Genomic DNA, 57671 nt, shown 5'->3' with positions numbered 1-57671 from the left:
TCAGAAACTCGTTGCATCGCTGGAGTCCCCCACCTGCGTGAAAACTTTGGTGGACTGGAATTTCAAGTACGCCCAGATACATTTTTCCAAGTGTATACAGAAACAGCAGAGGCACTATTGCAGATAATTCAATCAGAACTCAATCTTCAAGGGCATGAGTTGCTAGTTGATGCCTACTGTGGTATTGGGACTTTAACTTTACCCCTCGCCAAAAAAGTACGGATTGCTACAGGATTAGAAGTGCAAGCAGCAGCAGTAGAACAAGCTATTTTGAATGCCCACCGTAACGGAATTGATAATGTGACATTCCAAGTTGGGGCAGTAGAGAAATTACTTCCTAAAATGGGCACAATACCAGAAGTAGTAATACTCGATCCGCCACGTAAGGGGTGCGATCGCGCTGTCATCGACACCTTACGGCAACTGAAACCATCTCGGATAGTTTACGTCAGCTGTAAGGTATCTACCCTCGCCCGTGACCTGAAATTGCTTTGTGAAGATGGGCAATATACCATCACACGGGTACAACCTGCTGATTTTTTTCCTCAAACTGCTCATGTTGAAGCTGCCGCATTTCTTGTGCTATCACATTTGCACAAAGATAGTAATTCCTTTACAAAAACTGAAATTTGAAAATTTTAGTCTAGTGCATACTAAAGATGCTAAAATTGAATTAAGCTGAAAATAAAAATTACTTTTCGTTTAAATAAATTCAAGTTGCATAGGTTCTTATAAATATGAATTGGATTGTGTAAATGACAAATCGGCAATTAACTAGAGTATCCCAATACTCTGTCAAATTACTAGCATCTTTTTAAGTTGCTAACATCACTATCAAAACTATTGCAGCCGTTATATATCCAAGCAATCTCAACTCATACTATAGGGCTAATGCTCCCTAGCATTTTCAAAATTTAGTTTTAAAGACGCAAGTTTGAAGGCAGCATGACCACCTCAAGTTTTATCAGGGTGCCTGTAATAGCAAACTGATGTCTAGCTAACTGAAAGCTATGGGGTTTCTCTTGTGATTACAATTTCACTCCGTCCAGTTGCACGTTATTGGGGCACTATTAGTTTTGCCTCAACCCTCTACCTTTGTCCAATCTTAGATTTATTGTTGGCAGAAATTCCAGCCAAATTACAAGCAGAACTGCGGCTAGGACTTCAAGAAGCCCTAGTAAATGCAGCTAAACATGGCAATAATCTTGATCCAAGTAAAACAGTTGTAGTCCGTTTTTCCTTAATTGATAATCAATATTGGTGGATAATATCAGACCAGGGTAGTGGCTTTACTCCTTCATCTGCTATTGAAGAAGAGCCAACAGACTATTTACCACCAGATGAATCAGAAAGTGGTCGTGGTTTATGTCTTCTCCACCAAATTTTTGATCAGGTAGAGTGGAACCGCAAAGGCACAGAATTAAGGCTTTGTAAACAAATGGAAACTCGCCGGGGACTATCTCTGCGACGATAAAAAGGGAGTTGGGAAAGTTATTAATTGATTGTTTTTTACTAACTATTCCCTATTCCCCATTCCCTACTTGCCGTGAGTTGGACAGGGAGGGGCGGAAATGGAGCGATCTAACCAACCAATTGCCTGTTCTAATCTAGCTTGAGCTTCTTGTGGTTGATTCTTTAAAAGATACACAATTGCTGCTGCCACTTGTTCATTAGCGCGGGAATTGCGGTTAGACTTGAGGCGATGCCAATCGTTAGGGGAAATACTCAGTCTTTCCATGAGGGCTTGAGCTAGTTCCAGAGTACTAAGTTCATTCAGTTGACTGGTTTTCGGCAGCTGGGTAGATTGGGACATAACTATTGGCACATTTGCATTTACTTCTACTTTACTACTTGTAAATGAAGCCGCCAAAACAATCACACTCGTCAGCAGAAAATCCTGAACCAGATTTTGAACAAGAATTAGAGGAAGTAGAGCGATCGCTCCTATCCTTAAAAGAGCGTTACAATCAAGTGCAACGCGATCGCCAACAACAGGCACAATGGCAACAGCGCCGCGATCAACTAAAGCACAATAAATCTCAGACACCAGAAATCAAAGCAGAGTTACGGCACATTCAACAGCAGTTGGAAAGGCTAGAAGTGAACTTAGAAAGCCAGTTATTTTCTTGGCGTAGCCTCAAAAAACCTTTCTGGCAAGTCGTCCGCTTTGGTGGAATGGGCGTTATCATAGGCTGGATATTAAAGTCTTATGCTGGGTAAATATGGTAAATCGACGGATTGCAGAAATATTGCGAAGTGGCCAACCTGATGAGTCCCTCCAAGTTCAAGGCTGGGTGCGGACGAAGCGCGAGTCCAAAGGGTTTGCTTTTATTGAAGTCAATGACGGCTCATCACTAGCTAATTTGCAAGTCGTCATCAATCAGGATTTGCCAGATTACGAAGCGATATTGAAAAAACTGAATACGGGTGCTGCTGTTGAGGCTACAGGGGTACTAGTGGCTTCTCTTGGTAAAGGACAACGGATTGAGTTAAAAGCCGAGTCTGTGAAAGTTTACGGCGAAGCTGATCCCGATACATATCCTCTGCAAAAGAAACGCCATTCCTTTGAGTTTCTACGAACCATTGGACATTTGCGATCGCGGACTAATTCTTTTGGTGCAGTTTTCCGCGTCAGAAATGCTTGTTCGGCAGCAATTCACCAATTTTTTCAAGAAAGAGGGTTTTTATGGGTACACACACCCATCATCACCGCTAGCGACTGCGAAGGCGCAGGTGAACTGTTTAGCGTTACCAGTTTAGATTTAAAGAATATCCCCCGCACAGAAAACCAAGCAGTAGATTACAGCCAAGACTTTTTTGCGAAACCCACATATTTAACAGTTAGCGGCCAGTTGGAAGCGGAAGTGATGGCAATGGCGTTTAGTAACGTCTACACCTTTGGCCCTACCTTCCGTGCAGAAAATTCCAACACCTCGCGCCACCTAGCAGAATTTTGGATGGTTGAGCCGGAAATGGCTTTTTGTGACTTAGAAGGCGATATGGATTTAGCTGAGGCGTTTCTGAAACACATTTTTAAATATGTGTTGGAAACTTGCCCAGAAGATATGGAATTTTTCAATGAACGCATTGATAAATCTGTGTTGGCGACAGCCGAAAATATTATTAATAATCAGTTTGAACGGTTAACTTACACAGAAGCCATCAAAGTTTTAGAAAAAGCTGATGTTAAATTTGAATATCCAGTCAGTTGGGGTTTAGATTTACAATCAGAACACGAACGCTACCTAGCTGAACAACAGTTTAAAAAGCCAGTAATTGTTACAGATTATCCAGCGCAAATCAAAGCTTTTTATATGCGCTTGAACGACGATGAAAAAACCGTCCGCGCAATGGATATTCTCGCACCCAAAATTGGGGAGATTGTAGGTGGTTCCCAGCGTGAAGAACGCCTAGAAGTTTTAGAACGCCGCGTGTTAGCGCAAGGATTAAAGCCAGAAGAATTATGGTGGTATCTTGATTTACGTCGTTATGGTACTGTTCCCCACGCTGGTTTCGGACTGGGTTTTGAACGACTCGTGCAATTTATGACGGGTATGGGAAATATCCGCGATGTGATTCCTTTTCCGCGTACACCACAAAGTGCTGAATTTTAGTTTAAATGGTAGACCTGGCCATTTATAATCCAATACAGTTCAGATAAGACCAAAACACTTGTATAGACGGCGATTTATCGCGTCTCAAACCCCCCATTTTATACAAGTAGCGCTTTGAACCGTATTAATTTATAATCGCCAGGTTTTTAAATTTTGGGGATCAACAAAAATCCAGTTATAAAACTTTATCATCAACCTACAAAACCAAACAATTGGTAAAATCCGGCAAAATGCCAGAATCTCAGGACGGGTAGTTTTGGATAAAAAAGCCTCCACCGTAAAAGATGAAGTTGTAGTGGAGAAAATTAAGCGATCGCTCCTAGTTTGGAGAGTTCCTCCATCTACAACTGGCAAAGCTATCTTAACCTTGCGGATCACATTTAACTTGTAGAGACCGGCAATTTCGCCTCTTTATCAATTGTTAGACGTGTTAGGCGTTTTAACCTGACGTGCCATGTCTAAGTAAGCACTCATATTCGCACCTGGACGACGACGACCATTAGAGCTAGTAGTCGAAGGAGCAAGATATTTTGGTGCAAAGGTGGTTTCAGTAGGTGTTTTTGGGCTAGCGGTGGCGGCTGCTTTAGCGGGTTCAGCTTTCACAGCTTTACCATTCTGAGATGCTTCTACTTTGGTCTGTGTCGCAGCTGTGGTTGCTTTAGCAGTCTGAGGCTCAGGGCTTTTTGCAGCCGGAGAAGCTGCTGGGGCCGCAGCCTTTTTACCGTTTGATGCTGCTGGTTTCGATTGACTGGTTGCTTCATCCAGTTCTAAGAAGTAACCATTGCTTTGTTTTTTACCAGGTAACAACCCAGTCACGAAACCAAGAATCCCAGTCACGAAACCGAGAATCCCTGAAATTAACTTTTTGATAAAATCCATTACAATTACTCCTGCCTTGTATATTTGGAAATCGACCGTAATTGTTAAAAATTACGAAAAAATGTAACATTTCCTGCTTTGGTGTCATCTCGTTCTGATGACAACCCTTATAGATTTGTGCTTAATCAACATTGTAGTAAAACTATAGGGCAAATGTTCTTTATGCAAGCACTTGCGACCTTCATACACCGAGAACTAATTATTAAATTTTACTGTAACTAAGAGCAAGATTCTGAAAGCAAGCTTTATAAAAATTAACACTTCTTCGTTTGAAAATTATTGATTGGAAAAAAAGCAAGGGGTTTACTTTTAACCAGTGGGAGGAGTGTCATAGATTGTTCGCAGATAGCAACAGCACTCAGTTACATTTTGTACAGACTTCATTCAGCCAGATTTGAGAGATGAATACTGAAAATCAGCAGCGCAATCCTGTGTTATTGGTACACGGCATTGACGATACGGGGGCAGTTTTTCATAAAATGGCAGGTTACTTAGGATTGCAGGGGTGGCCTGTATATTCTCTTGATCTGTTTCCTAATAATGGTGATGTGGGCCTTGATAAATTGGCAGAGCAGGTAGCCGATTATGTTACAGCCACCTTTGCACCAGAACAAGAGCTAGATTTAATAGGCTTTAGTATGGGAGGAATTGTCAGCCGTTACTATATCCAGCGACTGGGAGGAATTAACCGCATTCAGAGATTTATTACGATCTCTTCACCCCATAATGGAACTGTGGTTGCTTATGGTTCCCAGCGTCCTGGTTGCGTGCAAATGCGCCCCGACAGCATTTTTCTCAAGGATTTAAATTCTGATGCTGTAATATTGGAGCAATTAGATTTTACTTCGATCTGGACACCTTATGATTTGATGATTGTCCCAGCGAATAGTTCACAAATGCCCCTAGGAAGTGAAGTAATAGTACCAGTTGCCCTACACCCTTGGATGCTAACAGACCCAAGGAGTTTAGCAGCAGTAAAAGCAGCTTTAACAAAGCCTATTAAACTGCCCTTCCTGAAAAAAGCATCCAATTAAGTAGCTAAGATACTTACCACCCTGAATCTATTCTATTCATCTTTAAATTACGAATTACGTTAGCGTAGCGGGGCGTAGCCCATTACGAATTACTTAAGTTCTATCCCCAATTTGCGTATGTTCGTAACTCCCAAAAATCGCTTCTGGGTGACGATAATACTTGAATTCCATAAGGTTATAAAAAGGATCTTCTAAAAAGAAAGTGCGATGTTCAAGAGGAGAACCAACAAAGCGATTTTTGGTTTCTTCACGAAAAAGTAGCTGTTGTTGTTGTGCCCTTTCTAGTAAGTCTTGCCAGTCATGTTCTTGGGTAAAAATTAGCCCAAAGTGTCTGGGATATATACTGTGTTGCGGTATCAAGGGTTCTTTGGTTACGTGAGCCACTAGTTGATGACCATAGAGATTTAGAATCAGCGCATGATGGTTTTCACGACCAGGAATACAGCCCAATCCATATACGTAATATGCTTTTGTTTGGGCAATGTCAGTCACAGGGAAAGCAAGATGGAATAAAGTTTGGCTCATAGCTTTTGGAAAAGATATTAGTAGTTGATGCTATCTACAATTTATTCTGTTAAGTTTTGATTGTCGTCAACTTGAACACAGTTTTAGCTGACAATAATTTATATCCTTGATCTTTATAAATAAAACTAGGGACTGAGTACCATTCAGTCACTGCAACTTGTGGCTAAAGACTTCGCCCTATATTTACATAATTTACACTTAATTCTTTAGGTGACTCCTTTCTCTTGTGCAGGTATACTAATTTATGTTTGCCTGGGCAGACACTCAGTAACGGAGATTTCAAAGCTGACAACTTTATGAGAGATGGTGTGTTGAGAACTTAATGCACCATAATAAAGTGCTTTGGATCAGTTGTTAGAAGAATCCACCCAACTAAACAAAATTTTTGCATTTTGTTTAATCCACCTCCTTTAATAAATATTGCAGTGTATATGTAAAACGTTGTTTGTAGTTTTACACTCAGCTTTGAGGGCGATCGGATGCAATTTAGTTAACAATACAAACATATTACTTTAACTGGAGAGGTTTCAGGAACTAAGCACTAAGCATGACAAATTCGTTATTCTGTTCATGTTAAGACAAAATTACTCATGATTAATTGCTGATGTCATCCTTAATTGATTCTGTTAATCCCTGGTTGGTGGCAGTAGTATTAAACACAATTCTATTGGGTTTAGCTTGGATTGCCCCGAAAAAGCTACTTACGCCTGCTGGATCATTTCATGCGTGGTTTCTGGCCATCCTAATTTGGGTAACTCTAGGCTGGCAAGGATATACAGTAGTAATGTTCTATTTTCTGGTTGGTTCTGGTGTTACCCGCATCGGTATGGCGCAGAAAGAGGCTGAAGGAATTGCCGAAAAGCGTTCTGGAGCAAGGGGCCCGGAGAATGTCTGGGGTTCAGCTTTGACCGGGGCGCTGTGTGCCTTGGGAGTAGGGATAATAAATTCGGGATTTCTTGTACCTAGTTCCCAATCTTTAGTTCCCAATCTCCAGTCTCTATTAGTACTAGGTTATGTAGCAAGTTTCAGTACCAAACTGGCTGACACTACTGCAAGTGAAGTTGGTAAAGCGTATGGTAAAAGCACCTTTCTAATTACCACACTCAAACCGGTGCCTCGCGGTACAGAAGGAGCGGTCAGCTTGGAGGGAACTTTAGCTGGTATTGTGGCTTCTGTAGCGATCGCATTTGTTGGTTGGGGAGTTGGTTTAATCGATCTATTAGGAGTCGCTTGGTGTGTACTGGCAGCATTTATTGCCACTAACTTAGAAAGTGTGATTGGGGCAACACTGCAATCTAAGTATACCTGGCTGACCAATGAAGTAGTAAATATTTTTAATACATTAATCGGTGCGATCGCGGCTGTGCTACTTTCCTGGACATGGGTAAATATCATTAAGTAGATTGAGCATTGGGAATTGGGAATTGGGCATTGGGCATTGGGTAAAACGGTTCCTCTTCTGTGAGTTCTGAGTAAAAAAGTGAGATTCTCCACTCAGCACTAAGCACGGTCTAAAGACCCCGCTACTGCTAACAGCACTCAATACCCAATACTCATGCGAGCCAGTGCTAGAAAATAAGCAATCTGCTTTACTACTGCACTACCTCTAAAATTTTCAATCCTGTTTTGTCCCCGCTAGACTGTAAACATAATCATGGAAAATTATCGTATTGAGTAGCTATATAATTTTTTGACCGTTTAGATGTAATTAGTTCATGGAATCTTTATCATTGTTATTCATCAACGACCAAATGATCTCTATAATGATTTAATTTAAAAGTCCTATAAGTGTTTAACCATTTTCACATAATTAATTCATGGAATCTTTATCATTTTTGACAATTAATGACCAAATAATTTCTATTGAGGAAGCTGTAAAGTACCTGCAAGCCTCTGGAAAATTGGGGCAGTTCATTGGGGATATTCTCCGCCAGCACGTAATTGAGCAAGAAATCCGAACACGAGACGATATTGAAATTGGTACAGCAATAACCGAACAGTCCATTATTGACTTTAGACTTAAAAATCAACTGACCGATCCTCAAAGTTTTCAAGAATGGTTAAAAACCAATAACACAGATTATGCCGCATTCCATACATCAGTTACTTTTGGTTACAAGTTAGAAAAGCTGAAAGCTGTAGTCACGGAAGCAAAAATCCAAGAATATTTTATTGAACGCAAAATCTTTTTGGATCGGGTGGTACTTTCTCGGATAGTTGTTAATAATCGAGAATTAGCAGACGAACTACAAACCCAAATTGAAGAAGGAGGTAGTTTTGAACAACTAGCTAAAGAGTATTCACTTTCAGATGACCGAATTGTCAACGGCATGATGGGAATAGTCAGCCGAGGAAGTATGCCGGATATATTACGGGCAGCTATTGATGTGGCAAGTCCTGGACAATTAATAGGACCAATAGAAATCGTTGGCAAAGACTCTCCCCAAGGAGAAGGACCTTATGGTTTGTTTCGAGTAGAACAATTTCTGCCAGCGTCTTTAGAAGATACTCAACTCAAGCAAGCACTACAAAATGAGTTATTTGAGAAATGGCTAGCAGAGAAAATTCAAAAACTGACAGTCAAGCTACAAGTGAGTTAAAAATTCTGGATAATGAATCTTTACGATTAAAAGTGCTAGCTTCTTTGCCTTGGAATCAGCCACCGCTATGCTGGCTGACTCCCGAGCAACAATCCCAATTGGAAAATGAGTGTCAAACTCGTCAGTATCGTTTGGGAGAAAAAATTTGGTCTAACGATGTCGGTCGTTACCAATTCTTAATTGTGGCTGGAAAAGTTCGCTTACGAGAAGAGGGAGTTGGCAAACCTTTGGCAGCCCTAGAAGTGGGGGATTGGTTTGGTGATTTACAAAAGCTGTCTGCGGATTTTAAAGCTGTAGCTGCTAGCAAAGAAGTAGTAGTAGTGTGTTGGGATACAGCGCTGTGGACAGAATTTTCTAACCCACAAATTCAGGAATTTTGGCAAGTCTTACCAGTGGATATGGAGGGAGAAAGAGAAACATTTTCCTTCTCTTCCACTCCTTCAGTAACAGTCTCAGATCGGACTTCCAGCCCTCACAGCCTCCAACCCCAAAAACGACTCCCAGCCGCGAATTTAATCATCTCAAATTATCCATTTGTTGCTAGCTGGAACACTGCGGCTGCTTGTTTAACAATGGTAGCGCAACAGCTAGAAAACTCTGTGCAACTGGAATGGGTGCAACGTCAACTCAGAGGACAACGCCCAAAACAGGTTGTGGAAGCAGGAGAAAAGTTAGGGTTAGTGTTGCGGCGGTTACAAGTGAGTTGGGGTGAGTTGCGACAACTGTCATTTCCAGCTTTACTATTATGGAATTCTGACTCACCCCAGAGTCCATCTTGGGTGGTAGTTTATGGAGTTAAGGGCGATCGCTTAATTATCGCTAACCCTCTAAATCCCGATCGCATTTGTGAAAGCTTACCACAATCCATAGTTGAGGCATCGTGGGATGGACAATTGTGGCAAGTAGAACTCATATCTAAACAAGAAACATTTAATCTCAGTTGGTTTACCCCAGCAGTTTGGAAGTATAAGGGATTACTAACAGAAGTATTATTAGCATCTTTTACCTTGCAGCTTTTGGGGCTAACAACACCACTAATTACGCAAGTAGTTATTGATAAAGTAATGGTGCAGGGGAGTTTGCCGACTCTTGATGTTATGGCGATCGCACTTCTTTGTGTAGCCATATTTGAGTCCGTACTTGGCATTCTGCGCCTATTCATCTTTACCCATACAGCCCGCCGTCTGGATTTAAGTTTATCAGCACAGCTATTTCGCCATCTGATGCGTTTGCCTTTGGCTTATTTTGAGTCGCGGCGCGTCGGAGACACGGTAGCACGAGTCCAGGAACTCGAACAAATTCGTCAGTTTCTCACGGGTACAGCATTAACTGTAATTCTGGATAGCATCTTTGCTGTGGTGTACCTGGCATTGATGTTTTACTATAATGTCCCACTCACCTTTGTGGCTTTAGCAGTACTGCCACTGTTTGCAACTTTGACGATAGTTGCAACACCAATTCTGCGTAACTGGCTCAACGAAACTTTTAACCGGAGTGCCGATAGTCAATCCTTTCTAGTAGAGACAATCACGGGGATTCATTCCGTTAAAGCCCATGCAGCAGAACCAGTAGCCCGCGATCGCTGGGAAGGCTTATTTGCTCGCTTCATCCGCACAGGTTTTAAAGCCTCTACCACCTCCAATATCAGCAGCAACATTGGTGACTTCCTGACTAATTTTTCCACCATGCTGATTCTCTGGTTTGGAGCCAAATTAGTCATCGAACAAAAGCTCACAATTGGACAGCTAATTGCCTTTCAAATGCTATCTGGCAGAGTCACGGGCCCACTTTTGCGCTTAGTACAGTTATGGCAGACTCTCCAACAAGTGCTACTTTCTGTAGATCGCATTGGTGATATTCTCAACGTCTCCCCAGAAGCTGAACTAGGAACTGGTCTAGTTTTACCACCTCTGAAAGGACAAGTCACCTTCGAGCAAGTATTTTTCCGCTACCGGCCGAACTTTGAAGCAATTCTGCGGGGAATCTCTTTCAATGCTGAACCAGGGCAATTTGTTGGCATTGTCGGACGTAGTGGTTCTGGGAAAAGTACCCTGTCTAAACTATTGCAACGCCTCTATCAAATTGAATCAGGACGCATCTTAATTGATGGTTTTGATATTAAAAGTGCCGATTTAGCCTCACTGCGGCAACAAGTTAGTGTAGTTCTCCAAGAAGACTTTTTATTCAACGGTTCCATTTTGGAAAATATCACTCTCGGTACTCCCGACATTACCGCAGAACAAGTGGTAGAGGCGGCAAGACTAGCAGTAGCACACGACTTCATCAGTCAATTGCCCTACGGTTACGAAACCAATGTGGGTGAACGCGGTACAGCTTTATCTGGCGGACAAAGACAACGTATTGCCCTCGCAAGGTTATTTCTTTCCCAAGCGCCGATTTTAGTTTTGGATGAAGCTACCAGCGCTTTGGATAGTGAAACTGAACAACAAGTACTACAAAACCTGCAAAAAGTTTCCGCTAACCGTACTGTGTTTCTGATTGCTCACCGTTTTGCCCCTCTCAAACGCGCTGATTTGATTTTGGTATTAGAACAAGGCGTGATTGCCGAACGTGGGACTCACTCAGAGTTATTGCAACAAAAGGGTTTGTATTGGTCACTATATCAACGGCAGCAAGCAAACATTTAGTAGCTTTAACAAGCTTTTAATTTGTGCTTATTTGATGCCTGAAAAGCCACTTAAATATAGTCTTTGGCGAATGAAATTATAATTCATTCGCCTTTTAAATTGCTTAAGTATGCAGAAAACTGTAATCTTACTTGCTAATTACGTAATTTTATAGTTAAGTGTATTTGTAGCACCTGTCTTACAAAGAAATATTTTCCGGCTCATTCCCTTATATATCAAGGATTTGAGTACTTTTCTTGGTGCAAATTTACTTGAATATATGAGGTGAAAGTACTAATGTTTTTTACCAAAGACTCTAACTCTATTAATGAAAATTCTGGTATAAAAGCCAGCCTTCTATCATCAAAAAAATCTAATATTTTTGATAATCAGAATACTGACTCTAGCTTCAGTCTGAGTGGTGTAAATAGTTTTAGATCCAGCGATCGCAGTAGTTATACTTCTACGGAAATCGACGCTTTCGGAGGTAAAAACAATTATGCCAAGAAGAGTAATTTAAGCAACGGAAATTCTACTCAAGCGATCGCTGCTATTCAGCCAGACCTAATAGCACGTACCGTTTCAACTCCCAGTTATGCCGCAGGTGGCAGTACCATTCAACTGAGCTATGAAATTGAAAACCAAGGCAATGCCAGTGCTGGTTATAGCTATATCAAGTTTTATCTGTCTCAGGATCTCTCTTTAGGGAGTGAAGATATATTTTTAGGCGATGACTATGTTGATAACATCCTATCTGGTTACTATCGGTCAGAGTCAACCACACTCACCATCGGCAATAGCGTCGCCGCAGGTAGCTATTATTTGGTGTATCAAGCCGATGGCTATAACTATGTTGCCGAAAGCAACGAAAACAACAATGCTGTTGCTGACGTAATTAATATTACTAAACCAGACCTGATAGTACAAAATACCTCAAATCCCAGTTCGGCGGCGGCTGGAAGTAGCATTCAACTGAACTATCAAATCAAAAATCAAGGCAATGCCAGTGCTGTTGCTAGCAACACCAAGTTTTATCTCTCCCAAGATTTAAATATTGGAAACGAAGATGTGTACTTGGGCTATGACTACGTTAGCGGCATTGCTGCGGGTAGTTATAGTTCCGAGTCAACCACACTCAGTCTTGGCAGTAACATCACTGCTGGGAATTATTACTTAGCATATATAGCCGATGGTGATGGGAATGTTGCTGAAAGCAATGAAACTAACAACGGTATTGCCGGAGTAATCACCATTACTCCAACTCAAAAATCAGACCTGATAGTTCAAAATACCTCAGCCCCTAGTACAGCATCAGTTGGTAGCACTATTCAACTAAGCTATCAAGTCAAAAATCAAGGTGTTGGTGGTGCTGTTGCAACTACCACCAAGTTTTATATATCCAAGGATAATGCTTTTAGTAATGACGATGTATTGTTAGGCTCCGATGGCGTTAACGCTATTGCCGCAGGTGCTACTAGCTCAGAAACAGCATCGCTGATCATTAACAATGCGATCGCCACAGGTAACTATTACTTGCTCTATCAAGCTGACGGCGCAGGAAATGCAGTTGAGAGCAATGAAACCAATAACTTTGCTAGTAAAGCGATCGCTATTACCCAAGCAGACTTAATAATACAAAACGCTGTATCTCCGATTACAACAGCCGTTGGTAGCACTATTCAACTAAGCTATCAGGTCAAAAATCAAGGTGTTGGTAGTGCTGTTGCAACTACCACCAAGTTTTATATATCTAAGGATAATGCTTTTAGTAATGATGATGTGTTGCTCGGCTCCGATGGCGTTAACGCTATTGCCGCAGGTGCTACTAGCTCAGAGACAGCATCGCTGATCATTAACAATGCGATCGCCGCAGGTAACTATTACTTGCTCTATCAAGCCGATGCTAATGGCAATGTTGGTGAAAGTAACGAAACTAATAACATTGTCAGCAAAGCGATCGCTATTAATGGCCCTAAACCAGACCTAATTATCCAAAATATTTCGGCTCCTAGTCTTGTTGACCCCGGTAGCTTAATCACTGTCAATTACCAACTAGCCAATCAAGGTACTGCCAGTGCTGGTTCTAGTACAACGAAGTTTTATCTTTCTAAAGATACGACCTTGAGCGGCGATGACACATACTTAAGCTATTCCCGAAGCTACTTATACTCTGGATTGGGCGCTGGTAAATATAGTTCAGAGTCTTACTCTTTAATACTCAGCAGTAATATTACTTTTGGAAATTACTACCTGCTATTACAAGCCGATGGCAATAGCGAGATTTTTGAAAGTAATGAAAACAACAACGTTACGGCCAAAGCAATTACGATTGCAGCACCAGACCTATTAATACAAAATCCTTCGGCTCCTGCTAGCGCCAACATTGGTACAACAATCCAACTAAGCTATCAGGTAAAAAATCAAGGTAATGGTAAAGCAGGTGTTAACACCACACGCTTTTATCTTTCTAAAGATACCAGCTTCAGTATTGAGGACATTTCGGTCGGTTCGGATATTATCGGTATCTCTGACATTACTCCCTCTGCTGTAATTTCCGAGTCTACATCCCTATACCTTTCCAGCACTATTACTCCCGGTAGTTACTATCTCCTATACCAAGCAGATGGTTTTGGGTCATTGAGAGAAAGCAATGAAAATAACAACGTCGTTGCCAAAGCAATTACAATTACTGCACCAGACTTAGTAATAGTAGATACTTCAGTTCCAACTAGCGCCGCTATTGGTACTACACTTGAATTTACCTATAAGATCAAAAATCAAGGTAATGGCAATGCTGGTAGCAGCAAAACAGCTTATTCTCTTTCCAGAGACACAATTTTAGGCAATGATGATGATATATCGATAGGGTACGACACTGTTCCCATTCCAAGCCTGGCACCCTCTGCTATATTTTCAAAGTCCATATCTTGGACTATTGACACCACCATTGCAGCAGGTAAATACTATTTGATGTTCAAAGCCGATGGATTGGGAGATGTTGCCGAAAGTAATGAAAGTAACAACTCGGTTTACCATACACAAGCAATTAGTCTCACTCCTATTAATGGTGGCGGGTTTAACTCAACTATAGGTTATGGCTTAATTAATGCCGCCGCCGCCGTAGCAAAAGCTTTAGGTCAGAGTACCTTTGCTGATGTTCCTGACTTGGGTGGTGATAATTGGGGAGCTGACTTAGTGAAAGCACCGGAAGTCTGGGCTAAGGGATACACAGGTCAGGGTGTGATCGTTGCTGTGATAGATAGTGGAGTAGATTACAATCACTCAGATTTGAGCGCTAATATCTGGAAGAATACCAAGGAAATCGCTGGCAACGGCAAAGATGATGATGGCAATGGTTACATTGATGATGTCAACGGCTGGAACTTCGTCAGCAACAACAACAATCCATTAGACGACAACGGTCATGGTACTCATGTTGCTGGCACTATTGCTGGGGTGAAAAATAACTTTGGTGTCACTGGTATTGCCTATAATGCCAAGATTATGCCAGTGAAAGTTATGAATAGCGATGGTCAAGGAACTAATAGTGCGATCGCAAATGGTATTCGTTATGCAGTCAATAACGGAGCTAATGTCATTAACCTCAGCTTAGGTGGTTCTGCAAGTAGTGAGATACAGTCAGCTATTCAATATGCTGCCAGCAAAGGCGCAATTACCGTCATGGCAGCAGGTAATGATGGTAAATCAGAACCAGACTATCCCGCCCATTATGCTACCCAGTGGGGACTTGCGGTTGGAGCAGTCTCTTATAATGGCGTACTGGCTGACTTCTCCAACCGAGCTGGAACAACTCCACTTGCATACGTTACAGCTCCAGGAGTCGATATTTACTCGACACTTCCAGGTAATAATTATGATTTCAAAAATGGTACTTCTATGGCAACTCCTAATGTTGCTGGGGTAATAGCTTTGATGCTCAGTGCTAAAAAAGGTTTAACTGATGCCCAAGTGCGTCAGATTGTCACAACGACAGCAGCAAATAGTTTGGCATAGAATCATCCCTTAAGTGTCATTTATCAAAGGTAAATTGCAATTTCTATAAGCGCCAGAATGAGCAGCAAATGCCACTCATTCTGCCGCTTTTTTTATAATTAAGTGTATTCTAAATAGCTATTCACAAAAAGCATGATTCTCATAATAATTTTTTGGTAATAGAATTAGCATTTTATTATTAAATTTCATAGTAATTATTAACAATACGGCTTATTCACACGTTAGAACTTTTATTTAACAAAAGTTCTAGCAATTTTAGCTGTTAAAAAGCATTTCTATTTTTGAGAAAAAACAATTATGCTCAATGATAATACTAATAACAATTTATTTTCTACTAATAAAAGCTTAAATTTTACTTCAATCTCTTCATTAGATACATTTAATACTAAGAATGACACCAGCCTCAACTTAAGCAGACGTAGTAGCTACAACTCAGCCGATTCTCATGTGCAGTTACTAAATAATAGTAACTACGAAAATAGCAGTAACGCTACTACTAATGCTTTTACCACGCAAAGTTATAACTCTACCAATGGCTATGGCTTAATTAATGCAGCAGCAGCAGTGGCTAAAGCTACTAATCAGAATACCTTTGCTGATGTTCCCGATCTTGGTGGTAATAATTGGGGAGCAGACCTTGTTAAAGCACCAGAAGTTTGGGCACAAGGATACACAGGTAAAGGCGTTGTTGTCGCTGTTATAGATACTGGGGTTGACTATAACCACGAGGATTTAAAAAATAATATCTGGACAAATACCAAGGAAATTGCGGGTAACGGTATAGATGATGATGGCAATGGCTATATTGATGATAATTACGGCTGGAACTTTGCAGATCAAAACAACAACACGCTAGATAACAATGGTCACGGTACTCATGTTTCTGGCACGATCGCAGGAGAAAATAATAACTACGGTGTCACTGGTATTGCATACAATGCCAAGATTATGCCCGTCAAAGTTTTGAATGAGTCTGGCTCTGGTTCCTATAGCTCGATATCTAAAGGTATTCGCTACGCTGTGGATAATGGAGCTAATGTGATTAACCTCAGTTTAGGAGGCACATCTTCCAATCGGACTCTGGAGTCAGCCATTAACTATGCCAGTAGCAAAGGAGTGATTGTCGTCATGGCAGCAGGTAATGATGGTGACTCATCACCAGACTATCCCGCCCGCTATGCATCCAATTCGGGAATTGCTGTTGGGGCAGTAGACAGAAATAATAATATGGCTGATTTCTCTAACCGCTCTGGAACAAATCAAATCTCTTATGTCACAGCCCCAGGAGTCAAGGTTTATTCATCAGTTCCGAATAATCAGTATGCCACTTATAGCGGCACATCTATGGCTGCTCCCCATGTGGCTGGTGTAGTTGCCCTGATGCTTAGTGCTAACCCCAGCCTGACTGATGCCCAAGTACGTCAGATTGTGGCAGAAACATCAGAAAACAGCACACAAAGTACAAACTCTAGTTTAAATATTTCTAATGTTAGTTCTTTGGCAAAGCAAGTGATGTCTACGACGGGCTACGCAGACACAGCAGCAAATAGTTCACAAAGTACAAACTCTAGTTTAAATATTTCTAATGTCAGTTCTCTGGCAAAGCAGGTGATGTCTGGTGACAACCTTCTACATATCAATGCACAAACCGCAAATTATCTCACACCAGAGACTATTGCTAGTTTGAATAATTCCGATGTTGGTTCTCTAATCGGTCAGACTGTTACAGAAACAGCAAAATATCTCACACCAGAGACTATTGCTAGTTTGAATAATTCTGATGTCGGTTCTCTAATCGGTCAGGCAATTACAGAAACAGCAAAATATCTCACACCAGAGACTATTGCTAGTTTGAATAATTCTGATGTCGGTTCTCTAATCGGTCAGACTGTTACAGAAACAGCAAAATATCTCACACCAGAGACTATTGCTAGTTTGAATAATTCTGATGTTGGTTCTCTAATTGGTCAGACTATTACAGAAACAGCAAATTATCTCACACCAGAGACTATTGCTAGTTTGAATAATTCTAGTGTTGGTTCTCTGATAGGTCAGACTATTATAGGCATCAATACGGATAGCAATGATGATAATAAAAATGAGAATAATCTTGATTTTTGGAAACTACTAGAGGGAATGCAAAAACAAATAGAACAGTATAAAAAATTCTTAGGTATCGCTTAAAAGTTATAGCGATTTGTAGTTGAGTCAAATACTATTCAGTTAGAAAAATCAAGCAACCCGCTTGTCTGTTACAAATGAATTTAGGGGTTTAGCATTGCTAAACCCTTACGTTTTAGATGTGGTTTGTGGAATGCATAGGAAGCGCTTTTGAAATAGTTATAAGAACAAGAGAGGCTACAAACCTATCTAACAGAAAATGCCTCATTGAACCGCCGTGTTACAGGCTCAGTAATAAATGTCAGAATTGACTTTTTACGAGTGACAATTTCACCTGTAGCAGACATGCCTGGTGTAAATTCTACCTCTTGACCACGTACATTAACTGAATGTTTATTTAGCTTAATTCTTGTAGGAAAAACTAAGCCCAATTCTTTATCAATAATTGCATTCGGACTGACTTGCATGACTTCGCCCTCCACAACGCCAAATTCTTGGAATGGGAAAGTCGCCATTTTCACTTTTGCCTTCATTCCTTGACGAATAAACCCAATATCGCGGTTAAGAACTTTCACCTCTAGAAGCATTTCTTCCCCTTCTGGCAAAATTGACAGCAATTCTTCACCAGATTGGACTGGCCCCTTGGTGGCTTTGACTCTGTAAATCGTACCTGCAACGGGAGCCTCAATCGTTTCTAAAGCTTGCTGCTTCCTCGCCTGCTCTAATTGACCTTGAACAGTTGTCAGTTCTTCTTTACGTTTGTTGAACTGTGTCAATATTTCACTTTGGCGTTCTGATGCTACACGCTGGGCCTGACTGCGGGCAGCATTGTAAGCTTGTTCTGCTTGGCGAATTTCTTGGGCTTGGGCAGCAATATCTTTTTCTAATGATGTGACTTTATCTTGAGCCTCTGTTATTCTATTCTGGGCGTTAGTCACTTCATCTTGCGATCTGGTAATTTCTGTCTTTGCACGAGTCAATCTTTCTTGAGCATCCAAGTAATCGACACGAGGTACAGCACCAGTAGTAATTAGGGTGCGTAAGCTTTTTTCCCTTTCTTGTGCAAGTGCCAAATTACTTTCAATTTTAATTCGGATGCTGTCTGCGTTGGCCAGGTTGGTTTTGGCATTAGCAAAGCTGCTTTTGGCATTAGCTAAGTTGTCTTGCAATCGAGTCAAGCGGACTTTGGCTTGATTGATTAGTGCTATTTGGCGATTTGCTTCTGCTTCTGCTCCTGCTTGACGCGCTTGGTAGTCTTGCAGGCGGGAAGTTAAAAGTTCATCCTGTAGTTTTGTCCCAGTTGTTTTGCCTCCAAGACGTTCTGCATCTAAACGTTGCAAATCGTCTTGAATCAATCTAGTTGATTTGGCTAGGCGGGAAACATCAGTTATTTGTAAGTCAGGGTCTTTTTGAATTAGAATTTGACCTTTGGTAACGCGATCGCCTTCTTGCACTTTCACACCGACAATTGATCCCCCACCCAAGGATGTCACTGGCCTAACCTGTGTGGAAGCAATTAATTCCCCTGGTGCTGTTGCTACTTCATCTATTTGCGAGAAGTACGCCCAAGCGATCGCTCCAAATACAATGGCGCTCATTGTTCCCGCTAATAATCTCGTGTACAGGGGTGGCAATTCCTGTACCGCCTTCCCCAACTCATAAGTGAGTTGTTCTTCTGGTTGGGCGAATCGCTCTTTTGTCTGACGTGCTTGAGCAGCATTTACCATATATTCTTATCCTTTGTTATTTGTTATTAGTCATTAGTCATTAGTCATTTGTCCTTGGTGATTCACTAATGACTTGTGTTTAATTCAAACTGTTAGATAACGCCGCAAAAAGTTTTCTAATGTCTCCAATTGGAAGTTAAAAATCGCTTCTAAATTGGCAATTTCATCTTTTGTACAGAAAAATTCGTTTGCTAGCAATGTGCGATAAGTTCCCAAAGCTTTTTGGACTTGGGGATTAAATAAACCCAATGCACCTTGTAATCCATCAATAAAAAATAGTGGTGAATTAATTATTACTGGCTCTTTGGCGAAAATCCGACCAAAAATCCGGGGAATATCTTCTCGTAATAAAATTTCCGGACCTCCCACTGGCAAAATCTGGTTACGAGCGCCTGCAACTGTCACAGAATCAACTATTATCCTTGCCAAATCATCGGTACTGACAATTGAGCTACGGTTTTTGCGATCGCCAATCAGCAGATACAATCCCGTTTCCCGAAATCGTTCTACCAGTGGCAGCAAGTTAGATGCTAATCCAGATGGGCGTAAAATTGTGTAATTCAAGCCACTAGCTGACAAATATCGCTCTACGGCTCGTTTGGCTTTGAACACAGGCGCGTCTTCATATCCGCGATCGGCTCCCAATACCGAAATGAAGACAAAATGCTCTACGCCGTTGGCTTTTGCTTGGTCAATCAGTTCAATATTGGCACGGTAATCTAAGGATAAAGCATCGCTATCAGAACCGTGGGCGCTGATAATATACTTCACACCTTGACTAGCTTTTTGAATATCTTTTTCCCGCAGCAAATCACCGATAAAGATTTCTGCACCCCGGTGTTCTAACTCGCTGTAGCGCGAGGTAAGGCGGACAAATGCCCGCACAGACTGTTCTCGTTGTCGAAGGAGTCGCACAACTCTGCGACCAATTCCTCCCGTTGCTCCAGTTACTAGAAACATATAAATACCTAAATTGAATAGTTGCAGCGTTTATAGTTGTCAAAATGCCCGATATATGCTCAAGATATCCTCACGCCAACTAAGCCAATTGGTCACACCTTATTTATCTTAATCTCAAAAAATTATCCCCCACATTTTTGTAGATGTAGGGGATAGGTTAATAAAATCAGTTTTATTGGCTCAAAAAGTCGATAGCTTGTTCAAGTGACATCTTAGCCTTGTGCAAGTTCAGCAGATTTTCTTGCTGATATCGGTCAGGATAGCTCATTTTTCTGCCTTCCAAAGTTATCCGAATCAGTGCTGTTTGTTCGTCTGTGGGTGAATTCATCTCCTCAACAGCAGAACTGATTACCTGGATAGCGTTAAAGTTAGGGGATTTTAACCCTTTACCTAGCTTCATTTGTTGGAGCGCTAAAAGTGGAAATGCCATCAGAGTTACGATGTACGAGGTTTTGTATCCTGCATTCCCGGTAGGTTTTACACCGTATCTTCGACATAAATCGCGTAATTCTTTAATAGTCTTGATTTCAAGTTCGGAACGCGTGAACATAAAATAGTAGTGTCCATTTTTTGAATTGGATATTGGTGGTTGTACTTCCGGCAAGTTGTCGCAACCACTAAAAAACAATCTATTGTTTTGGCACCAAGTAAATCAAGCCTTGTTTATATTTCTCAATAATGCCTAATCCTAAAGGGAACCCACAAAATTTACAACCAATTAAATCAAATAGAGAAGAATCATTAACAGAAAGAATTAACCTACGCATTACCAAAACTATGAAGGAAGAACTATCTACCAAAGATGATCCTCCAGAATTTTGCCGTCGTGCAATCCAGGAAGCATTAGATAAAGATAGAGAAAAGTAATCTCCAAGGGATAGTTGTCACAAATGCGTGAATTACTGCAATGAGTCAGCAATCAAGCAGGTTGAGAAAGTAAAAGCTGCTTTTGCTTGCGGAAAACACCGAAATTAGAAAGCAAACTGGGGTTTGAGAAAGCAAACCGGGGTTTGAGAAAGTAAAAGCTCATTTTGCTTGCGGAAAACACCAAAATTAGAAAGCAAACTGGGGTTTGAGAAAGTAAAAGCTCATTTTGCTTGCGGAAAACACTGAAATTAGAAAGCAAACTGGGGTTTGAGAAAGTAAAAGCTTCTTTTGAGTAAGTCAAATGTCATTTTGCTTATTAAATTCGACGTAACTTAAGTAATTATGTTAAGAAGATTTGTAGGTTGGGGAGAACGGAGTGAAACCCAACAAAGCCCTAAAAATCTTGGGTTTCGTTCCTCAAACCAACCTACATTAGAGTTATTTTTTAGGCAAAAACTCGCAGTATTTAGCTGAGTTAGAATCGTTGAAGAAGGATTTAAAGCAGTAAGTATAATGTGTTAGCAATTATTGCCGATATAGAGAAGTGGATGTGAGGAGACTTATAGATGAGTGACGAAGATCAGTTTGATGTCTTCCTTTGCCACAATAGCAAAGACAAACCTGAAGTTATAGAAATTGCTCATGAATTAATAAGACAAGGAATTAAACCTTGGCTAGATAGGTGGGCACTTCGTCCTGGTTTAGACTGGCAGTCTTCACTAGAAGAACAAATAGAAAATATTAAATCAGCAGCAGTTTTTGTAGGTAGCAGTGGATTGGGCCCCTGGCAAAATAAAGAGATGAAAGCTTTTTTAAACGAATTTGTAGAGAGAGGCTGTCCCGTGATTCCCGTTTTGCTTGGGAATACACCACAGCAGCCTAAACTTCCAATTTTTCTTAGGGGTCATACGTGGGTTGACTTTCGGACAGATGCTGAGGCTATGGAGCAGTTGATTTGGGGTATTACTGGACGAAAACCAAAGCTACAACAAGTAATTCAAGTTGATGATCTCAGTTCTGAGAAGCGAGTAAACTACACGCGATTGCGAGATTTGCTAGCAGCAGGCAAGTGGAAAGAAGCGGATGAGGAAACTTTAGCTGTCATGCTTAAGGCATCTAGCAGGGAAGAGGAAGGCTGGTTAGATAAGGAATCGATCAATAATTTTCCCTGTACTGACTTACGCACCATTGATCAAATTTGGGTAAAATACAGCAACGGGCGCTTTGGCTTTAGCGTTCAGAAGAAAATTTATCTCGAATGTGGTGGGAAGGCTGACGGTGAATATTATAAAGAAGCCTGGGAAAAATTTGGCGAGCGCGTAGGATGGAGAGTAGAAGGAAACTGGATTTGGGAAACTGAAGGAAACTGGATTTATGACGAGTCTTTAAACACTTCAGCACGAGAAGGACACCTTCCTATTGTCCAAAAGTGGGGTCATAGGGGTCATCACCTGCCCAAAACACAGCAAGCCCAGATCACATGGATGTCGCTTCCGGTTCGGTGGAACGGTCTTCCGCTTTGCTTTCAGGGGTTGCGTGATCTTTTTTCTCGTGCCGAGACTTGTGAAGTCTAACATATAAGCACTTCATAGCTTATATTAAATATTTGTAATAAGGTTACTTTCTACGAGTTAATCAACATCTGAGATCCGATACTTGGCACTGGCTGAGATTCTAGACTCAGGTATTTGCATCATTGCAAAATGTTGGCATTCCCCGCACGTCCGCCTCAGAATAAATTCTGCGGCTCATAGCAAAAGTCATCTAAAGCTGACTGAAATTCTTGTTTTACCCGCATTTACTGCCAGAAACAAGAAAAGAGTCTGTAAAAAGTTTTCCCAATTTAAAATCCCCCCACATCTTTGTAGATGCAGGGGGAGTATTAACAATTTAAAATTGTTTCAGATCGGGATTTAAACGCTTTGTGCAAACAGCCCACCTCAAAACTATTCAGCAGCTTTGTTATTAGCTCTATTAGCCCGCGCCTCAGCCGAAGCCATCACCTCATCCATATTCTCTAACACTTCGCCAGGGAAGTTTTCCAAAACTCTGGTAGAAAGAGCAACCCGCCCTTTACCCTCATCCAAGTCAATAATTACAGCTTTAATTGGCTGTCCAACTTTAAATACCTTTTCTAGAGAGTCGATGAATTTTTGGCTTACCTGCTTGATATGAAGCAAAGCCCCCATTCCATTTAAATCGACAAACACACCAAAAGGTTTGATGCCAGTAACTTTACCTTCCACTAGTTGACCTAGTTCTAATAAGCTGAAGTTGCTAGAACGAGTTGCTAATCGCTGAGAAAGGATGAGTTTGTTGGTGTTTTTATTAATTTCCAAAAAGCCCACAGTCAGATTTTGACCTTTGAGTGCGTCTAAGTTATCACGCTCTGCCAAGTGCGATCGCGGAATAAACCCCCGCAAGGAGAGAATATCGACGGTGACACCACCTTTATTCACACCCATAACCTTTACTTGCACAGTCTGAGCATTTTCCTGCATTTCCGCCAGTCGTTCCCAGATGTGCTGAATTTCCAACTGCTTGCGAGAAAGGGTGACTTGACCTTCTGCATCCTGATCTCGGATAATCAAAAACTGCATTTCCTCTTGCAATGGCAGCACTTCCGATAAATCGGTAACTGCTCTCAAAGAAGCCTCATCGCGCGGTAGAAAAGCTGACGACTTGCCACCAATATCGACATAAGCTCCATCATGGTCAAGTTGGAACACTTTGCCATGTACAACCTGTCCTTTTTGAAACTGGTAGTCGTGTTTTTCTAGCGCTTTGGCAAAATCGTCCATCGTAAATGACGAATTGGCTGTTTGAGAAAGTTTCGATTCGGAATTCATGACTTTTGAAGATTAATTTTTATTTGAGATGGTGCCATTGAAGTTTAGATTGTCATTAGTCATTTGTCAGTTGTCCTTTGCAAATAACAAATGACCAATGACTAATGACCAATACTTCTCTATGAGAGGCTGCGCCAAGGACTACGCTCAGTACAAGTAACCAATGACGAACTTGGTTGGATCGTTTTTAGATCAGTTGACCAAAAAGTTGTTTCACCTGCTCCCAAGCATCGGTTGCCGCTTTAGGATTATAACTGGCGCGAAGGTCACAGAAAAATCCGTGATCAGCTCCATCGTAGCGAAACACACGATGAGGAATTTTATATTTTTCTAACTCTGTTTCAATCTCATCTACTTGTTCAGGTGGGATGCTGGCATCTTCTGTACCAAAGAAGGCATAGACAGTACCTGGAATTTCTCTGGTGCGGGTAACAGTGGGAGCGCCGCCTCCTGGTGTGCGGGTGGTAATTCCAGCACCGTAGAAGGAAGCCGTAGTTTTAATATCTGGTAAGGTGGCTGCAAGATATGCAACATGACCGCCAAAGCAAAAGCCAATACAGCCAAAACTATCTTTTTTTACTTGGGGCAGATTTTTGAGGTAGTCAATTGCTAATTGAATATCGCTCAATAACTCTGATGCTTGAGTTTGCATGGCGTAGCCTCTGCCCGTTTCAATATCTTCGGGTGTGTATCCGGTTTCAAAACCAGGAGCAGTGCGTTGAAAAAGTGCAGGTGCGATCGCTACATACCCAAGTTTGGCAATCCGTTCTGTAACATCCCGAATGTGAACGTTGACACCAAAAATCTCTTGTAAAACCACAATTCCTGGGTAAGATCCAGGTTCTTTTGGTTCTGCCAGATATGCTGACACTTGAATATTATCTTGCAAAAGATTAACCGTTGTGGTAATTATTGCTTGCTCTGCCATAATAATTTTTACCCGTGTTATGTGATTAACGGTGTGTTTGTTTGATATAACTATGCCAGTATGCCGAGGTTATTTCCAATAGAATTACCAAATACCATAGTGAGCGCATTAAAAATTTCTACCAGAAAAATTTTATTTGTAAATCAAATATTTTGATATGTAGCAAATACAGCTGGTCACTAAAGGAGTGCTATGTATAGAAGTAACACTTAATACCCAAAACTCAGCACTTATCACTCAGCACTTAGTATTCAGGAGGTTTGGTGGTGATTCAATTCCGTATTCAGCCAGACAGCGAAATTCCCGCATCAACCCAGCTGTTTAATCAAATCCGCTTTGCGATCGCTTCTCGACAATATCCCCCAGCGTACAAATTGCCAAGCACAAGGGCATTAGCAATGCAAACTGGATTACACCGCAATACCATTAGCAAAGTTTACCGTCAACTAGAAGAAGACGGATTTGTTGAAAGTATGGCTGGTTCGGGAATTTATGTTCGTCCCCAAGGTCATGAGGGCGGTAGTCGGCTACAATCACCAATTCTCAAACAAAATCCTGACGCATATCAAGTTGTTCAGCAAGCACTCGATGATTTGCTCACCCAAGGATGTTCACTCAATCAAGCCAGAGAGCTATTTTTAGCGGAAATCGACTGGCGCTTGCGTTGTAGTGCGCGAGTACTGGTTGCAGTTCCATCCTATGATATGGGTGCTGGTGAATTGATGGTCTATGAATTGGAGCGATCGCTAAAAATACCAGTCCAGTTAGTAGCAATGGAAGAATTAACTGCTGTGTTAGATAAAACTACCTCTGCGACAGTAGTTACAAGTCGGTATTTTATCAGTAATGTAGAAGCGATCGCAGCCCCTAAAGCTGCACGGGTAATTCCTCTAGATATCTACGACTACAGCAAAGAACTCAGCCTCTTGAAAACCCTACCAAAAGAAAATTGTGTAGGTATAGTTAGCCTCAGTTCCGGGATTGCACGAGCAGCAGAAGTCATCCTCCACGGTCTGCGGGGAGATGAACTACTAGTAATGACTTCGCAACCAAAAGATGCCTATAAACTTCAGGCTATGGTTAAACGCGCTGAGGTAATCATCAGCGATCAAGCCAGTTTTGCAGCAGTGCAAGCAGCCGTACAAGCATCTGATGAAGATATTATTCGTCCTCCAAAGCTGATTAAGGTTGAAAATTATATCGGCACTAACTCGATTAACTTGCTCAAACGAGAACTAGGTTTGAGTTAATTACGACTTACGTAAAATACTCTCAAACTCTCATTTCTCTGTGTTCTCTGCGCCTCTGTGGTTTCCTATTCCGTAACGTAAAATCTATTAAGGGACTTGCAAAAAATAAATTATCCCAAATTATTTATGGATTTGTAGAGGCGCAACGCCTTGCGCCCCTACGACGGGATATTTTTTTAACTGGAAGTCTCTAATATCAAGGTAATTCAACTAACATCTTTGAGAGCAACTGATACGGGAGGGCTAAGGTAGTGCAGATTGTGATTGTAGGCGCAGGCCCAACAGGTGTAACCCTTGCCCTGCTCCTTACACAACGTGGTATTGCTGTAACCTTAATTGAAGCAGCAAAAGACTTTCATCGTGTTTTTCGTGGCGAAGGATTAATGCCCAGTGGATTAGATGCACTAGAGCAAATGGGTCTATCCGCGTTATTGGAGCATATTCCCCATCGACAACTCGACGCATGGGAATTCATTGTGGGGGACAAGCAATTGTTTCGAGTCGAAGAACCAATGGGGGCAACCCAACCCTGTACACTGGTTTCACAACCACCGCTACTTAATGCACTGATTTCGCAAGCTCAAACCAATGATGGGTTTGAATTTATCCGGGGTGTTCCAGTCAAAGATTTACGTTGGAGTAATCAACGTGTCGCAGGTGTAGTATTGAGCGATGGGAGAGAACTAACTGCTGACTTAGTGATTGGGGCAGATGGTCGAAATTCTCTTGTGCGACAACGTATAGGATTGGAATTAGTACGCCAGCCCAAAAATATTGATATTCTCTGGTTTAAACTTGCCGCCAGCCCTGAGTTTGCAGCCGATAATGTTTTTCGTACTATTGTAAATGGCGATCGCGTATTTACCATCTTTCACGGAGCAGAATCAGGAAAACTGCATCTAGCTTGGGTGATGTCCGCAACCGAAAACACTGACTCCAAACAAGCTAACTGGGCAGAGACTTTTGCCTCACTATCACCCTCATGGCTAGCAGAACATTTCCGTAATCATGCAGACACCATTGAATCCCCGATTCGGCTTTCTGTTGTAGTTGGTTATTGTCCACAATGGCACGCACCAGGGGTATTGCTTCTAGGTGACGCTGCACACCCAATGTCTCCTGTCCGCGCTCAAGGAATTAATCTAGCATTGCGTGATGTGATTGTCGCTGCTAATCACCTTGTGCCGTTGTTGCACAAAGAAGCCGAACACAAGGACATTGATATGGCACTATCGCGCATCCAAGCAGAACGTGAGCCAGAAATTATCTGCGCCCAGCAACTCCAGTTACAGGAAGCTAAACAAGGCGAACTACTGCGAAAAAATGCACTGTTGCGATCGCTGTTGAGTCAACTCGCTCCCTTGCTCCGTAAAATAATTAAAAAGTCTTGGTTAAAGCGACAATATAAAATGCGTCAAGGTATAACACAGGTTCATTTAACTGTGTAAAAAACCGCCAGAAGTTATTTAACTTGTGGCTGTGGAATATTAATTTGCAAAAATTCTTGCACCACTTGCATATAAGTTGGAGCATCTTCCAACATTGGGAAATGTGCTGTGTTAGGAATCATCACAAACTTAACTTTGTCATTCAGTGCAGCTGCTTTACGCCCCATCTCGGCCGGAATAATTTTGTCATACTCTCCCGCCACGAGCAGAGTCGGCACTGTCAGCTTGGCAAACTCAAGCGGCATCACTTCAGATTGAGCTTTACTAACGGAAGTAAAAATTGTACCCAAAGCTGCATCGTAATCTGCTTCAAGAAAATCTTGTAAAAAAGCTTGACGCTCAGAATGTGGTATCGAACTATATAAAAATCTCGCCATAAACATCCGGTCAACAAATGGAATTTTGCTTAACCATTTGGGACGGAATTTCACTACATAGCCACCGAATTTATGAAAGGCACTAAAGGATTTTTCGTCGTACTCAAAAATGCCGCTACAGGTTAAAATTCCTCGTTCCACTCGTTGGGGGTAGCGGTTAAAAAATAAAGTAGCAACAGAAGCACCCATTGAGTGAGCATTAATATAGACACGCTGAAGATGCAACCCATCTAACAAAGCTGCCAAATCATCAGCATATTCTTCTAATTCATAAGTCAAATCTCTGATTGCCTCTGATTCTTCTTGCGAGGACTTAGATTCAGCAACAGCTTCACTAGCTTCGGCTATGGTTGGCTTCCCACCAGAACGGCCAAATCCCCGCATATCGTAGAGTAAACAATCAAATTGCTCGGATAAAGCATTAGCGGTATTTTGCCAATACCTAGCCGAACCAGCCCAACCATGCATAAAAACCATCACTGGTTTTACCAATGAACCAGATGGTTTTTTAATCCATTCGTAGTAATGGTCAACGCCACGAACTTTAATATAAGGCATTAGTCATTAGTCCTTTGTCAGTTGTCATTAGTCATTTTCCCTTATTACATGGTTATTAGTCTTTAGTTTTTGACTAATAACCAATGACTAATGACTAATGACTATTAGGCTGACTCTGGTTTCGGTAGTGAAGATGGATGGATTATCAGTTCCGCAGTTGATCGCTTCTCGACCATTTCCCGTGTTACTGTACAACGTGTCACATCCTTACGGGATGGTAACTCATACATAACATCCAACATTAGTTCTTCGACAATACCGCGTAATGCTCTAGCACCAGTTTTACGGCGGTAAGCTTCTTGAGCGATCGCTCGTAAAGCTTCTGGTTTAAAATCTAGCTGGACATTATCCATCTTCAGCAGTTTTTGGTACTGCTTCACTAAAGCGCTGCGTGGCTGGGTGAGAATCGCCATTAGCGCTTCTTCATCTAGCGGATCTACTACTGCTACCATTGGCACGCGCCCAATAAATTCTGGAATCATGCCAAATTTTACTAGATCGTCCGGCGCTAAATGGCGGAGAGTATCTGCTGCCCGCTTTTCTTTCGTTTGGCCTTCTCCAGGTTGCACAAAGCCTATTGCTTTTTTGCCAACTCTCTGATCCACAACCTTTTCTAAGCCTACGAAAGCACCACCACAGACAAACAAAATATTACTTGTATCAATCTGGATACAGTCTTGATAAGGATGCTTGCGCCCTCCTTGGGGTGGTACATTGGCGATCGTTCCCTCTAACATTTTCAACAAGGCTTGCTGCACGCCTTCGCCAGAAACATCGCGGGTAATTGACGGGTTCTCACTCTTGCGAGCAATTTTGTCAATTTCATCAATGTAGATAATTCCTCGTTGCGCTTCCTCTATATCCAAATCTGCCACTTGCAACAGTCGCAGCAAGATATTTTCCACATCTTCTCCCACATACCCTGCTTCCGTCAGCGTCGTAGCATCGGCGACGGCAAAAGGTACATCCAGGATTTTCGCTAAGGTTTGCGCTAAGAGAGTTTTGCCGCAACCAGTTGGGCCGATTAACAAAATGTTGGACTTTTGCAGTTCTACAGCATCATCCGCCCCACCTTTGCCACTGGCTTTAGACTGAATGACTGCCAGCCGCTTGTAGTGATTGTAAACGGCTACTGACAGGACTTTCTTGGCTTCGTCTTGACCAATAACGTGTTCGTCTAGATACTTTTTAATCTCTCTTGGCTTGGGTATTTGATTAAACGAAATACTAGAAGATTGAGTACGCCGTTTTTGAGGTGCTTCTGGTCTTGGTGCGGGTTGTGCTGCCGCGCCATTGGTATCGAGTAACTCTTCGTCTAGTATTTCATTACACAAGTCAACGCACTCATCGCAGATGTAGACTCCCGGCCCTGCGATTAATTTACGCACCTGCTCCTGAGACTTGCCGCAAAACGAACATTTTAAATGGGAGTCGTACTTAGACATACCAGCCTCTTATTTCAGAATGGTGACGTTTTCCCCTGCTGTGGGAAGATTTTGCCTGGAAATGACCTGATCAATCAAACCGTAGTTTTTCGCCTCTTCTGCCGACATGAAAAAGTCGCGCTCAGTATCTGCTTCAATTCTTTCTAAGGGTTGACCAGTATGATGAGCCATTAACTGATTCAACTTAGCCTTAACGTAAAGAATTTCTCTGGCTTGAATTTCAATGTCAATAGCTTGACCTTGAGCGCCACCAAGTGGTTGGTGAATCATAATCCGGGAGTCAGGCAGAGACATTCGCTTACCGGCAGCCCCTGCTGTTAACAAAAATGCCCCCATACTCGCGGCTAATCCAAAACAGATGGTAACAACATCAGGGCGAATTTGCTGTATTGTATCATAGATTGCCATCCCTGCGTAGACCGAGCCACCAGGAGAATTGACATACATTTGAATGTCTTTCTCTGAGTCTTCGGAATCTAGGAATAACAATTGAGCCACAATTGAGTTGGCTACGGCATCGTCTATTGGCGTTCCCAAAAAGATAATCCGCTCTCGCAGCAGGCGGGAGTAGATGTCGAAAGCCCTTTCTCCCATGCCAGACTGTTCTACCACCATCGGTACGATGTTGCTAGGGCTGTTCAACTGGGAGTTAATGTTTATTCGACTTTGGTTGCTGATGGGGGAGTTTCCCGACTGCGATACAAACATACAGGCTTTCTGTGACGATAATTTAGGACAGATGTTTCAGCAGCAAATGCTGCCTTTTCGACGAATGGAATTTTTATAGCTACGTGTTAACCATTATGCCTCATATAACTTCCTCTCGTGTAACACAGTATCAAGCTCAGTCCATAACATGTGTCACAATTTGCCAAAAATTCATTAATTCTTTAAATTATTTTGACTTTATCTAAGTGGGTATTGAGGATTGGTTATTTTTGTCCCTGCTCCCTTACCTTACCCATTTCACCAGTACTTTAACTCAGGACTGGTGAACTTATGGCTTTGGGATTTTTTATTATCCTTCTGTGACTTCTGTTGTAGAAGGTTCGCTGTTTTCTTCCTCTGTCTGAGATACATCAGCATCAGATTCTGCGGCTTCCGTTTCTTCCGAGGGACTCAAGGAGCCTTCGGGTACAAGTTCAACTGAGGAATGTTCTAAGAGCCAATCGATGGTTTTTTCGGTTAATAGTTCGTTTTCCACGATTGAGCGCAGTCTATCTTCATCAACCTCTTTTTCTTCTGGGTACTGTTCTAAAAGTTCTTTGACTCTGGCTGCGATTTCTTCTGGTGTTACCTCAATAGATTCGCGTTTACCGACTTCCCGCAAGGACAAAGAACGTTTGATGCGTTCGATGGCCTCAGTACGCGATCGCTCCCGTAATTGAGGAATAATATCTTGAGTAAACAACTTCCTCACATCTAATCCTTGCTGAGACAGGCGCATTGCTGTTTGCGTTAGCATTGCATCCACTTCTTGTTCAACCAAGGTTAGTGGTAAGTCAACTTCTACGTGCTTAAGCAGTTCCGTTAACAAGGCTTCCTGCTTATTTGTTTTTGTTTTGTCATCCGCCTCTTTTTGATATTGCTCTACCAAAGAAGCGCGTAACTCCTCTAAGGTTTCAAAATCGCTGATTTCCTGGGCGAAATCGTCATTTATTTCGGGTAGTTCCTTTTCCTTAAGTTCTTTGAGCGTCACTGTGAAAGTTGCTGCTTTTCCAGCTAAATCCTCATTAGCATAAGGATCTGGGAACTGAGCCGCAATTTCTCTAGTTTCTTCAGGATTCATGCCTACTATTCCCGAAATAAAGCCTGGGATAAACTTATCTTCCTGCAATTCAACTTGAAAATCAGTTGCTTCGGCTCCCGGAATAGGTTCTAGTTCGGCTGTTTCGTCTTCGCCCTCGGCTTTGGCAAATGAGCCTTTAAAATCGACTACGGCAATATCACCGATTTGAGCTGAACGTCCTTCCACAGGTATTAATGTCGCTAATTCTTGACGTTCCTTCTCAAGGGCACTATCTACTCGTTCTGGATCGTACTTGACTTCTTCGGCTTGGAAAAGCAAATCAGTGTACTGCACTAGATTTACTTCTGGTTCTACATCGACAGCGGCCGAAATCGTCAGAGGTTTTCCAGGTTCATAATTATTAATCAAATCTTCAAATGAGGAGCGCAATTGCGGCTGACCGATTGCCGGGATAGCTTCTTGTTTAACTGCTTGCTCAATGCCGTCTTGAATTAGTTCTTCCAGCGCTGCTGCCTTGATACGAGTTGTACCCAGCCTTTGTAGTAATATCGGCCGAGGTACCTTGCCTTTACGAAACCCAGGAATATTGGCAGTACTCGCTAAGTTTTTAATGACCTGTTCGTAAGTTTGCTTGGTAATTTCCGGCGTAATCTCTATTTCCAGGCCAATTTGGCTGGCGGGAAGTTTTTCCTGGGTAACTTTCATGCTTCGTCTCTAGTTTTCTGGTATTTTAATCTCCGAGTACACACAAGACGCAATAATTTTTCGCGTTTATGGCTTGATGTCTCTTAGGGAGGAGGGGGAGTTTGTCACAAGGCTTTATGACATGCAAGGATGGATTGTGTGTCCTGGCACAGAGATCCAGTTTACTGCCAATGGCCAAGGACTTGACAATTTACCGTCATAACAATTATTGACACTCCCAGGGCTAAGAAGGTCTGGGGTTTCTTGCCTAATATTTGTAATAAGCGCTGCATCATTGCGGATTGGGAAGATTTTTATCCCTATTCCCCAGTCCGTAATTTTCAGTTAGTCTGAATTTAGCACTGGAAAGTCAAGAATTCATTATTCGGTGGGCTAACACCGTGATATTCTGATTTTCAGCCAGTAGTTTAGTACTTCAAAGTTATAGCATTGAGTCTAGCTATATTGTGGTACAGGAGTAAATATGCTGCCTAGCCGCATAGCTCGATTTTATCGGTTGCGAATTTTATACCATTTGCATCATAGTACATTCATCGGGCTGGCAACTCACTTTACAGCCAAGACGTTTATTCACCTTACAGGTCAAACGTCTAAGTGCAGATATATGTATTTTTCTGCTAGATGGCGCTTTGTTGTACAATAATATAATATAGTTTAGATAAATCAATAAAGTTGGATGGGGTTGTTGTCAAATGCAACATCACTTAACTTATTAAATAACCCAAGTAAATAAATTTATAAAATCTATTAAAGATAGACTAAATTAGAGAAAATCTCAATCTATTCAAAATTAATTTCAAGACTGCGATCGCTATTTAAATATAAATAAATTGTCAATTGTTCCAAAAAATTGCAGATAAGTCTCTTAAAGGAGGAAGCAAGTTTGTCGAAATCCTATCGTTTAGCTATTTTGGGAGCTACTGGTGCAGTTGGCACAGAGTTGCTGGAATTATTAGAAAGCCGTAATTTTCCGATTGCTGACTTGAAGTTATTGGCATCAGAGCGCAGTGCTGGGCGATCGCTACGGTTTAAAGGAGAAAATATCCCAGTAGAGCCAGTGAGCGATCGCGCCTTTGAAAATGTCGATATAGTACTAGCTAGCGCGGGTGGTTCCACATCTAAGGCTTGGGCAGCAGTTGCTGTGGCAAAGGGTGCAGTGGTAATTGACAACTCCAGTGCCTTTCGGATGAACCCACAAGTTCCCTTAATAGTGCCAGAAGTTAATCCACAAGCCGCAGCCAATCATCAAGGCATTATTGCTAACCCCAACTGCACAACGATTTTGATGACTGTGGCAGTATGGCCATTGCATAAAGTTAAACCAGTGCAACGTATCGTGGCTTCAACCTACCAATCTGCTAGTGGCGCAGGGGCTAGGGCAATGGCAGAAGTCAAAGCCCAAACAAGCGCTATACTACAAGGACAGCCGCCAGTAGCTGAGGTATTGCCTTACCCATTGGCATTTAATTTATTTCCCCACAACTCACCATTAAATGATTTGGGTTATTGTGAGGAAGAGATGAAAATGGTCAACGAAACCCGAAAAATATTTGGCACGCAGCAAATCAGAATCACTGCGACCTGTATACGGGTTCCCGTACTCCGCGCCCATTCAGAAGCCATTAATTTAGAATTTGAGACTCCCTTTAGTGCCGAGGAAGCCAGAGAAATTTTAAATTCCTCCCCTGGGGTGAAATTGGTAGAAGATTGGGAAACTAATCATTTTCCGATGCCAATTGAAGCAACAGGTAGAGATGAAGTTTTAGTGGGAAGAATCCGTCAGGACATTTCTCATCCTTGTGGCTTGGAATTATGGTTGTGCGGCGACCAAATCCGCAAAGGCGCAGCATTGAATGCAATACAAATCGCCGAATTACTAGTAGAAAAAAATCTACTCAAACCATTAGCTATTAGTCATTAGTCATTGGTCATTGGTAAGTGACAAAGGACAAATGACAAATGACACTTGAAAGCAATTTGCAGATAGGTTATTACAATAGGAAACCACCAAGATATAAAAACATGGGCAATCAGGAGTGAAAACAGGGTGGGAGATTTTGGTAATGTTTTAACCGCTATGATTACACCGTTTAAAGCAGACGGTAGTGTAGATTATGGTGTAGCGGCAGAACTGGCAGTGCATCTAGCTAACAACGGTACAGATACATTGGTGATGTGCGGCACAACAGGAGAATCCCCTACCTTGAGTTGGGATGAAGAATACCAGTTGTTTGTCGAGGTATTGCAGTCCGTGGCAGGAAAAGCCAAGGTAATCGCAGGTTGTGGTTCAAATTCAACCAAAGAAGCGATCGCTGCCACCCAAAAAGCGTCTAAAATAGGAGTACATGGTTCCTTACAAGTTGTTCCTTATTACAACAAACCGCCGCAAGCGGGATTGGAAGCGCACTTTCAGGCAATAGCACAAGCCTGTCCCGACTTACCATTGTTGTTATACAATGTCCCAGGTCGTACCGGACAAAACCTTCAGCCAGAAACAGTTGCCCGGTTAGCTGAGGTTAGCAATATTGTCGGGATTAAAGAATCCACTGGTAGCATAGACCAGGCAAGCGAAATTCGTCGCTTGACACCAAAAGAATTTCACATCTATTCTGGTGATGATTACATGACTTTGCCTTTGTTAGCGATCGGGGCAAAGGGTGTGGTAAGTGTGGCTTCTCATCTGGTAGGAAACCAACTACAGCAGATGATCCAAGCTTTTAGTGCGGGAAAAATTGAGGTAGCAAGCGACATTCATCTCCAACTCTTCCCGTTGTTTAAAGCTTTATTTCTCACTTCAAATCCCATTCCAGTGAAAAAAGCGCTGAAACTCCAAGGTTGGGAGGTTGGTTCAACTCGTCCACCGCTATGTGAAGCTGATTTAGAAGTAAGTCAAAAGTTAGAAGCGGTTCTGAAAGAACTTAGTTTAATCTAGCCACCATCTAGTTAAACGTTGGTAGTCTGCTGCTTTCTAAAGATAGATATAAACAATGACCATAATTGTTCATAAGTTGCAATTTAAAAACCTGTGCTAGGACTGATAGATATACTATGAATCCTTAAGTGTACAGTCGATTTTATTGAATAAAAAATTGAAAATTTCAATTAAAACTTGATTGCTTTCAGACTGACTTAAGAAACAGATGATGTTGTCTTAAATACAAGGAAAGTTAACTATCAACTTAATTAACTACAAGTAACAATCTAAGGAGAAAATGGCTAAAAACGAAGCTAATAATTCCGCCTTGAAAATTATTCCTTTGGGCGGTTTGCACGAAATTGGAAAAAATACCTGTCTTTTTGAGTATGACGATGAAATCATCCTGTTAGATGCAGGATTGGCTTTCCCCACAGAGGCAATGCATGGAGTAAATATTGTTTTGCCAGATACGACCTATCTACGGGAAAATCGCCACAAAATTAAGGGGATGATCGTTACTCATGGTCATGAAGACCATATCGGTGGGATTGCTTTTCATCTCAAGCAATTTGATATCCCAGTGATTTATGGGCCTAGGCTAGCAATGGCGATGCTAGAGGGTAAATTGGAAGAAGCAGGAGTCCGCGATCGCACAGAAATCAGAACAGTTTTACCACGTGATGTAGTGCGGATTGGCAAAAACTTTTTAGTGGAATATATCCGTAACACCCACTCCATCGCGGATAGTTTCACTGTTGCCATTCATACTCCCCTTGGTGTAGTCATTCACACAGGGGATTTCAAAATTGACCATACCCCAGTAGATGGGGAAAAGTTTGATTTGCAACGATTAGCAGAACATGGTGAAAAAGGCGTTCTTTGCCTGCTAAGTGATTCCACTAACGCTGAGATACCAGGATTTACACCTTCAGAACGTTCGGTTTATCCAAACCTGGAGAGAGTATTTAGTCAAGCCACTGGGCGATTATTTGTCACAACCTTTGCTTCTAGCGTGCATCGCATCAATATGATTTTGGATATCGCCAAGAAGCAAAATCGCGTAGTGACGATTGTGGGGCGTTCCATGCTGAACTTGATTGCTCATGCCCGTAATTTAGGTTACATCAAGTGTGAAGATAATCTGCTGCAACCATTACACGCAGTCCGAAATCTGCCTGATGAAAGAGTACTAATTTTAACTACAGGTTCTCAGGGTGAGTCGATGGCAGCAATGACTCGCATTGCTAATAAAGAACATCCTCATATTAAAATCCGCCAAGGAGATACAGTAGTATTCTCTGCTAACCCCATTCCCGGAAATACGATCGCTGTAGTCAACACCATTGATAAATTAATGATTCAGGGTGCAAAAGTGGTCTATGGACGGGATAAAGGGATTCACGTATCCGGTCACGGCTGTCAAGAAGAGCAAAAGCTGATGATTGCCTTAACTCGACCCAAGTTCTTTGTGCCATTTCACGGCGAACATCGGATGCTAGTGAAGCACGCAGAAACGGCTCAGAGTATGGGTATTCCCGCAGAAAACATGATCATTATTCAGAATGGTGATATTGTCGAACTGACTGAAGATGCTATTCGCGTTGCTGGTAAAGTGCCATCTGGTATTGAATTAGTGGATACTACCAGTTCGGGTATGGTAAGCGCCAAAGTTTTACAAGAACGGCAACGCATGGCTTCAGAAGGCATTATCACGATCGCAGCTGCAATTGATTGGAATGGTAAACTGTTGGCCAAACCAGAAACTCACCTGCGGGGTGTAGTTACAACTGTAGAGCGATCGCTGCTACAAACCTGGGTAAAACAACGCATTGAAGAAATCCTCACTGTGCGCTGGACAGAATTTGCTCCTGGCGGTGAAGCAGCAGATATAGACTGGGGCGGATTGCAAGGAACTTTAGAACGAGAATTGCAACGTTCTATCCGTCGAGAATTGCAATGTCAGCCATCTGTGACTTTATTGATGCAAATCCCTGATGAGCCACCTGTAAAAGTTGCCGATGGCAGAAGACGACGGACTCGGACTGCTGCTCAAGTAGCATCATAGAGAATTTAAGGTAAAAATTTCATACAGAGAGAAGTTTGAGCAGTGGTTTTCACCGCTCAAACTTCTATGGGCGCAAAGACACAGAATTTTTCTGAACGTCTTTGCGCTTTCTTTTCTCATGGGTATAGAGCTTGCCTATAGTTCTTCGATCTAACTTGTTAGGTTGCTGTCACTGAAGGCGTGCGTACAGCGTACTGGCAGGATGGATTGCGTTGTAGAGTACAAAGACACCATAAGCAAGTTCATCTGATTTTAATGCGTCAGACTATATCATTCTCAAATTGGCACTGGCAACCTACGTTTTGTGAAATGCAATCGATTCTAGTCGCTCAAAAATCACTACTTCTACGGTATTCAGCCAGCTATGAACAAGACACACTTACGTGAGAAAGTGGGAACACGGAGAGGAAAAAAGCCTTCTAGGGTATTACTGATATTTATACTTAGCAAAAATTCTTTTAGAAAGACCTTATATTAAGTTCTGTAAATGTTACACTAAAACCTATCCAATGATGGATGTCTTTATTAAAATTTAAACTGTGTCAAGTTATGAACAAGATCGTAATATTACACTACCGATCCCCAGAAATTTGCGATTAACTTGACGTAGTAATAAATTAGGTTCTGACTTAAGTGGCTAATCAGGTATTACATTATATCGCAGTCAGAACGCGATTTTTCCGGGAAAGTTCGTTGCCACGTTGTATATATTCATCAAAAAGGTGAATAGCCTCAATAACACAGAGGGTTAACCATGAAGGTATTCGACAATACCACGAAAAAGATTTTTCTGGCGAGCTGGGTATCAATCAATCAAGCAGAGACTACTGACCATAAAGTAAGCCAGCTTAACCATTCTCCTTCCAAGCCTTACTGGGATATTCTCCAACCCCTACGGCAACGAGTAGAAAACATTCAAATTCGCGATCGCCAACTAGCTCACCGCTTGTGCAAACTAATCCCATCTCAATGTCCCTTTGAGCGTGATGTCAAAGTATTTGGGAAAACTTTGTTTCACATTCCACCCATGTGCAAGCTCAACCCCTTATATGAAGAAGTGGTTGGTTTGCGTTTCCGAGCGTTGTGCTATCTAGCCGACGAGTGTGGCGAAGATGTATCACAGTACTGCTAATACTGCGATATGAGCGCTGAGGAAAAGTTAGGAGTCAGGAGTAAAAGGTCGGGGATCAATAATATAACTCCTAACTCCTAACTCCTAAGCATTTTTTATTATTTTTTTACTATTTCTTTTGCCATTTTTGAATGGCATCCTGAGCATCTTCGTAAGCGCCTGTCTCCTCTGGAACTAGCGCAGCAGTTGCAATTGCGGCACTACGATCTCCTTCGGCAGCGCGACGCTTGGCCATGTCTAAAATTTTCTCACTCCATTTATTGATCGACTTTTGGGCACTATCAAAGCCTGGTTGACCTGCTGGTACTTTCTTGGCAACTTCGATCGCCCGATTGTAAGTAGATGCCTGTCCAGACTTAATTAAGGCATTCGCTGCATCTAAAAGAGTTTTGTTACTCACATACTGTTTGCCCTCTAGCCGCCACAGATTAATAGCTGCTTGTGCTTTGGCGTAGGGGGCTTCATCTTTGGTGATTAATCGAGCGGCAGCAATAGCACTAGCATACTGTCTTTGTTTAGCACGACCCTCTGCTAAATCTAAAATCATTCGGCTCCAAATCTTAATATTCTCCTGGGCTTGTTCGTACAGTGGTTCACCAGGTTTAATTTTCCGGGCTGTAGCGATCGCCATACTCAAATCGCTAGCCTGAGTTTGTCTGAGCGACATTTTCGCCAAGTCTAATACTGCTTGATTCCGCTTTTTCGACTCGGAACTAGAGATGATTTGGGCGCTAGATTGGTTGTTAAGTCTAACTACTGAAGTACTATCACTTGGTAAGTTCTCGATAATCTGGCGATCGCTAGCAGTAGCACTAGGCGATGCAGTTGATATTTGCTTAATTCTAAAAGTTTCTTGATTGCGAAGAAAAACTACAGCAATTAAACCTGCTACTAGCAAGCTGCCTCCGCCCCATAAGATAAACTGTTTCCAAAAAGGGAGGCCTGGCTGATTTGATGGCAATCGAGAGACGTAACCTTTGGAGGAATTGGGGATAAATCTTCCCTTGGGATTCGCTCCTAAAGAAGTTTCCGCCATTGGCTGGGAAAGTAAGTTAGTAGCTGACTCTTGGACTGGTTGACCTTTAGGCTTCTCAACCTTATAAGCCTTCACCTGCTGGGAGGAGTTCACAGTAGCTTCTCCCCATCTGCCCCGTTCTGCTGAAGTTCTGGGGTAATCGTCAAGGGGAGGGGCTGCAAGAGCAACAGCAAAAGATTCTTCAGGATAAATCACCGGATTTGCTTGAAAGTCACTTTCCATTGCCAATTCTGGCAAAATTATCTGCGCCCTTGATGGGATGATAGTTGCAGGGTTTTGGACAGGTCGCCAATGGTGGTGACATAATTTTGGCATGATCAGACTTAGGTAACTTTCTAAATCTGACAGGTTACTACCATTACCAGAACGCAAAGCTTCTAATAAAGCTGCTGTAAAGAATCCGTGACCTAATTCGCTACTTTCGTGAGAAAATTGTTCTGGTTGACAAGAAAGAATTGTCGCTAGTTGTAGTTCTTGGGCTAGTTCTATTGTTTCTTCACCAACGGGAGCATCCGCTTGAGTGCCAAAAGCGCGGTTGATATCGAGTAGTAGCAATACATTCAAGTCAGCAAGTTGGAGACTTTGCATTAGCGATCGCAATTCTATGCCAGTCTCTTGCACGAGTTCGGGGTTGCCCTCTGCTGGCATTAAGTAATCTTTGCCCTTGTAATTGACTCCATAACCGCTAAAGAATAACCACAGATAGTCTTCCGGTTGCCAACTTGTGGCTGCCAAATCCTCAAGCAGCAACAGAATATTCTCTTTAGTCGGATAAGTTGATCGATCTCCAATTGGCGGCGAAGTATCCGTCATTAGCAGGCAATGTTTGGGGAGAAAGCCTGCCTCTGTCACCAAAAAATCCTCTAGTGCCTCAGCATCGGCTTGGGCACAACTTAAAGGTTGAAATAACTGATAGTGATTGATGCCAATCGCGATCGCCCAGTAATTTGCCATCCCGCTCTTTGTCAGTTATTGTTTGCTGGTCTTAAAATTGCGGTTGGCTTTGCCAAAAAAACAAAGCTAACCTATGTCTTATAGCCTAGGTGATTCTCATCGAATCTTAAGTTAGAATGTAATTTTTATTACGTTATCTAGTCGGAAAATACTTTTTACCTAATTTCAATAACAGATCATCACTAAGGAGATAGAAGGTCATGAGCAAGATTGCTGCTCACCTACCATCATCGATCACTCCCTTTTCAGTTATTAGCCAAATTGCCAGAAGAATCCGGATAGTTCCTTTATTAATTTTGCTCATATCCACTGTTCCTGCGTGGTTTTTGACGGAAGCGATCGCGCCCCAGGTTGTGCGAGCTTACACCGCTAGAGTCGATCTAGCTATTGACCGCCTGCCAGAAGAAAACTATGAAACCGTTCTACGGAGGGCGGAAGCGGCCGCTAGAGCCGCCGCCCAAAGGAGCTTCGACCAAGATATCTTGGTGACAGATGTTTCAATCATTGTATCCGTACAAAATTTTGGAGCGATCGCACCAGTTCTGGCATTAGATGTGAGTCGTCCCCAATGGCGATCGCGTCCTGATGCCCAAAACTGGGCTACTTACTTCAAAACTGCGCGATCGCTACTTTTCTTTGACAATAGCTCTACAGCAGCTAACGGTATATCAAGCAAAAAATGAAGGATTGAAGAAGAGGCAAGAGAGCAGGGAGTAGGGGGAATATAACAGAAAGGGGATTCGACCCCTCCCTGTTCCAGAACCACTTAACAGAAGTGGGAGGCTCAGACCCATATTCCGCTTTGCTTCACGGCAGGATGAAGGGATCATTTCCTCCTGCTCCCTGCCCTCTTCCCCCTGCCTCTTCGTTGAGCTAGACACGGAGACGTAAAGAGTGGAATACTTAAATTCCCTCTATTTGCGTGTCCTACTTCAATCTCAACTTATCAATTCAACTTACCTGTTGTTCTTCGCGTCAGTGGATGGCCTAGAATAAGAAGGTTGTCAAGAATCGCGATATCTGCTGACATGGCTGTTCCTAAGAAGAAAACTTCCAAATCAAAACGAGATAAACGTCGAGCTACCTGGAGGCACAAAGCCGTCGTCGAAGCTCAGAAAGCCCTCTCTCTGGGTAAGTCAATTTTGACTGGACGTTCTACATTTGTGTATCCAACGGCTGAAGAAGAGGAAGAAGAATCATAATTTCCCAGTCAGGCAAAGCATAAACAGCACCAATCTTCTTACTACTGGATCAACGCTTTTTATTAGCTTTCCTGATTGCATTTTGAATCATAGATACTCTACACAAGCTCATTAGCTCGATAAAAATTGGTAGTGAGTAATTGGGAACATCCATTACCCATTACCTATCACTGATGAGTGATAATTAAGTAATCATATAAAAGTAAAACATCTGGTAGTGTTGGCAATTCAGCAAGAAAGCTTGTAAACACTTTGAGAAAACTTATTTTTCTCCAACTATGCTAGGAAAATTTTTTCACAAACCAGGGAAAGAAGAGGGGGAACGTGTTCCTCCTGGTCAACACTTAGCTAAAGGTTTCCCCGTACTAACTTACGGTGCAACTCCTCAAGTCAGCATTGAGGAATGGGAATTTCGAGTTTGGGGTTTGGTAAAATCTGCTACCTTTAGTTGGTCAGACTTTATGGCGCTACCTCAACACGAATTCACGGCAGACTTCCACTGTGTAACGCGCTGGTCTAAGCTTGATGTCAAATGGACTGGCATTAAAGTTACAGATTTCATGGATCTGATCGAGCTAGATCCGAAAGTAGCCCACATTATGGAACACTGCTATGGCGGCTACACTACCAATATTTCTGTAGAAGATTTCATCCGGGAAGAAAACTTCTTTGCCTTTAAAGTCTTTGGTGAAGACCTTCCATCTGAACACGGTGGCCCGATGCGGCTAGTTGTTCCCCACCTCTACGCTTGGAAAAGTGCTAAGTGGATTAATGGTTTAGAGTTTTTAGCTGGTGAAGAACTTGGTTTTTGGGAGCGCAATGGCTACCATCGCCGTGGTGAACCTTGGGCTGAGGAGCGTTACAGCAACGCTTTTGGATTTTAGATTTTAAATTTCTTCTTTAATCCAAAATTCAAAATCTAAAATTGGCATAATTAGGAGTTGTGGATTTTTATCCTTAACTCCTAATTTTTTAACCCAAAAGTTTCTTTATGAGTGGCAATTTGCCCTCATAAGGAGCGTATCGCCATTTTAAATCGAGCCAAAAGGAGTTTTGCAATACACTTTTGTTATGGGAAAAAGTGTCAAAACTAGCTTTGCCGTGATAGTTGCCAATGCCGCTATCTCCTACCCCACCAAATGGTAAAGACGAGACACCAACCTGCATCACTGTGTCATTGATGCAGACCCCACCAGATGAAGTTTCCTGCAAAACTCGCTTTTGCAGGTTTTTGTTTTGAGAAAATAAGTATAACGCCAGAGGTTTAGGTCTAGAGCTAATCAATGCGATCGCTTCGGCAACGTCAGTATATTCAATAATTGGTAAAATTGGCCCAAAAATCTCTTCCTGCATTACAGAATCTTCCGAAGAGACATTATCAATCACTGTGGGAGCGATATAACGCTCTGAAGATTGATTTTCTCCACCGATGATAACTTCACCATCTTTGAGAAAATTCATCAATCTATCAAAGTGTTTTTGACTGATAATTCTGGCATAATCAAGACTACTTATAGGATTATCACCATAAAACTCTCTTAGGCATTTTTTCAGCCCATCTATTAAATCTTTTTTGATTTTTTTATTAACTAAAAGATAGTCAGGGGCGATACAAGTTTGTCCGGCATTAATAAATTTTCCCCAAGTGATTCGTCTGACGGTGTGTTCAAGATTAATATCAGTATCTACTATACAAGGACTTTTACCACCCAATTCTAAAGTCACTGGTGTGAGATATTTGGCTGCTGCTGCCATAATAATTTTGCCGATAGCTGTGCCACCAGTAAAAAAGATATGATCGAACTTTTCTGCAAGTAGTTTTTGACTTGCTTCCATATCTCCTTCTACGACTGCAATATAAGCTGGGTCGAAATGTTTGGCAATAATCTTAGCAACGACACTAGAGGTATGAGAAGCGATTTCTGAAGGCTTGATAATTGCACAATTCCCGGCTGCGATCGCACCTACTAATGGTGAGATAATTAACTGAAATGGATAGTTCCAAGGGCCAATGATTAAAACAACCCCTAAAGGTTCTGGATAAATTTTTGCTGAGTAGGAAAAAAAATCAAAGGAAACTGGTACTTTTTTGGGCTTAGTCCAGGTATTGATATGTTTTATAGCATAATCAATTTCCTTAATTACGCCTATTTCTGTAATGTAAATCTCCAATTCTGGTTTATGTAAATCTGCTTTTAATGCCTCGACTATTGCTTGTTCATGCTCAATTATGGCTTGCTTGAGATTTTTAAGTTGTTCAATGCGAAAAGTGACATCTTTAGTTTTACCAGTTTCAAAAAACTCTCGCTGATTCTGGATAATATCGCCAATCTTAGATAATTCAGTGGTAATCATTGTTTTGTATTCTAAAAAACTATTTTTTTAATGTGGCGTTGCTATCTCAGCATATTTAATTCGTCATTTTTTGGCGTTTGACTTTCTGATTAGAATATTTAATTGAAATTCTTGGGAGATATTAGTAAAGTCATAATTTATGAAATATCAGGATAAAATACCCCGTAATTCATAAATTATAATTGCTAATTTTCTCATGTTGTGGCGGGTAAAAGGACAATAAATACACTACCTTTACCCAATTCAGAATTCAGCAAAATAATGCCTTGATGTGCCTCGACAATTCGACGAGCAAGGTAGAGTCCTAAGCCACTACCAGAACTCTTGTGACTACCTTGACGAAATCGTTCAAATATGGTGGACTGTTCTTCGGTGGGAATCCCTGGGCCAGTATCTGCGATCTCAATGCTAATATATTCAACTGAATTGGATTTTCCAGATAACTGAGATTGACTACTTTTGTCGAACTGTCGTTGAGAAGTAAAACGAATAGTCACAGACCCGGAGTCGGTAAATTTGATTGCATTGCCGATCAGGTTTGTAAATAGACGATGCAATTCTAAGCGATCGCCCATAACTGTGTTTGACTCTTCAGTAAAATCCAAATTTAGCGACAGTGTTTTATCTTGAGCTAGTGGTGCTAATTCTCCAGTCACCTCCTCTAGCAAACGTCCTAGATTAACTGGTTGAAATGCCAAACTTTTGCGACCTGCTTCAAAGCGATAAACTTCCAATAAGGTATTGACCATAGTAAGCAGATTGATATTACTACGGGCCATAATGGTGATTACTTCCTGCATTTGTGGTGATAATGTTCCCAATGCACCTTGCTGAAATAGCATCAACATGCGATCGGCCGCCACTAAGGGAGTGCGTAAATCGTGGGTGAGACGAGAGACAAAATCTTCTCGCTGGCGGGCAATTTCATCACGTTCATCCATACTATGCTTCAAACGTAGGAGCGATCGCACTCGTGCCAGCAATTCATCTACAGTTACAGGTTTGCGGATAAAATCATCAGCACCCAAGTCTAATCCGTGAGCAACGTTGGGTGCATCGTGGGCAGTAATCAGCAGGATGGGGATATATTGTGGCAATTTCATCTCTCTACGAATGTGCTTAGTCACTTCGTACCCATCCATATCTGGCATCATCAGATCCAGCAGAACCAAGTCACAAGGAGAAGCTTTCAATTCTGCTAAAGCCGAAATACCATTTTCGGCGGTGCTAATCATGTAACCTTCTTCCTCCAAAATAGTTTTGATCAAAAACACGTTATCAGGAGAGTCATCAACTACCAGAATTTTGCCAGAACGAGAAGATTGTGAAGTCATATAGATGCAGGGTATGGGATAAAAGTAAATTTTTAGGGAAACTGGTTTATTGGTATAGTTTTTGAGATAGTTCTCTTAAGTAAATTTCCTCCAAAGAAAATTGTTTACTAATAAATTTATATAAATGTGTTTTAAAAACTACTTTACTGACCTTTTTAGCAGATAGCTACAAGCTAATTGAATTATGGCTCGTAAACTTCTAGAACTGGATACAGAGGATGGCGGAAATATTTTAGTTACCAGATGTATCAGTAGGTCGGGTATCGGCTACTAGCAAGTTGTTTATAAAAAAGTAAAAACTAGCTTCGATTCCGTAAATTGCAATAATATAGTCAAATTTGTCAAAATTTCTGGATATTTATCCGACTATGCCAACTTTGCCAGCAGCCAGCAAAAGCGCTAGATTTTTCATTAGCTACCGCAGCCAAGATCCAGACTTGAGCCTTGCCAAGGATTTTTATGAAGCTATTAAAGCTGCTGGACACGAAGCATTTATGGCAGGCGAGAGTATTCGCTTAGGGGAAAAATGGCCTCAACGGATTGATGAAGAATTAAAACTATGTGATTACTTTTTGTTGCTGTTGTCTGAGCGATCGGCAACCAGTGAGATGGTGACAGAAGAGGTGAGACAGGCCAAGCAGTTAAGGGATGGCAGCGATAAGTATAAGCCAGTGATTTTGCCTATTCGCATTAACTTCCCTTGGAGTGCGCCACTGAATTATGATTTGCGGGGTTATTTACAACAGGTTCAGCAGCGAGAGTGGAAGTCGGCTGCTGATACTCCCAAAATTTTACAGGAAATTTTTAGTTTACTGGCAAACGGGGATGTAGAAAGATTGGCAGATGGAGAGATGAGTAGTGATTTTTTCCCTTTGTTACCCACTCACCCTCTAACTCTATCACCGCCTTTGCCAGTGGCAGAACCAGAATTACCTGAAGGACAGGTAGATTTGGCTTCGGCATTTTATATTGAGCGTCCTCCCATAGAATCTCGCTGCTACGAGGCAATTTTGAAGCCAGGATCTTTAATTCGGATCAAAGCTCCCCGGCAGATGGGTAAAACCTCACTTATGGCGCGTATTCTTCATCAAGCGTCACAACAAGATCATCTAACTGTGCCTTTGAGTTTTCAATTGGCAGATGGAAAGGTTTTTGCAGATTTGGATAAGTTCCTTAAGTGGTTTTGTGCCAGTGTAGGACGGAGGTTAAGCATACCCAACAAATTAGCAGACTACTGGGACGATATTTTTGGCAGTAAGGACAATTGCACTGCTTATTTCGAGGAATATCTCTTGCCAGAAATCAACCAACCCCTAGCATTGGGATTAGATGAAGTTGATCGTATATTTCAGCATCCCGAAATTGCCGCAGACTTTTTTGGGCTGTTACGTGCTTGGCATGAAGATGCTAAAAACCGGGATATTTGGAAAAAACTGCGGTTGGTAGTAGTACATTCCACAGAAGTTTATATTCCAATGAATATCAATCAATCGCCGTTTAATGTAGGCTTGCCGATTGAGTTACCAGAATTTAACGCCCAACAGATTCTTGATTTAGCACGAAGACATGGACTCAACTGGAGTTTTACTCAAGTTGAACAACTAATGGCAATGGTGGGAGGACATCCCTTTCTTGTACGAGTGGCACTTTATCATATTGCCAGACGGGATACTACACTGAATCTACTTTTACAAACAGCCCCTACAGAAGCTGGACCTTATAGCGACCATTTACGTCGGCATTTGTGGAATTTAGAACAGCGTCCAGAATTAGCTGCTGCGATCAAGAAAGTAGTCGCCAATACTAGCCCAGTTCGGTTGGATTCGATACAATGCTTTAAATTACTTAGTATGGGCTTATTACAACAGCAAGGAAATGATGTAACGCCACGTTGTGATTTGTATCGTCAATATTTCCGCGATCGCTTGAGAGTTAGCTGATGAACATAGAACAAAACTCAGCTTATGAATATCAAGTTGGTGGCAGTTTACCAGTTGATGCGCCTACTTATGTAGTGCGACAAGCAGATACAGATTTGTATGTGGCATTAAAGGCTAGAGAATTTTGTTATGTTCTAAACTCACGGCAGATGGGCAAGTCTAGCTTGCGAGTGCAAACTATGCAAAAGCTGCAAAATGAAGACATTGCTTGTGCGGTAATCGATTTGACGAAGATTGGTAGTCAGCACGTTACACCAGATCAATGGTACGCGGGCGTAGTACGGATTTTGGTGAGTAGTTTTGAGCTTTCAGGAAAGTTTAATTTACGGAGTTGGTGGCGCGATCACGATCATCTTTCTCCAGTACAGCGACTGAGTGAATTTATTGAAGAAGTTTTATTAGTTGAAATTTCTCGACCTATCGTCATTTTTGTAGATGAAATCGATAGTGTTCTCAGCCTAAATTTTTCAATTGATGATTTTTTTGCTTGGATTCGGTTTTGTTATAACCAACGTGTAGATAAGCCATCCTACAAACATATTACATTTTGTCTATTGGGAGTAGCGACTCCCTCAGATTTGATTAAAGATAAAAAGCGCACACCGTTTAATATAGGTAAAGCAATTGAATTAAAAGGCTTTGAATTCCACGAAATTCAGCCTTTACTTGAGGGATTGGTGGGTAAAGTCAGTAACCCTCAAGCAATTCTTCAAGGAATATTGGATTGGACGGATGGGCAACCATTTCTCACCCAGAAGCTTTGTAAATTCATTCCGAAAGGCATGGGAATTTCAGAATTAGAAAATAATGTGCGCTCGCACATTATTGATAATTGGAAATATCAGGATGAGCCAGAACATTTACGGACGATACGCGATCGGATTTTGCAAAATGAACAGCTTGCTGCACAGATGCTGGTGCTTTATCAGCAGATTTTACAGCGAGGTGAAGTGGCAGGCGCTGAAACTCTTGAACAGATAAAATTACGACTATCTGGTTTGGTAGTTGAACAACAAGGTAGATTAAGGATTTATAACAAAATTTATAAATGTGTATTTAACCAGAGTTGGGTCGATGAAGCATTAGCTCATTTACGACCATACGCTGAGGCAATAACAGCTTGGTTGTTGTCTAGCTGTAAAGACGAGTCGCGTTTATTACGAGGACAGGCATTACAAGATGCTCAAGAATGGGCAATAGGTAAACAATTAAGTAATGAAGATTATCAGTTTTTAACTGCTAGCCAAAAATTTGACAGTATAATACTTCTTGCACAACTTGATATAGCTCGTGGGGAAGGAGAAAGAACCAAAAGAGAATTTTTGGCTAATGTTTCCCATGAAATTCGCACCCCTCTTAATGGCATCATCGGATTTTTAAAGCTGATTTTAGAGGGTATGGCAGATGACCCAGAAGAACAAAACCAATTTTTGGCAGAAGCTCACCACTTATCGATACATCTGCTAAATATTATCAACGACATCTTAGATATAGGAAAAATCGAAGCAGGTAAAATGGAGCTAGCTTTTACTTCAGTCAAGCTAGATCAGCTATTCAGTGATGTCGAAAGTTTCATGCGTCCCCAAGCAGAAATGAGAAATCTCAGCTTTCGGATGCAAATGCCAGCTACCTCCGATGAAATCATTGTCCAAAGCAACTACCAACGGCTGCTACAAGTTATGCTCAATTTGGTAGGAAATGCCATCAAATTTACCCATGAGGGTGGCGTTACCGTCAGCGCTGATTTAGTACTAAAAAAGGCAAAGGCGAACTTTCAAGGTCAGCAATTTCCTGGCATGGTGAGAGTGCGTGTAGCAGACACTGGTATCGGTGTTTCCTTGGATAAACAAGATAAACTGTTTCAATTATTCTCTCAATTAGATGGCTCCCGTAATCGCCAATATGGTGGCACAGGTTTGGGATTAGCAATATCCCAGAAGCTCATAGAAGCTATGGGTGGTGAACTAAATTTTTACAGCGTGGGCGAAGGCCTTGGCTCAACAGTCACTTTCACCGTACCACTGTATCAATATCCTATGATTATTCAGCCTGAATTTGAAGACTCATCAGCGTTAGAATAGAACATTGCTAATTTATAACTTTGCAATCACATCTTACCTAAAACCTGATTGCACTAGAGCGATATCTGGCAATAAGGCACTCGGTCTTTATATTTATTATTTCCCAGAGGTGAGGTTATCCAAAACTTGCTGAAATTCTGCTGTGGAAGGAATTGCGATCGAACTCTTAACCCAAAATAGGCGATCGCTTCCATTACAGAATTTGCACTGATTGAGTATTAATTTCTGTTAAATTAGCCAATCTTATATCATTCGTAAACAATGTTGCATTTAGAGATTTTGCACTTGCTACAATTATTGCGTCAGGAAGCCTGAGTTTGTATTGTTTACGAATTGCAATTGTTAACTTTTTAATATTATTATCAATACCAACAACTGTAATTTTATTTAAAAAATCAATAATTTGTGTTTCTTCTTTTAGACTGAGACTCGGATAAGAGAGTAATTCAATCTCAGTAATCACTGAAATAAAATATTGTCCTGATGGTAGTGGGTTTACCAAGCGACCACCCAAAAAGTACAAGACTACATTTGTATCTAAAAAAATCAAAGCTTGTGTCAACACCACTCATCCCTAATTTGCTTCTGATATTCCAAAGGGTCTTGAGTTAGTTGAATTACACCTGCATAGTGGTTTAAATTAAACTCTTGTTTTTGTTGTGATTGATGAGCTTCTAATATTTTCTCAATTTGCTGCCAGTCCTGATAATCAATCAACACTGCTACCGGACGCATGGCTTCATCAGTCACAATTTTTTTCTTAAAAGGTAGCATGATTTTGTATATCAGATACAACGTTTTACTATATTAATCGTAACTCCAAGACAGAAAATTGATGATGACAACTTTTCCAGAGTAAGAGGATCTCAATCAGGCTTGACACAAGGAATCAGAAGAATCTAGCTAGAATTGGCTGGTTTCACGCCAAAAGATGCGATTGACCTACTTGTATCTAGATTAATGGTTTGCAAAGGTAAATACTTTCTTGCTTGCCTACGTGGGATAAGTGACGCTAGTGTTAAAAGAAATCATGCAAATCAAAACCCTCATCCCAGAAGTCGAGTAGGAAGCTAGAATGGCAATTCCAAATAAAGAAGTAAAATCTAATACAGATATTTTAGATAATAGACGCACCCAAACTCGCATCCAGGTTCGTATTCCTAAAGACTTGCATGAGGAACCAGTCATTTCACGACTGGTTTCTCACTATGGGATCACAGTTATTATTGCTGATGCTCAGGTAAGCGCAAACGTGCCACAATATAGCTGCTTCGATCTGGAACTGCGAGGTACTGTTTCTCAGATTGAAAGTGCCCTAACTTACCTAGATGAACTGGATTTAGAAGTTTTGCACCAATCCAGCCCTGAAGAAGATGGTTGGTAAATTGAGTTCTCAGTCCTGAGTTATGAGTGCTGAGTCAAAAACACTCAGCACTCAGCACTCAGTACTCGTTACTGGTTTTAGGCCATTTGATTTTCAATCGCCCACCGCGCTAGTTCAGTGCGGTTATGGAGATTGGTTTTGCCCAACATATTGGACACATGGCTTTCAACCGTGCGCTGACTAACATTTAGTTCTTCAGCAATTTCCCGGTTAGCTAAACCCCTAGCGACAAACTGGACTACTTTCAGTTCTGTTGGGGTTAATTGCACATCGAAGGGAACCTGGATGCGGGAACCATTTTCGCCTCCTTTTGCTTGGTGTTCTTTCCAACGGATAGTTTGTTTCAGCGAGGATTCAACTTGGGCTACGAGTTCTTCTGGTTCAAAGGGCTTGACCATATAAACATCAGCACCTTTGTTCAGACCTTTAACTCGGTCTGCACTTTGTCCCTTGGCTGAAAGGAAAAGAACTGGAATCCAGCTGGTGCGTTCGTTTTGCCGGACTTGTTCCACAAAAGTATATCCGTCCATTTCCGGCATCATCACGTCGCAGATAATCATGTCTGGAACATCTTGCTCTAAAATTTCCAGAGCTTCACGTCCATTCTCGGCGGTGATGACTTCGTATCCCCGGAATTCTAAGTAATCCTTCACCAGCAAGATGAGGTTAGGGTCATCATCAATCAATAGAAGTCGTTTGTGATCTTTCATGCTGGGCTCTTTCATAGCAGTGGCACTTGTCGCGCTTCGGTCCATCAAAGTCTTGAATATTTATCCTCTATGGTGGGTTATTTCGAGATGTTGTCCTTTTTCCTACTTAACTTGCCTTTGCTGTCTCGAAGTCTCAAAAATGCCGAGCATTTTCAAGAGACTAATAGCTCGATAGCAAAAGTCCAGCAAGGATACGTATAGCAGTAGTATCTATAATGCGCTATTATATATCGCATTGAAAGTGGCGGGCGAAAAAACACTGATTAAATAATAATCCTTCTGACTCACAAGTAAGTATTGGCTTAAAGATGACCCTACCTCAAAACCAACCCGCACTTTCTTAAAGCTTACTGCTGTTCCATATCCTTCGGTTGTTAAGCCTCTATGAGGTGTTCACAAGAAACTAGGGAAGTTTCTGGCAAAGGATGGTTGAAAAACGCATATTCTTTTACCACCTTATTGCCTATTAAGTGTTCTTGGATGATCCGCTCAATAACTTCTAGGTTTGCTTGGCGATACCAGGCACCATCAAGGTAAACCACCATTATGGGTCTAGAACAACAAACGCGCAAGCAGTTGGCTTTAGTTCTGTAGATGCATAAGGAATAATTCTGTTGCGACTCATCAAGTTTTAACTCTTTAAGTCGCTCTTTTAAGTATTCCCAGGATTCCAGACTAGCTCGTTTTGAGCAGCAATTAGCAATTGTCTGGTCAGCGCAAATAAAAATGTGTCGCTGAATCTTTGCAAGTCCGAAACTTTCTACACAATTACTCAGGGCTTTATATTCTACTAGAGATTTAGTGGCTTTGGGGATTTGATGGCTTGACTGTATCACTGTATTGTTACTTATCGAGCAGCTCCCTGATTACAGTTCTATAACAATTTCCCAGCTTTGCAAATAAAGTTGACTGAGAAGAGAATGGGGCATTGGGCAACTTGTACTGAGCAGAGTCTCTCAAATATAAGTATCGGGCATTGGGAAAACTCTTCACTACTCCCGACTCCCGACTCCCTATGACCATATAAAAATATACGTAACTTACAGAGCAGAACCCGAAGGATATAAATAATTAGGCATTAATACTTAAGTACATCAACGAGCTTCTAGTTCGGGAACCCGTACTCAATGAATTCTTGCCATTGGATGCCAATTTTAGGTAAATTAGCACTCAGGGGTTGAGAGTGCTAATCTCTGGAGAAAATAATTATGGCAGCCTTATCTTTAAGCGTTTCTACAGTTAAACCTTTGAGCGATCGCGTTTTCGTAAAAGTGAACGCCTCAGAGGAAAAGACCGCAGGTGGTCTATATTTGCCCGATACCGCCAAGGAAAAGCCCCAGGTAGGGGAAGTAGTTGCCCTTGGTCCTGGCAAGCGTAACGAAGACGGTAGCCGTCAGGAATTAGAAATTAAAGTCGGCGATAAGGTGCTGTACTCTAAGTACGCCGGCACTGACATCAAGCTCGGCACCGAAGAATATGTACTGCTTTCTGAAAAAGATATCTTAGCAGTCGTTATTTAGTGGTCATTAGTCATTGGTCATTAGTCATTAGCCAATGACAAAGGACAAATGACAAATGACGTAGACGCCCTCCGGGCGGCTTCCCGAAGGGTAGAACAAAAGACAAATGACAAAGGACAACTAAAACAATTATGGCAAAGCGCATTATCTACAACGAAAACGCCCGTCGCGCCTTAGAACGAGGCATTGACATCCTGGCTGAGGCTGTAGCTGTTACCCTTGGCCCCAAAGGTCGTAACGTAGTCCTAGAAAAGAAATTTGGCGCACCGCAAATTGTTAATGACGGTGTAACGATCGCTAAAGAAATCGAATTAGAAGACCACATTGAAAACACTGGCGTAGCTTTGATTCGTCAGGCTGCTTCTAAAACCAACGATGCTGCGGGCGATGGTACCACAACTGCTACCGTTTTAGCTCATGCGATCGTCAAAGAAGGCTTGCGGAACGTTGCAGCTGGTGCTAACGCAATTTCGCTCAAGCGTGGTATTGATAAAGCTACTGCCTTTCTAGTAGACAAAATCAAAGAACACGCCCGTCCGGTGGAAGATTCCAAAGCTATTGCCCAAGTTGGTGCAATCTCGGCTGGTAATGACGAAGAAGTCGGTCAGATGATTGCCCAAGCAATGGACAAGGTGGGCAAGGAAGGCGTAATTTCCCTAGAAGAAGGGAAATCTATGTTCACCGAATTGGAAATCACTGAAGGGATGCGCTTTGATAAAGGCTACATCTCTCCTTATTTCGCTACCGACCCTGAGCGGATGGAAGCAGTTTTTGATGAGCCTTTCATACTGCTAACCGATAAGAAAATCGCTTTGGTACAAGACCTCGTACCAGTGTTAGAGCAAGTAGCTCGTGCTGGTCGTCCTTTGGTAATTATCGCTGAAGATATTGAAAAAGAAGCTTTAGCAACCTTGGTAGTAAACCGTTTACGCGGTGTACTCAACGTGGCTGCTGTTAAGGCTCCTGGCTTTGGCGATCGCCGCAAAGCACTACTAGAAGACATCGCTGTTTTAACTGGTGGTCAACTAATTACAGAAGATGCTGGTTTGAAGCTAGATAACACCAAGCTGGATAGCCTAGGTAAAGCTCGCCGGATCACCATCACCAAAGATAGCACCACAATTGTTGCCGAAGGTAACGAAGCTGCTGTTAAAGCTCGTGTCGAACAGATTCGTCGTCAAATCGATGAAACCGAATCTTCTTACGACAAAGAGAAACTGCAAGAGCGTCTTGCTAAACTCTCTGGTGGTGTCGCTGTCGTGAAAGTTGGTGCAGCGACTGAAACCGAAATGAAAGACAAGAAGCTGCGCCTAGAAGACGCAATCAACGCCACCAAAGCTGCTGTGGAAGAAGGTATTGTTCCTGGCGGTGGTACAACTCTGGCTCACCTTGCTCCTGAATTGGAAGTTTGGGCAAAGAGCAATCTTAAAGATGAAGAGTTGATTGGTGCTTTGATTGTTGTTCGCGCCTTACCTGCACCTCTGAAGCGGATTGCTGAAAACGCTGGTCAGAATGGTGCTGTGATCGCTGAACGCGTCAAAGAGAAAGAATTCAACGTTGGCTACAATGCTGCAACGAACGAATTCGTCGATTTGTTAGCTGCTGGTATTGTTGACCCTGCTAAGGTGACTCGTTCTGCTCTGCAAAACGCTGCATCCATCGCTGGTATGGTGTTGACAACCGAATGTATTATAGTTGACAAGCCTGAACCAAAAGACGGCGCTCCTGCTGGCGCTGGTGCTGGTGGCGGCGACTTCGATTACTAATACTTTGTAGTTGCATAAGTTGAAAAACAGCTGCTTCCTGATGGAGGTGGCTGTTTTTTTGTGTCAGGAGAAGAGGAAGAGAGTGAGTTACGACAACGCTTGTAAATATTTAGCTGAACAGTACCCAGCCGAGTTTGTGCGTTGGTTGCTTGGGGTAGAGGTACAACAAATTGAAGTCTTAAAAACGGAACTCACGCTTGAACCAATTCGCGCGGATTCTGTGACATTTTTGCAAGCAGCTAACCAAATTTTGCACATTGAATTTCAAACTTTGGCGAAATCTAATCCGGCGCTTAATTTCCGAATGCTCGATTATTCTGTGAGGTTGAAGCGCCAATACCGTTGTCCTGTAGTGCAAGTACTAATATTTTTGCAAGAAACTACTAACGAAATGGCTTTTACTGAAGAATATCGGGACAACACGACGATTCACCAATATCAGGTTGTTCGTCTTTGGGAGCAAGATTCAACACTATTTTTGGCTAATCCGGCGCTGTTACCTTTAGCAAGTTTGACGCGAACTGACTCGCCACAAACTTTACTGGCACAAGTGGCTGAACGAGTCGCTACAATTCCAGATAGGGAGGAGCGACAAAATATTGCAGGTTGTGTAGAAATTCTAGCGGGTTTGCGGTTTGAAAAGGATTTGGTTCGGCAATTTTTGCGGGAGGATATTATGAAAGAATCTGTAATTTATCAAGATATCGTTCAAAAGGAAGCGTTTAAATTGATTAGTCGTCTACTTAAACGGCGTTTTGGTGATATTAATGGATCATTAGTTGAGCAGGTTAGTAATTTATCTGCTGAACAGTTAGAGGAATTGGGAGAGGCGTTGTTAGATTTTTCTGAAATTGCTGATTTGGTAGCTTGGTTAGAACAGCACGGAGGAGGAAGAGGAGAGGGAAAAGTTATTTAGTTGATGAGACTAAGTTTGTAATCTGCTGTAAAATGTCGTTTTGCTCCTGTTTAATTACTTCAAGCCTCGTTAAAAGTTTTGCCAGCCGTTCATTGTTGGGCTGCGAACCTAAATCAGAAGTGGAATTGTCTGTAAAGATGGATAAGGACTTAAAGCTAAATTTGGATAAAGACTGAAGGAATTTAAAAGGAGCAGTTAATGTAACTAATAAGCCTTGCTCAATCAAACGACTAAAGGTTTTAATTAATTGCCACAGAATAAAAATAGTTAACAGTATTATGACTATGCTATAGATTGGGTGATCAACTCCCCAAATGACTGATTTAATTGTCCAAGATATTGCTGGATGAGCCTCAATCCAAAGATTCAAGGCATCCAATCGATGATTTATAAAATCATTAACAGCATTTTCAATTGCTGTAGAAGCAGTAGCGCTTAGTTGTTCGGCTTTTTGAATGGTATCTTCTAGATAATTCTTACTTTTATCAAACTTTTCTACAATAGAATCTTCCGCTTGTTTGGCAGTTTCTGCTATCGTATTGACTGCTTTACCACTGGCTAGGCTAATATTATCAACTGCTTTTTCTGCTGTTTGAGTCAATGAATTTTTAGCATGTTCAGCTGTTTGTGTAAATGTATAAATAGCTTGGCTAGTTTTTTCAGCTACAATGTCGCTTGTCTTTGCAGCTGTTTGACTTAAAGAGCCTTTCGCCTTGTCTGTAATTTCAGCAACTGTATTAACGGCTTCACCAGTCTTAGTAGTTATGGTAATAACTGCTCCGCCAACAGTTTCGTTTAAAGAATTGTTTACCTTTTCAGCTACTTCTGATACATTAGTAAGAGATTTATTAGTTAATTCAGTTAAACTGTTAGCAGTTTTACCTGTTGTTTCATTAAAAAAGATTTGGCATTTTCAAAATCTCTTGAAACTTCCTTATATAAAGCTGTTCCTAAAGAAAAATGTTCGCTAGCCACTCGATTTAGCATGATACCTTTACCACATATTTTTTAACAAACATAGGTTATCATCTAGGGCAAACAAACAGGATCAGGGTACACACGGAGATTTTTCTATAAAACTCATTAAGCTCAGTGGCTTTTTCGAGATTAAAGCGTGCAATTACATCCTCAAAATTCAATTTTACGCTTTTGGTGTTTTAGCAGTTATCAAATTCGAGATTGTGCTTCTAATAACTTACGCGCTACATCACGAGCAATTTCTAAAGTTTCAGCAACAGTCCGTCCTTGAGCTACTAAACCTTGAAGTTCATCAGATGTTGCTAAATAAACGCCTTCAGGTAATTTCTCAATGTGGATGTTTAACAATCTTTCCATTATTGTATGTAGATGTTACTATTTGGAGCGATTTAATTCTTATCGTATCGCTTTTCTGAACTACAGCGATGTCTAACATGGGCTACGCCTACGCACTTCCACTTTTCCATAAAAACTCATGAGCCAAATTAATCCTGACCGATTTTCTGGGTTTCGTTGCGTTGCCTTGGTCTTGAGATGTGCCATCACAATTACACCAAAAGGATTGGTAGTTTACTCTAAAGTTTTCCACCCTTGCTCATAGTCAAACAGTTTCGCCACAGGAAACTCAAATAATTCTAGAAAGCGGGGAAAATATAGCTCGATGACTTCTTTGCAAGGACTATCGTAATCAGTAAGTTGCTCGCTCATGAATTAAAACAAAAAGTACCTCTGTGCCATTGGTAAAACTGTCGCAGGTTCACAAATCAGCAACTCACCATCTGCCCTGACTTGATATGTTTCTGGATCTACTTCAATATGGGGTAGTGCATCATTCAGCTTCATATCACGCTTGCTCAATTGGCGTGTTCCAGAAACTGCTACTGCTGCCTTTTGTAAACCTAGCTGGCTAGGAATTTCGTTCTCTAAAGCTGCTTGTGAAACAAAAGTTAATGACGTGGCATGACGCGCCCCTGCAAAACTACCAAACATTGGGCGCATATAAACTGGTTGCGGTGTGGGAATACTGGCGTTAGCATCGCCCATTTGCGACCATGCAATCATTCCGCCTTTAATCACTATCTGTGGTTTCACGCCAAAAAACG

Annotated in this window: 52 protein-coding genes (2 of these 52 cut by a window edge); 29 read left to right on the top strand and 23 right to left on the bottom strand. The window is 41.7% G+C overall.

The genetic code is table 11. The features are described 5' to 3' along the window. Positions 1-633, top strand: partial view of a 23S rRNA (uracil(1939)-C(5))-methyltransferase RlmD gene (gene rlmD, locus H6G86_RS02130; protein WP_190932882.1) — the end only. It extends 774 nt beyond the left edge of the window; only the last 633 of its 1407 coding nucleotides appear in the window; the start codon falls outside the window, past its left edge; the stop codon is at positions 631-633. Between the two features lie 391 nt (positions 634-1024). Further along, on the top strand, positions 1025-1474 hold the full coding sequence (locus tag H6G86_RS02125) for an ATP-binding protein (RefSeq protein ID WP_114084571.1): 450 nt from the start codon (positions 1025-1027) through the stop codon (positions 1472-1474). Positions 1475-1537: 63 nt separating this feature from the next. Here the strand turns inward: H6G86_RS02125 and H6G86_RS02120 are convergent, their stop codons facing one another. Next, positions 1538-1813 (bottom strand): DUF6439 family protein, encoded by a 276-nt coding sequence (locus tag H6G86_RS02120; RefSeq protein ID WP_041565907.1) that lies wholly within the window; start codon positions 1811-1813, stop codon positions 1538-1540. Between the two features lie 44 nt (positions 1814-1857). Between H6G86_RS02120 and H6G86_RS02115 the strand changes: the two genes are divergently transcribed. The 3 genes from H6G86_RS02115 to H6G86_RS02105 all read left to right on the top strand — a co-directional run bounded on the left by H6G86_RS02115 (position 1858) and on the right by H6G86_RS02105 (position 4005). Further along, positions 1858-2220, top strand: coding sequence for a sll0565 family protein (locus tag H6G86_RS02115; RefSeq protein ID WP_190932881.1), 363 nt, complete (start codon positions 1858-1860; stop codon positions 2218-2220). A 2-nt stretch (positions 2221-2222) separates the two neighbouring features. Then, positions 2223-3614, top strand: coding sequence for an asparagine--tRNA ligase (gene asnS / locus H6G86_RS02110; protein ID WP_190932880.1), 1392 nt, complete (start codon positions 2223-2225; stop codon positions 3612-3614). 187 nt (positions 3615-3801) lie between these two features. Beyond that, complete coding sequence (locus H6G86_RS02105; protein ID WP_313930333.1) at positions 3802-4005, top strand: after-VIT domain-containing protein; 204 nt, start codon at positions 3802-3804, stop codon at positions 4003-4005. Between the two features lie 23 nt (positions 4006-4028). On the opposite strand, the gene H6G86_RS02100 is transcribed toward H6G86_RS02105, so the two are convergent. After that, positions 4029-4493, bottom strand: coding sequence for a hypothetical protein (locus H6G86_RS02100; protein WP_190932878.1), 465 nt, complete (start codon positions 4491-4493; stop codon positions 4029-4031). A 401-nt stretch (positions 4494-4894) separates the two neighbouring features. Here H6G86_RS02100 and H6G86_RS02095 point away from each other — a divergent pair, with 401 nt between their 5' ends. Further along, positions 4895-5527, top strand: coding sequence for an esterase/lipase family protein (locus H6G86_RS02095; RefSeq protein WP_190932877.1), 633 nt, complete (start codon positions 4895-4897; stop codon positions 5525-5527). A gap of 93 nt (positions 5528-5620) precedes the next feature. Here the strand turns inward: H6G86_RS02095 and H6G86_RS02090 are convergent, their stop codons facing one another. Further along, positions 5621-6052, bottom strand: coding sequence for a VOC family protein (locus tag H6G86_RS02090; RefSeq protein WP_190932876.1), 432 nt, complete (start codon positions 6050-6052; stop codon positions 5621-5623). Positions 6053-6656: 604 nt separating this feature from the next. Here H6G86_RS02090 and H6G86_RS02085 point away from each other — a divergent pair. The 5 genes from H6G86_RS02085 (at position 6657) to H6G86_RS02065 (ending at position 17477) form a co-directional block, all read left to right on the top strand. Next, positions 6657-7454, top strand: coding sequence for a TIGR00297 family protein (locus H6G86_RS02085; protein ID WP_190932875.1), 798 nt, complete (start codon positions 6657-6659; stop codon positions 7452-7454). A gap of 415 nt (positions 7455-7869) precedes the next feature. Then, positions 7870-8652 carry a peptidylprolyl isomerase gene (locus H6G86_RS02080; RefSeq protein ID WP_114084579.1) on the top strand — a complete coding sequence of 261 codons (783 nt, stop codon included), beginning with the start codon at positions 7870-7872 and terminating at the stop codon, positions 8650-8652. Further along, complete coding sequence (locus tag H6G86_RS02075) at positions 8601-11300, top strand: type I secretion system permease/ATPase (RefSeq protein ID WP_190932874.1); 2700 nt, start codon at positions 8601-8603, stop codon at positions 11298-11300. The genes H6G86_RS02080 and H6G86_RS02075 overlap by 52 nt, the downstream gene beginning before the upstream one ends. Before the next feature lie 276 nt (positions 11301-11576). Then, on the top strand, positions 11577-15293 hold the full coding sequence (locus H6G86_RS02070) for a CARDB domain-containing protein (RefSeq protein ID WP_242064650.1): 3717 nt from the start codon (positions 11577-11579) through the stop codon (positions 15291-15293). A gap of 297 nt (positions 15294-15590) precedes the next feature. Then, positions 15591-17477, top strand: a complete 1887-nt coding sequence (locus tag H6G86_RS02065; protein WP_190932873.1) for a S8 family peptidase — start codon at positions 15591-15593, stop codon at positions 17475-17477. A gap of 182 nt (positions 17478-17659) precedes the next feature. Here H6G86_RS02065 and H6G86_RS02060 read toward each other — a convergent pair whose 3' ends face one another. The 3 genes from H6G86_RS02060 to H6G86_RS02050 form a co-directional block, all read right to left on the bottom strand. Continuing rightward, a complete protein-coding gene (locus H6G86_RS02060) occupies positions 17660-19141 on the bottom strand; it encodes a beta-barrel domain-containing protein (RefSeq protein ID WP_190932872.1) in 1482 nt (493 codons plus the stop codon). Positions 19142-19225: 84 nt separating this feature from the next. Next, positions 19226-20101 (bottom strand): SDR family oxidoreductase, encoded by an 876-nt coding sequence (locus H6G86_RS02055; RefSeq protein WP_190932871.1) that lies wholly within the window; start codon positions 20099-20101, stop codon positions 19226-19228. Between the two features lie 172 nt (positions 20102-20273). Continuing rightward, positions 20274-20651, bottom strand: a complete 378-nt coding sequence (locus tag H6G86_RS02050) for a hypothetical protein (RefSeq protein WP_190932870.1) — start codon at positions 20649-20651, stop codon at positions 20274-20276. Positions 20652-20779: 128 nt separating this feature from the next. On the opposite strand from H6G86_RS02050, the gene H6G86_RS02045 reads away from it, so the two are divergent. Both H6G86_RS02045 and H6G86_RS02040 read left to right on the top strand, forming a co-directional pair. After that, positions 20780-20968 carry a hypothetical protein gene (locus H6G86_RS02045; RefSeq protein ID WP_179071541.1) on the top strand — a complete coding sequence of 63 codons (189 nt, stop codon included), beginning with the start codon at positions 20780-20782 and terminating at the stop codon, positions 20966-20968. A 566-nt stretch (positions 20969-21534) separates the two neighbouring features. Further along, entirely contained in the window at positions 21535-22542 is a 1008-nt protein-coding gene (locus H6G86_RS02040) for a GUN4 domain-containing protein (RefSeq protein WP_190932869.1), read from the top strand. A 372-nt stretch (positions 22543-22914) separates the two neighbouring features. On the opposite strand, the gene H6G86_RS02035 is transcribed toward H6G86_RS02040, so the two are convergent. Continuing rightward, positions 22915-23817 (bottom strand): S1 RNA-binding domain-containing protein, encoded by a 903-nt coding sequence (locus tag H6G86_RS02035; protein WP_114085550.1) that lies wholly within the window; start codon positions 23815-23817, stop codon positions 22915-22917. Positions 23818-24004: 187 nt separating this feature from the next. Next, positions 24005-24745, bottom strand: a complete 741-nt coding sequence (locus H6G86_RS02030; RefSeq protein ID WP_190932868.1) for a dienelactone hydrolase family protein — start codon at positions 24743-24745, stop codon at positions 24005-24007. Between the two features lie 266 nt (positions 24746-25011). Here H6G86_RS02030 and plmA point away from each other — a divergent pair, with 266 nt between their 5' ends. Continuing rightward, positions 25012-25995 (top strand): transcriptional regulator PlmA, encoded by a 984-nt coding sequence (plmA, locus tag H6G86_RS02025; RefSeq protein ID WP_190932867.1) that lies wholly within the window; start codon positions 25012-25014, stop codon positions 25993-25995. 251 nt (positions 25996-26246) lie between these two features. After that, on the top strand, positions 26247-27443 hold the full coding sequence (locus tag H6G86_RS02020) for an FAD-dependent monooxygenase (protein ID WP_190932866.1): 1197 nt from the start codon (positions 26247-26249) through the stop codon (positions 27441-27443). A gap of 14 nt (positions 27444-27457) precedes the next feature. Here the strand turns inward: H6G86_RS02020 and H6G86_RS02015 are convergent, their stop codons facing one another. From H6G86_RS02015 to tig, 4 genes are all read right to left on the bottom strand, one after another. After that, positions 27458-28378: an alpha/beta fold hydrolase gene (locus H6G86_RS02015; RefSeq protein WP_190932865.1), complete on the bottom strand. Its 921-nt coding sequence runs from the start codon at positions 28376-28378 to the stop codon at positions 27458-27460. A gap of 104 nt (positions 28379-28482) precedes the next feature. Next, on the bottom strand, positions 28483-29823 hold the full coding sequence (gene clpX, locus H6G86_RS02010) for an ATP-dependent protease ATP-binding subunit ClpX (protein ID WP_190932864.1): 1341 nt from the start codon (positions 29821-29823) through the stop codon (positions 28483-28485). Between the two features lie 9 nt (positions 29824-29832). Continuing rightward, a complete protein-coding gene (gene clpP / locus H6G86_RS02005; protein WP_190932863.1) occupies positions 29833-30531 on the bottom strand; it encodes an ATP-dependent Clp endopeptidase proteolytic subunit ClpP in 699 nt (232 codons plus the stop codon). Positions 30532-30841: 310 nt separating this feature from the next. Further along, positions 30842-32278 carry a trigger factor gene (gene tig / locus H6G86_RS02000; RefSeq protein ID WP_190932862.1) on the bottom strand — a complete coding sequence of 479 codons (1437 nt, stop codon included), beginning with the start codon at positions 32276-32278 and terminating at the stop codon, positions 30842-30844. A gap of 883 nt (positions 32279-33161) precedes the next feature. Between tig and H6G86_RS01995 the strand changes: the two genes are divergently transcribed. The 4 genes from H6G86_RS01995 to H6G86_RS01980 all read left to right on the top strand — a co-directional run bounded on the left by H6G86_RS01995 (position 33162) and on the right by H6G86_RS01980 (position 38392). Beyond that, on the top strand, positions 33162-34199 hold the full coding sequence (locus H6G86_RS01995; protein WP_190932861.1) for an aspartate-semialdehyde dehydrogenase: 1038 nt from the start codon (positions 33162-33164) through the stop codon (positions 34197-34199). A 126-nt stretch (positions 34200-34325) separates the two neighbouring features. Further along, positions 34326-35210: a 4-hydroxy-tetrahydrodipicolinate synthase gene (dapA, locus tag H6G86_RS01990; RefSeq protein ID WP_163927740.1), complete on the top strand. Its 885-nt coding sequence runs from the start codon at positions 34326-34328 to the stop codon at positions 35208-35210. Between the two features lie 280 nt (positions 35211-35490). Beyond that, positions 35491-37260 carry a ribonuclease J gene (locus H6G86_RS01985; protein WP_163927741.1) on the top strand — a complete coding sequence of 590 codons (1770 nt, stop codon included), beginning with the start codon at positions 35491-35493 and terminating at the stop codon, positions 37258-37260. Between the two features lie 754 nt (positions 37261-38014). Further along, positions 38015-38392: a Mo-dependent nitrogenase C-terminal domain-containing protein gene (locus tag H6G86_RS01980; RefSeq protein WP_190932860.1), complete on the top strand. Its 378-nt coding sequence runs from the start codon at positions 38015-38017 to the stop codon at positions 38390-38392. Positions 38393-38501: 109 nt separating this feature from the next. On the opposite strand, the gene H6G86_RS01975 is transcribed toward H6G86_RS01980, so the two are convergent. Next, on the bottom strand, positions 38502-40382 hold the full coding sequence (locus H6G86_RS01975) for a caspase family protein (RefSeq protein WP_190932859.1): 1881 nt from the start codon (positions 40380-40382) through the stop codon (positions 38502-38504). A 200-nt stretch (positions 40383-40582) separates the two neighbouring features. Between H6G86_RS01975 and H6G86_RS01970 the strand changes: the two genes are divergently transcribed. The 3 genes from H6G86_RS01970 to H6G86_RS01960 all read left to right on the top strand — a co-directional run bounded on the left by H6G86_RS01970 (position 40583) and on the right by H6G86_RS01960 (position 42468). Continuing rightward, positions 40583-41065: a hypothetical protein gene (locus H6G86_RS01970; protein ID WP_190932858.1), complete on the top strand. Its 483-nt coding sequence runs from the start codon at positions 40583-40585 to the stop codon at positions 41063-41065. Positions 41066-41410: 345 nt separating this feature from the next. Continuing rightward, entirely contained in the window at positions 41411-41584 is a 174-nt protein-coding gene (rpmF, locus tag H6G86_RS01965; protein WP_012407602.1) for a 50S ribosomal protein L32, read from the top strand. A gap of 278 nt (positions 41585-41862) precedes the next feature. Next, positions 41863-42468: a sulfite oxidase-like oxidoreductase gene (locus H6G86_RS01960; RefSeq protein ID WP_190932857.1), complete on the top strand. Its 606-nt coding sequence runs from the start codon at positions 41863-41865 to the stop codon at positions 42466-42468. 88 nt (positions 42469-42556) lie between these two features. On the opposite strand, the gene H6G86_RS01955 is transcribed toward H6G86_RS01960, so the two are convergent. Together H6G86_RS01955 and H6G86_RS01950 are read right to left on the bottom strand one after the other, a co-directional pair. Next, positions 42557-43939 (bottom strand): aldehyde dehydrogenase, encoded by a 1383-nt coding sequence (locus H6G86_RS01955; RefSeq protein ID WP_190932856.1) that lies wholly within the window; start codon positions 43937-43939, stop codon positions 42557-42559. Positions 43940-44133: 194 nt separating this feature from the next. Beyond that, positions 44134-45273, bottom strand: a complete 1140-nt coding sequence (locus tag H6G86_RS01950; RefSeq protein WP_190932855.1) for a hybrid sensor histidine kinase/response regulator — start codon at positions 45271-45273, stop codon at positions 44134-44136. 368 nt (positions 45274-45641) lie between these two features. Here H6G86_RS01950 and H6G86_RS01945 point away from each other — a divergent pair, with 368 nt between their 5' ends. Next, positions 45642-47213: an AAA-like domain-containing protein gene (locus tag H6G86_RS01945; protein ID WP_190932854.1), complete on the top strand. Its 1572-nt coding sequence runs from the start codon at positions 45642-45644 to the stop codon at positions 47211-47213. Next, positions 47213-49294: an AAA-like domain-containing protein gene (locus H6G86_RS38485; RefSeq protein ID WP_190932853.1), complete on the top strand. Its 2082-nt coding sequence runs from the start codon at positions 47213-47215 to the stop codon at positions 49292-49294. The genes H6G86_RS01945 and H6G86_RS38485 overlap by 1 nt, the downstream gene beginning before the upstream one ends. Before the next feature lie 193 nt (positions 49295-49487). Here H6G86_RS38485 and H6G86_RS01935 read toward each other — a convergent pair whose 3' ends face one another. Next, positions 49488-49859: a type II toxin-antitoxin system VapC family toxin gene (locus tag H6G86_RS01935; RefSeq protein ID WP_313930304.1), complete on the bottom strand. Its 372-nt coding sequence runs from the start codon at positions 49857-49859 to the stop codon at positions 49488-49490. Next, the gene (locus H6G86_RS01930; protein WP_012407594.1) at positions 49853-50068 is read right to left on the bottom strand and encodes a RelB antitoxin-like protein; all 216 of its coding nucleotides are present in this window, start codon (positions 50066-50068) and stop codon (positions 49853-49855) included. Before H6G86_RS01930 ends, H6G86_RS01935 begins: the two co-directional genes overlap by 7 nt. Before the next feature lie 301 nt (positions 50069-50369). Here H6G86_RS01930 and H6G86_RS01925 point away from each other — a divergent pair, with 301 nt between their 5' ends. Next, the gene (locus H6G86_RS01925) at positions 50370-50678 is read left to right on the top strand and encodes an NIL domain-containing protein (protein ID WP_114085535.1); all 309 of its coding nucleotides are present in this window, start codon (positions 50370-50372) and stop codon (positions 50676-50678) included. Between the two features lie 77 nt (positions 50679-50755). Here the strand turns inward: H6G86_RS01925 and H6G86_RS01920 are convergent, their stop codons facing one another. Together H6G86_RS01920 and H6G86_RS01915 are read right to left on the bottom strand one after the other, a co-directional pair. Further along, positions 50756-51433 carry a response regulator transcription factor gene (locus tag H6G86_RS01920; protein ID WP_012407592.1) on the bottom strand — a complete coding sequence of 226 codons (678 nt, stop codon included), beginning with the start codon at positions 51431-51433 and terminating at the stop codon, positions 50756-50758. 329 nt (positions 51434-51762) lie between these two features. Beyond that, complete coding sequence (locus H6G86_RS01915) at positions 51763-52224, bottom strand: (2Fe-2S) ferredoxin domain-containing protein (RefSeq protein ID WP_190932851.1); 462 nt, start codon at positions 52222-52224, stop codon at positions 51763-51765. 372 nt (positions 52225-52596) lie between these two features. Between H6G86_RS01915 and groES the strand changes: the two genes are divergently transcribed. From groES to H6G86_RS01900, 3 genes are all read left to right on the top strand, one after another. After that, a complete protein-coding gene (gene groES, locus H6G86_RS01910; RefSeq protein ID WP_012407590.1) occupies positions 52597-52908 on the top strand; it encodes a co-chaperone GroES in 312 nt (103 codons plus the stop codon). A 131-nt stretch (positions 52909-53039) separates the two neighbouring features. Beyond that, on the top strand, positions 53040-54674 hold the full coding sequence (gene groL / locus H6G86_RS01905; protein WP_012407589.1) for a chaperonin GroEL: 1635 nt from the start codon (positions 53040-53042) through the stop codon (positions 54672-54674). 82 nt (positions 54675-54756) lie between these two features. Then, entirely contained in the window at positions 54757-55590 is an 834-nt protein-coding gene (locus H6G86_RS01900) for a DUF4351 domain-containing protein (RefSeq protein WP_190932850.1), read from the top strand. On the opposite strand, the gene H6G86_RS01895 is transcribed toward H6G86_RS01900, so the two are convergent. Continuing rightward, the gene (locus H6G86_RS01895; RefSeq protein ID WP_190932849.1) at positions 55583-56191 is read right to left on the bottom strand and encodes a hypothetical protein; all 609 of its coding nucleotides are present in this window, start codon (positions 56189-56191) and stop codon (positions 55583-55585) included. The genes H6G86_RS01900 and H6G86_RS01895 overlap by 8 nt on opposite strands. A gap of 112 nt (positions 56192-56303) precedes the next feature. Between H6G86_RS01895 and H6G86_RS01890 the strand changes: the two genes are divergently transcribed. After that, entirely contained in the window at positions 56304-56561 is a 258-nt protein-coding gene (locus H6G86_RS01890) for a hypothetical protein (protein ID WP_190932848.1), read from the top strand. Between the two features lie 196 nt (positions 56562-56757). On the opposite strand, the gene H6G86_RS01885 is transcribed toward H6G86_RS01890, so the two are convergent. From H6G86_RS01885 to ureC, 3 genes are all read right to left on the bottom strand, one after another. Then, the gene (locus H6G86_RS01885; RefSeq protein WP_190932847.1) at positions 56758-56925 is read right to left on the bottom strand and encodes a type II toxin-antitoxin system HicB family antitoxin; all 168 of its coding nucleotides are present in this window, start codon (positions 56923-56925) and stop codon (positions 56758-56760) included. A 213-nt stretch (positions 56926-57138) separates the two neighbouring features. Further along, positions 57139-57276, bottom strand: coding sequence for a hypothetical protein (locus H6G86_RS38480; protein ID WP_242064649.1), 138 nt, complete (start codon positions 57274-57276; stop codon positions 57139-57141). 3 nt (positions 57277-57279) lie between these two features. Continuing rightward, positions 57280-57671, bottom strand: the final stretch of a protein-coding gene (gene ureC / locus H6G86_RS01875) for an urease subunit alpha (RefSeq protein WP_190932846.1). 1324 nt of this gene lie beyond the right edge of the window; 392 of the gene's 1716 nt are visible here — the last part of the coding sequence; its start codon lies off the right edge, out of view; the stop codon is at positions 57280-57282.

The sequence above is a fragment of the Nostoc sp. FACHB-133 genome (assembly GCF_014698055.1).
GTDB lineage: Bacteria > Cyanobacteriota > Cyanobacteriia > Cyanobacteriales > Nostocaceae > Nostoc.
This window is presented reverse-complemented; position numbering and strand designations above follow the sequence as displayed.

Coding starts and splice junctions, on each gene's coding strand:
- H6G86_RS02120 (WP_041565907.1), bottom strand. CDS start 1,813: ATGTCCCAATCTACCCAGCTGCCGAAAACCAGTCAACTGAATGAACTT.
- H6G86_RS02115 (WP_190932881.1), top strand. CDS start 1,858: ATGAAGCCGCCAAAACAATCACACTCGTCAGCAGAAAATCCTGAACCA.
- asnS (WP_190932880.1), top strand. CDS start 2,223: ATGGTAAATCGACGGATTGCAGAAATATTGCGAAGTGGCCAACCTGAT.
- H6G86_RS02100 (WP_190932878.1), bottom strand. CDS start 4,493: ATGGATTTTATCAAAAAGTTAATTTCAGGGATTCTCGGTTTCGTGACT.
- H6G86_RS02095 (WP_190932877.1), top strand. CDS start 4,895: ATGAATACTGAAAATCAGCAGCGCAATCCTGTGTTATTGGTACACGGC.
- H6G86_RS02090 (WP_190932876.1), bottom strand. CDS start 6,052: ATGAGCCAAACTTTATTCCATCTTGCTTTCCCTGTGACTGACATTGCC.
- H6G86_RS02085 (WP_190932875.1), top strand. CDS start 6,657: ATGTCATCCTTAATTGATTCTGTTAATCCCTGGTTGGTGGCAGTAGTA.
- H6G86_RS02080 (WP_114084579.1), top strand. CDS start 7,870: ATGGAATCTTTATCATTTTTGACAATTAATGACCAAATAATTTCTATT.
- H6G86_RS02075 (WP_190932874.1), top strand. CDS start 8,601: ATGGCTAGCAGAGAAAATTCAAAAACTGACAGTCAAGCTACAAGTGAG.
- H6G86_RS02070 (WP_242064650.1), top strand. CDS start 11,577: ATGTTTTTTACCAAAGACTCTAACTCTATTAATGAAAATTCTGGTATA.
- H6G86_RS02065 (WP_190932873.1), top strand. CDS start 15,591: ATGCTCAATGATAATACTAATAACAATTTATTTTCTACTAATAAAAGC.
- H6G86_RS02060 (WP_190932872.1), bottom strand. CDS start 19,141: ATGGTAAATGCTGCTCAAGCACGTCAGACAAAAGAGCGATTCGCCCAA.
- H6G86_RS02055 (WP_190932871.1), bottom strand. CDS start 20,101: ATGTTTCTAGTAACTGGAGCAACGGGAGGAATTGGTCGCAGAGTTGTG.
- H6G86_RS02050 (WP_190932870.1), bottom strand. CDS start 20,651: ATGTTCACGCGTTCCGAACTTGAAATCAAGACTATTAAAGAATTACGC.
- H6G86_RS02045 (WP_179071541.1), top strand. CDS start 20,780: ATGCCTAATCCTAAAGGGAACCCACAAAATTTACAACCAATTAAATCA.
- H6G86_RS02040 (WP_190932869.1), top strand. CDS start 21,535: ATGAGTGACGAAGATCAGTTTGATGTCTTCCTTTGCCACAATAGCAAA.
- H6G86_RS02035 (WP_114085550.1), bottom strand. CDS start 23,817: ATGAATTCCGAATCGAAACTTTCTCAAACAGCCAATTCGTCATTTACG.
- H6G86_RS02030 (WP_190932868.1), bottom strand. CDS start 24,745: ATGGCAGAGCAAGCAATAATTACCACAACGGTTAATCTTTTGCAAGAT.
- H6G86_RS02015 (WP_190932865.1), bottom strand. CDS start 28,378: ATGCCTTATATTAAAGTTCGTGGCGTTGACCATTACTACGAATGGATT.
- clpX (WP_190932864.1), bottom strand. CDS start 29,823: ATGTCTAAGTACGACTCCCATTTAAAATGTTCGTTTTGCGGCAAGTCT.
- clpP (WP_190932863.1), bottom strand. CDS start 30,531: ATGTTTGTATCGCAGTCGGGAAACTCCCCCATCAGCAACCAAAGTCGA.
- tig (WP_190932862.1), bottom strand. CDS start 32,278: ATGAAAGTTACCCAGGAAAAACTTCCCGCCAGCCAAATTGGCCTGGAA.
- H6G86_RS01985 (WP_163927741.1), top strand. CDS start 35,491: ATGGCTAAAAACGAAGCTAATAATTCCGCCTTGAAAATTATTCCTTTG.
- H6G86_RS01980 (WP_190932860.1), top strand. CDS start 38,015: ATGAAGGTATTCGACAATACCACGAAAAAGATTTTTCTGGCGAGCTGG.
- H6G86_RS01975 (WP_190932859.1), bottom strand. CDS start 40,382: ATGGCAAATTACTGGGCGATCGCGATTGGCATCAATCACTATCAGTTA.
- H6G86_RS01970 (WP_190932858.1), top strand. CDS start 40,583: ATGAGCAAGATTGCTGCTCACCTACCATCATCGATCACTCCCTTTTCA.
- rpmF (WP_012407602.1), top strand. CDS start 41,411: ATGGCTGTTCCTAAGAAGAAAACTTCCAAATCAAAACGAGATAAACGT.
- H6G86_RS01960 (WP_190932857.1), top strand. CDS start 41,863: ATGCTAGGAAAATTTTTTCACAAACCAGGGAAAGAAGAGGGGGAACGT.
- H6G86_RS01955 (WP_190932856.1), bottom strand. CDS start 43,939: ATGATTACCACTGAATTATCTAAGATTGGCGATATTATCCAGAATCAG.
- H6G86_RS01950 (WP_190932855.1), bottom strand. CDS start 45,273: ATGACTTCACAATCTTCTCGTTCTGGCAAAATTCTGGTAGTTGATGAC.
- H6G86_RS01945 (WP_190932854.1), top strand. CDS start 45,642: ATGCCAACTTTGCCAGCAGCCAGCAAAAGCGCTAGATTTTTCATTAGC.
- H6G86_RS38485 (WP_190932853.1), top strand. CDS start 47,213: ATGAACATAGAACAAAACTCAGCTTATGAATATCAAGTTGGTGGCAGT.
- H6G86_RS01930 (WP_012407594.1), bottom strand. CDS start 50,068: ATGCTACCTTTTAAGAAAAAAATTGTGACTGATGAAGCCATGCGTCCG.
- H6G86_RS01925 (WP_114085535.1), top strand. CDS start 50,370: ATGGCAATTCCAAATAAAGAAGTAAAATCTAATACAGATATTTTAGAT.
- H6G86_RS01920 (WP_012407592.1), bottom strand. CDS start 51,433: ATGGACCGAAGCGCGACAAGTGCCACTGCTATGAAAGAGCCCAGCATG.
- groES (WP_012407590.1), top strand. CDS start 52,597: ATGGCAGCCTTATCTTTAAGCGTTTCTACAGTTAAACCTTTGAGCGAT.
- groL (WP_012407589.1), top strand. CDS start 53,040: ATGGCAAAGCGCATTATCTACAACGAAAACGCCCGTCGCGCCTTAGAA.
- H6G86_RS01885 (WP_190932847.1), bottom strand. CDS start 56,925: ATGGAAAGATTGTTAAACATCCACATTGAGAAATTACCTGAAGGCGTT.
- H6G86_RS38480 (WP_242064649.1), bottom strand. CDS start 57,276: ATGAGCGAGCAACTTACTGATTACGATAGTCCTTGCAAAGAAGTCATC.